This window comes from Streptomyces sp. NPDC005706 (assembly GCF_040631045.1).
In the GTDB taxonomy this organism is placed as follows: domain Bacteria; phylum Actinomycetota; class Actinomycetes; order Streptomycetales; family Streptomycetaceae; genus Streptomyces.
This window is the reverse complement of record NZ_JBEXYS010000001.1, coordinates 630,973-688,643: the sequence shown is the minus strand read 5'-3', so window position 1 is coordinate 688,643 and position 57,671 is coordinate 630,973. Positions and strand designations below refer to the sequence as shown.

The following is a 57,671-nucleotide window of genomic DNA, read 5'->3' as shown; positions in this document are numbered from 1 at the left end:
GTCCTGGAAATGCGCTCGATCGTCAAGACCTTTCCCGGTGTCAAGGCGCTGTCGGACGTCACCCTGACCGTCCGGCAGGGCGAGGTCCACGCCATCTGCGGGGAGAACGGCGCCGGCAAGTCGACCCTGATGAAGGTGCTCTCCGGCGTCCACCCGTACGGCAGTTACGAGGGAGACGTCCTCTTCGAGTCGGAGGTCTGCCAGTTCAAGGACATCCGGGCCAGTGAGCAGCACGGCATCGTCATCATCCACCAGGAGCTGGCGCTGGTGCCGTACCTCTCCATCGCGGAGAACCTCTTCCTCGGCAACGAGCACGCCCGGCGCGGGCTCATCAACTGGAACGAGACCCTGCGGCACGCCACCGAACTGCTGCGCCGGGTGGGTCTGGACGAGCACCCGGAGACCCGCGTCGCCGACATCGGCGTCGGCAAGCAGCAGCTCGTGGAGATCGCCAAGGCGCTGTCGAAGCAGGTGAAGCTGCTCATCCTGGATGAGCCGACCGCCGCGCTGAACGACGAGGACAGCGGCAAACTCCTCGATCTCATCCTGGAGCTGAAGAAGCAGGGCATCACCTCGATCATCATCTCCCACAAGCTCAACGAGATCCGCCGGGTCGCCGACTCGGTGACGATCATCCGGGACGGCCGGTCCATCGAGACACTGGACGTGAAGGCGCCGGAGACCACCGAGGAGCGGATCATCGCGGGCATGGTCGGCCGCGACCTCGACCACCGCTTCCCGGAACGCACCCCGCACCATCCGGAGGAGGGCACGGCACCGGCGCTGGAGATCCGCGGCTGGACCGTGCACCACCCGATCGACCAGCAGCGCAAGGTCGTGGACGACGTCTCGCTCCAGGTCCGCCGCGGGGAGATCGTCGGCATCGCGGGCCTGATGGGCGCCGGCCGCACCGAACTGGCGATGAGCGTCTTCGGGCGCGCCTACGGCCGGTACGCGGGCGGCACGGTCCTGAAGGACGGCAAGGAGATCCGCACCAAGTCCGTCGCGGAGGCGGTCGGACACGGGATCGCGTACGTCACCGAGGACCGCAAGCACTACGGCCTCAACCTCATCGACACCATCAACCGCAACATCTCGCTGACCGCCCTGAGCAAGGTGGCCAGGCGGGGCGTCGTCGACGAGCACGAGGAGCGGCAGGTCTCCGAGGGCTTCCGCCGGACCATGAACATCAAGGCGCCGACCGTGTTCGAGCCGGTGGGCAAGCTGTCGGGCGGCAACCAGCAGAAGGTCGTCCTCAGCAAGTGGATCTTCGCCGGGCCCGATGTGCTGATCCTCGACGAGCCGACCCGCGGCATCGACGTGGGCGCCAAGTACGAGATCTACACGGTGATCGACCAACTCGCCGCCCAGGGCAAGGCGGTGGTCTTCATCTCCTCCGAGCTGCCCGAACTGCTCGGCATGTGCGACCGCATCTACACGATGGCCGCCGGGCGGCTGACCGGTGAGGTGCCGCGGGCCGAGGCCACGCAGGAAGTACTGATGCGCCATATGACGAAAGACACGCAGGACCAAGAGGTGACGCGATGAGCACGGATGTGACCGCCAAGAGCCCGGCCCCCGCGCCACCGGGCGGGGGCGGACCGGCCACCGGCAGGGGGCTGCTCCAGGTGGTGCTGGACGGCCTGCGCCGCAACATGCGCCAGTACGGCATGCTGCTCGCGCTCGGCCTGATCGTGGCCCTCTTCGCCGTCTGGACGGACGGGGACCTGCTGCTGCCCCGCAACGTCTCCAACCTGGTGCTGCAGAACAGCTACATCCTGGTCCTCGCGATCGGCATGATGCTGGTGATCATCGCCGGGCACATCGATCTGTCGGTCGGCTCGCTGACCGCGTTCGTCGGCGCCTTCGCCGCGGTGCTGACCGTCCAGCACGGCGTCGCCTGGCCGATCGCGCTGGTGCTGTGCCTGCTGGTGGGTGCGGCGGCCGGCTCGGTCCAGGGCTACCTCATCGCCTATCTGGGCATACCCTCCTTCATCGTCACGCTCGCCGGGATGCTGCTGTTCCGCGGTCTGACGGAGATCCTGCTCAAGGGCCAGACGCTCGGCCCGTTCCCCGACGGGCTGCAGAAACTCGGCAACGGCTTCCTGCCGGAGACCGGCCCGGACACCAACTACCACAACCTCACCCTGCTGCTCGGTCTCGTCCTGATCGCGGCCGTGGTGTGGCAGGAGGTCCGGGACCGGCGCCGCCAGCAGGAGTTCGCGCTGGAGGTGCCGCCCACCCGGCTGTTCCTGCTGAAGCTGACCGCCCTGGTCGCCGCGATCCTCGCGCTCACCCTGCTGCTCGCCAGCTACAAGGGCGCCCCGATCGTGCTGATCATCCTCGGCGCGCTGGTCGTCGGCTACGGCTACGTCATGCGCAACGCGGTCTTCGGCCGTCACATCTACGCGATCGGCGGCAACCTGCCGGCGGCCAAGCTGTCCGGTGTGAAGGACAAGAAGGTCACCTTCCTTGTCTTCCTGAACATGGGCGTGCTCGCGGCCCTGGCGGGCCTGGTGGTGGCCGCCCGGCTGAACGCGGCCTCGCCGAAGGCGGGCGTGAACTTCGAACTCGAGGCGATCGCCTCCTCATTCATCGGCGGCGCGTCCATGAGCGGCGGTGTCGGCACCGTCCTCGGCGCCATCATCGGCGGTCTCGTCCTCGGCGTGCTGAACAACGGCATGAACCTGTTGAGCGTCGGCACCGACTGGCAGCAGGTCATCAAGGGCCTGGCCCTGCTGGTGGCGGTCGGGTTCGACGTGTGGAACAAGCGCAAGTCCGGTTCGTAAGTCAGCTCGGGCCCCGCCGGATCACCGGCGGGGCCCCTTCCTTTCAGGGAGCCGCAAGTGGAACTGAACAGACGTACGGTCATTGCAGGAGCAGCGGCGGCGGGCATCGCCGCCACCACCCTCGGGGGCACCGCGCAGGCGGCCGTCCCCGGCGGGAAACCGGTGAGGCACCTCTTCGGCAGGCTCGCCGACGGCACCAAGGTGTACCGCTGGTCGCTGGAGAACGGCGGCATCCGGATGAAGGTGCTGTCGTACGGCGGGGTCGTCCAGACCCTGGAGGTCCCGGACGCCCGCGGCCGGCACGCCAACGTGGTCGCGGGCTTCGACGGCATCGACGACTACGCGGCGAAGAGCCCGTACTTCGGCGCGCTGATCGGCCGCTACGGCAACCGCATCGGCAACGGGCGGTTCACCCTCGACGGCAGGAGCCACCAGCTCTCCGTCAACGACGGCGTGAACAGCCTGCACGGCGGCGCCAAGGGCTTCGACAAGCGGGTCTGGGACGTGGAGCCGTTCACCGACGGCTCCGACGTCGGCCTGCGCCTGTACTACACGAGCGTCGACGGGGAGATGGGTTACCCGGGCACGCTCCGGTCGAAGGTGACGTACACCCTCACCCGGCGCGGCGAGTGGCGGGTCGACTACGAGGCCACCACCGACCGGGCCACCGTCGTCAACCTCACCAGCCACGTCTACTGGAACCTGGCCGGCGAGGGCAGCGGCACGATCGAGGACCACGAGCTCACCATCGCCGCCGCCCGGTACACGCCCACCGACTCGGGTCTGATCCCGACCGGTGAGCTGGCGGGGGTGGCGGGCACCCCGTTCGACTTCCGCCGCGCCAAGCCGATCGGCCGGGACATCCGGGCCGGCCACGAGCAGCAGGTGCTCGCCAAGGGCTACGACCACAACTGGGTGCTGGACAAGGGCGTCACGGCGCGGCCCGAGCACATCGCCACGCTCCGCGACCCGCGCTCGGGCCGCACCCTGCGGATCGCCACCGACCAGCCGGGCCTGCAGTTCTACTCCGGCAACTTCCTCGACGGCACCCTGACCGGCACCGGCGGCCGCACCTACCGCCAGGGCGACGCGCTGTGCCTGGAGACCCAGCACTTCCCGGACTCCCCGAACCACGCCGCCTTCCCGTCGACCGTGCTCCGGCCCGGGCAGACGTACCGGACGACCACGGTGCACACGTTCGGGGCGTGAGAACCGCGCCGGGCGTGAACCGGCTCACACCATCGGTGAGTTGAACGCCACTGGCGCCCCCTCCGTATCCAAGGGCGGCCCGTGCTCCCCCGCACGGGCCACCCTTCGACGGAGGTCCCCTTGCCTGACAACGTCACCTCGTTGTTCCGCAACACCGCCGCGCACAGCCCTTCGATGGCGGCGCTGACGCGGGAGAGCGACGGGTCGGGCCCGGTGGACTTCTGCATCCCGTGCAACCCCTACTTCCCCACTCCCGCGATGTTCGAGGAGATGGCGGTCCGGTTGCGCGAGATCATCACGTACTACCCGAGCAGCGCCGACACCATCACCGCCGAGCTGTGCGGCCTGCTCCAGCTGCCGCCGCAGTGCGTGGCGATGGGCAACGGCTCGACGGAGCTGATCACCTGGATCGACCATCTGCTGGTCCGGGAGTCGCTGGCCGTGCCGGTGCCCACCTTCGGACGCTGGACCGACCAGCCGATGGAGACCGGCAAGCGGGTGGACATGTTCCCGCTCCAGGAGGCGAACGGCTTCGGCCTGGACCTGGCGCAGTACGCGGAGTTCATCCGGGCCCGGGGCACCCGGGTGGCGGTCATCTGCAATCCGAACAACCCCGACGGCGGCTATCTGCACAAGCAGCAGATCGTGCAGTTCATGGACGCGATGGCGGACCTGGACCTGGTGGTGATCGACGAGTCCTTCCTGGAGTTCGCCGACGCCGAGGCCGAGCCGAGCGTGGTGCAGGAGGCCATGCTCCGTCCGAACGTGGTCGTCCTGCGCAGCCTCGGCAAGAACTTCGGGCTGCACGGCATCCGGTTCGGCTACCTGGTCGCGAACCCGGCGCTGGCCGGCCGGGTCCGCTCGATGCTGCCGAAGTGGAACCTCAACTCCTTCGCCGAGCACGTGGTGTTCATGCTGCGCGAGCACGGCCCGGAGTACGCGCAGAGCCTGCTCCAGGTGCGCCGCGACCGCCTCGACATGGCCAGCCACCTCTCCTCGCTGCCCGGCCTCACCGTCTACCCCTCCCAGGGCAACTTCCTCTTCGTGCGCCTGCCCGTCGGCGCGGAAGGCACCGTGGTCCGGGACCGGCTGCTCACCGAGCACCGGATCCTGGTCCGCGAGTGCGGCAACAAGATCGGTTCGTCCAGCCGCTTCCTGAGACTCGTGGTGCGCCCCCAGGTCGACGTGCGTCGCCTGGTGTCCGGCCTGGAACAGGTGCTCTACGGGACCAGGAGGGGAGCCGCCGTACCCGAGCTGAGCAACGGGACCAGCTACAGCTCGGGTACGGCGGCCGTGGACCGGCTGATGAGCGAGACCAACGGAGCCGGTGTGCAGGGACTGGCGGCACAGGCCGCCGGCGCCGGCCCCGCCCCGGCCGCCGGCACCGGCATGCCGCTCCCCGCCGCCACGCCGATGGGCGGCGGGATGCCGATGCCGGCGGCAGCCCAGGTCCTGCCGGCGGCGGCCCAGCTGCCCCCGGCGGTGCCCACACCCCCAGCTCCGGCGCCGGTCCCCCTCCCGGCGCCGGTCCCCACGCCCGTGCCCGCGCCGATGGCCCCGGCGGCGATGGCCCCGCCTCCGGCCGCCATGCCCGCTCCGGCACCCGTGCCGGCCCCGGTGCCCGTGCCCGTGCCCGTCCCGGCGCCCGCCGCCGCCGTGGGGCCCACCCCGCCCGGTGTCCCGGCGCGCGGCGGCCTCACCGCCGCCCAGGTGCGCGGGATGACGGCGCCGCCGGCACCGGCTCCCCCCACCGGCCTGACCCCGGCCCCGGCGACCGGCTGGCCCAACGCCCAGAGCTGGCCGAACGCGGCGGGGATGGGACAGGCCGGCTAGCGGATGCTCCACGGCCGGGCAGATGTCCTTGGCCGTCAGAGGTTCCGGGTGGTCAGGCGCTCGCCGTCCGGGCCGAGGACGATGAGGTTCCACGCGGTCGAGTCGTCGCCGTCGTCGCCGTCCCACCAGGTCGCGAACGTGCCGGCGAGCCGCTCGGCGTCGGCTCGCGCGCTCCCGCCGGTGCGGGTGGTGGTGAGTTCGACGTCGTAGTCCCGGTCGCCGAGGTGGACAAGGACCACCCGACGCACCTGCCGGGCGGGCCGCTCAGCTCCGTGCGCGGCGGCCCAGGTCCGGAACCGGGCCAGGAGGCCGGGGCCGGACTCGCGTCGTGTCACGGGCCGGACGGGCGGATGGGGCTCGGTACCCGGCTGCACGCCCTGCTCGCAGCCCCGCACCCAGGCGCCGCGGTCCCTCTCCACCACGTCCCGCGGCTCGGCCGTGAGGGACCGGCGGACACAGCCTCCCCACACCACCTCACGGACCGCGGCGCCCTTGCCGCCGTCCGCGAAGAGCCGTCTGCCGGTCCGCCATCCGGCGTCGTACGCCGATGCGTGGCCGTGTCCGGCGTCGGCACGGGACGGTGCCGGCTCAGGCTTCGCGCCGCTGCCGCTGCCGCAGGACAAGGCGAGCAGACCCAGTAGAGCCGTCGCGGCCGTGAGCCCGAACGGCCGTCCTAGAGCGGGTGCGTTCATGCCCTGTGTCCCCCTTCGATGCTTCGCGAGACCGCTCTACCGGATCGGTCCGATCGGTCCGATCTGCTAGAGCGGTCTCGCGAAGCCTTGGCTGCCTGGCTCCGGCGTATCCGTCCGTCCGCGACGGGACCGACGCCCCGTCGCCTCGGCGCACCGGCGGAGGTCAGGTCAGGTTTCGGCGATGGCGGACCGGGCCGGCGAGCAGGGTCAGGGGGACCAGCAGGGCGATGGCGGCGGACAGCACCAGGCCGGTGCGGGGGCCGGAGGCCGAGGCGGTCAGTCCGGCGGTGAGGGCACCGAGCGGGATCGCGCCCCAGGACACGAAGCGAACCGTGGCCATCACGCGCGGCAGCAGGTCAGGCGGTGTCACGGACTGGCGGTGCGTACGGGTCAGGATGCTGATGACCACGGTTCCGGCGGAGAACCCGGCGTTGCCGAGGACGAAGAGGGGTACCGCCCACCACGAGGCGGACAGGGGCAGCAGCACCAGGGACAGCGGCAGCAGCACCGAAGCGGCCACCACCGCCCGGGCGCTGCCCAGTCGGTCGCCGAGCCGGGGCGTGCAGGCCGCGCCGAGCAGACTGCCCGCGCCACCGGAGGCCATCAGCACACCCACCGCGCCCGCCGGGAGGTGCAGGGTGCGCACCAGGAAGACGGGCGTGAGGGCCATCAGCACGCCGCAGACGAAGTTGACCAGTGTGGCGGCGGCGACGCACGAGCGGATCAGCGGATGCCGCACGACGAACCGCCAGCCGTCCTTGATGAGTTCGAGCGGCGGATCGTTCTGCTTCCGGGACGGGGGGCTCGAAGGCCGGGGCAGTGCCCACAGCAGGACCGCGGACACCAGATAGCTGAGGGAGTCGAGGAGCAGCGCGGATGCCGCGCCGACGAGTTGCACCAGCGCGCCGCCGAGGGACGGGCCGCCCAGCTCGGTCGTCGCGTTGGACGCCGATGTCAGGCTGTTGCGCCGGGTCAGCTCCTCCTTGCTCACGATGAAGGGGAGCAGGGTCGCGTTGCCGACGTCGAACACCACGGTGGCCAGCCCCACCACCAGTGCGACCAGGACGAGTTGGATCATGTGCAGCACGCCCAGCGCGGCGGCGGCCGGCACGGACAGCACGGCCCCCGCACGCAGCAGGTCAAGCGCCACCTGGGCACCGCGGAGCGGGAGCCGCTGGACGATCACTCCGGCGGGCAGCCCGATGAGCAGCCAGGCCGCGTACCCGGCCGCCGTGATGAGGCTCACCTCGAAGCTGCCGGCGTGCAACGTCTCCAGAGCCAGCAGGGGCAGCGCGACCGAGGTGACCGCGTCGCCCGCCCTGCTGACCGTGGAAGCCGTCCAGTACCTCCAGAACGCCCCGGCGGAGCGGGGCGCTGCCGGGGTCCGCCGGTCGTCGATGGTTGCCTGTTCCATGTCCCTCACCTGTCCGGGGTTCTCACTCGTCCGGTACGCCGGACGGTCATGGCGCGTAGCCGTGGGCGTGCAGTTCCGCGGCCGCCTCCGGATCGTCGAAGGCACCGACGTCGTCGAGGTAGCGCCGGGTCTGCCGGGAGGTCGCGCGCATCTGGCGGCCCAGCACCTCGGGCGTGTAGACCTCGCCGATGACCTGTTCGGCGAGGTCCTCGGTCAGGCCGTGGCCGACGAGTTCGGTCCGCATGCCCTCCAGGTCGGGGTGGAGGAAGGCGTCCATGAGCCGCGGTGCGAGCCGTCCGGCCAGGCGCCGCTGCCCGGGGTCCAGGGCGCCCCACAGATGGCGCAGGAACACGGCGAAGTAGGCGTGGTGGCGGCCCTCGTCCAGGGCGTGGTCACGGATGGACTCGCGGACTGCCGGCACGACGTCGTCCGTGCCCGGGATCTCGGCCAGACTGGCCGAGATCAGGGTTTCGGAGACGATGACGAACATCAGTTCCGCCAGTGCGCGTTGATCGGCCGGCAGTCCGGCCAGGATCTGCCGCAGGCGGCGCAGGAAGAAGGGTTCCGCGGGCAGGCGGGCCGGCACCGCGGTCACCTGCTCCACCTGGCGTCTGAGGTCCACGGCCGCGAGCGCGTGGTAGGCCTCGTCGCAGTACATCTTGAGGGCGTCGAAGCGCATGCTCTCGGGAACGGGCACGCCGACCGAGCCGTGCGCGATGCCGATCACGGCGCGGTTGACGACCAGGTACTCGAGCTTCGCGGTGAAGTCCAGGTAGCGGTACAGGTGCTGGACGAGCAGGGTGTCGAAGACCGGGCCGGGAAGAGCCCGCACCAGCGGGTGCCGGGCCACCGGGACCAGGTCCGGGGAGAAGAAGCGCAGGGCCGCGTCGGCGTCCGCGACGACCCGGCGGGGTGCGGCACGGACACTCGCGCGGGTGTCCCAGTTCTGGAAGACGCTGCGATAGGCCGGGGGTTCGGAGCCGGTACGGGGGTCCGCCGGAGCGCCGGCGTCCTGGTCCGCCGGAGCCTGGGCACGAGTGCCGGCCGCGTCGCCGGTGTCCGTGGCAGGGCCGGCCGGAGACTGCGGCCGGCCGCGCGTCAGCAGCGACTTGGGGCAGTAGGACAGCGCCGCGCAGCCCAGGAACATCCCCACGGTCCCGCACATCTCAGGCCCCCCGGAGCGGACCGTCGGCGACCTGTACGTATCCGCCCATGAGCAGGTCGGTCAGCACCTCGATGCTGTCGGCGGTGGCCTCGTCCACGGGGACGTCGTAGGCGGCGGCGACCGCTTCGCCGATGTCCCGGACTCGGGCCGCCCCGTCCAGCCGCTTGAAGATGAACTCGGTGACGTCGTCCAGTTCCACGGCCTCGTCGTCCAGGGCCACGATCAGGTGGCCGCGGTACTTGCGTACCTGGATGTACGTCGCGTGGCTCAGGACGACGGAGCCGGTCAGCGCGGGCGTCGCGGCCATCAGACTTCCACCTCCATGCACAGTCGCCGGCACCACTGCACGGTCCGCTCGACCCAGCGGCCGGGTGCCGCGGGATCGAGGTCACGCATGGTCTCCAGCGCCCAGTACTGCTCGAACGGGACCTCGGCCGGATCGGCCTCCCGGAACCGCCGGGCCCGCCATTTGGGCTGGGCGGATCCGTAGCAGTCGTGCGACTCCAGCAGGGCGTCGACCACGTGGCCGATCGCGCGCCGGGCGGACAGCACCGCGGACTCGGCGTCGCCGGCGGCGAGTTGCCCGAGGGCGTCCTCGACCGCGGAGTCCATGCCGGCCAGTGAGCGGCTGACCGCGAAGGAGCGGAACGCGGACTCGGCCAGCTCGCGCCGGCGGCCCTCGACCCACTCCTCACCGGTCAGGGTGATGGCGGGGATCAGACGCTCCAGGGCGAGTTCCTCGACATCGATCAGGGCCCGGGAGGCGTGGGTGCCGGCCTCGAACCGCTCCCGGCTGATCTTGGCGAACATCTGGTCCATCTGGGTGTCGAGCCAGTACTTGATCTCCCAGCGACGCCCGTCCACGCGCAGTCCCACGGTGGGGAGCGTGGCCGGCCGCAGCGGCACGGGCAGGTCGCGTGCCCGGTCGTCGGCGAACGGCTCGCGGGTGACCACGACGAGGTCGTAGTCGCTGCGCTCGTTGGCCCAGCCGCGGGCCACCGAGCCGACGCACAGCACCGTCAGGGTGTCGGTGGGCAGCAGCCCCTCGCCCCGCAGCCGCTCGAGGACGCCGGCGAGGTTGTGAGATGTGGACATGCCACGAGTTCCTTTCGTGCGGGAGCCGGGGGCCGGGGCCGGCACCGGCCCGGTCATCGGGTCCCGGCCGCGGTCACCAGGAGCCCGGCCTCCAGTGCTTCGGTGACCAGCGGTTCGAACCGCTTGAGGTCGAGGTCGAGAGCGGCCACGAGCTCCCCGACGGGCCGCTCCCCGTCGAACGCCCGGAGCAGGGACGACCAGCCCGCCTCCGCCGCGTCGTCGACGACGTACTCGATGGCGCCGTCGAGCGTGAGGTACCAGACCGTGTCGTCCTCGGGAGCGCGCAACAGCAGCAGCCCGTCCGCCCGGGCGAGCACCGCGGCCGCGTCGACGGGCTCCCGGCGTACGACGAGTGCCTCGATCTCCGGCGCCTGGCGGCTCCAGTCGACGACGGGAACGGAGCGCAGGACCGGCGCCCCGGGCGCGGTCACCAGCGGCCCGGGCAGTTCGCGGGCCATGCCGGCCAGCAGTCCGAGGTTGGCCGCGCGCACCAGGAACTCGACGTGGCCGGCGCGCGGATCCTCCTCCAGCGCGCGCAGCGCGGCACGCATGTGGTCGGCGTCGAGGTACTCCCGGGCGCCCGGTCCCGCGAGCGCCTCGTCCAGCAGCCGGTCGCCCTGCTGGGCCAGCATGCGGGCGAAGGTCCGGTAGGTGTGCCGGACACCGCTGCCGTAGTAGAACGGGATCTTCGGGCGGGTCAGCACTTCCCGGGGCAGCACCCCGGCCAGTCCCCGGCGCAGGATCTGCTTGTCCCAGACGAGGGCGGGCCGCAGCGCGTGCGGGATCGCCGCCACGATCTCCACCAGCCGGTGGTCCAGGAACGGCACGCGGGCCTCGATGCCGTTGCCGGCGGCGGTGCGGTCCTCGTGCCAGCAGTTGTAGAGCTGGACGTCGCGGTACTTGGTGCGGAACAGCATCTCGTAGTCGTCGCGCCGCTCCGCGCCGGACGCCGCCCGCAGTGCCTCGGCCCGCAGCAGCGGCGGGCCTGGCTGCTCCCACCAGGCGCCCAGCCCGGGGTGGCGCTGCTGGTGGCGCCGCGTTCCCATGCGGTCGACGTTGGCCATGAAGTCGGACCAGTCCCCGCCGCCCGCCAGGGTGGTGGTGTAGCCGCCGTTGAACTCGTCGGCGCCGCCGCCGAGCAGCATGGCCTTGATCTCCGGGGCATGGGCGGCGACGTGACGGTAGAGCTCGTACTTGTAGAACGACTCCGGCCCGGCCAGCGGCGTCTCCATCTGCCACAGGTGCCGCTTCCACTCGTCCACGCCGGGCACGGCCATGGTGTCGTGCAGCACCTGGTGGTTGACCAGGCCCAGGTGGGCCGCGGTGTGGTGCGCCCACTCGGCGTCGCGGTTCTCCAGCGTGCTGCCGTTGAGCATGGTGAAGGTGCGCGGCTCGATGTCGGCGAGCGCGGCCACCGCGGCGGAGTCGATGCCTCCGCTGAGGAAGAGGCCGATCTCCACGTCGGCCATCTGGCAGTCCCGGACGGAGGCGGCCAGCGCGTCCGCGTACGAGCGGACGAGGTCCGCCTCGGAGCCGTCGGTGTCGCCGTCGAAGTCGGGGAACGACCAGTACCGGTGGGTGCTCCGCTCACCGGAGGTGAGGTCGAAGGTGGTGACGGCGCCGGCCGGGGCCAGCTCGACGCCCTTGAACCAGGCGTGCGGCGGGGAGTCGCCCAGCACCAGGTCACCGGTGACCGCCGGGTCCGCCAGCGCCCGCTGCCAGTCCAGTTCGCGGGGGCAGGCCGGGTCGTGGAAGAGGGCCTTGATCTCCGACGCGAAGACGATGCGCTCCGCGTCGGCGTGGAAGAACAGCGGCTTGATCCCGAACCGGTCGCGGGCGAACACCAGCCGGTCGCGGGTGCGGTCCCACAGGACCAGGGCGAACATTCCCCGGACCCGGTCCAGGAAGTTCAGGCCGTCCCGGCGGTACAGGTGCAGCAGTACCTCGCAGTCCGATCCGGTGCGCAGCCGGGTTCCGGCGGGGAGGCCGGCGGCCAGCTCCCGGTGGTTGTAGATCTCGCCGTTGGCGATCAGTACCAGGGAGCCGTCGTCGGTGCTCAGCGGCTGGCCGCCACCCTCCGGGTCCACCAGGGACAGGCGTACGAAGCCCAGACCGACGGGTCCGGAACGGAAGAACTCCGTCTCGTCCGGGCCGCGGTGCGCGATCGTCCCGGTCATGCTCCGCAGCAGACCGTCCGCCGCGGCGGACAGGGGACGCCCGCCCACTGCCGCTGTTCCCGCCAGGCCGCACATAACTACCTCACTCGTTGCCGTGTTCCGGGGCCGGGGGCCGTGACCGGCCCCCGGCTCGCTCAGCCCTCGATGTGCCGAAGGATCCGCGCGGTGACCTCTTCACGGGCCGCCGTGCCGTCGATGTGGATCAGCTCGGATCCCAGCTCCTCGTACGTGCGCACGATCGACTCGATCCGCTCGGTGGACTTCTCCTCGTGCTTGAGCCGGTCGCCGTCCCGTTCCCGGAGCCGGCGCAGCAGCTCCTCGGTGGGCAGCTCGAGGTAGAAGGCGTGATCCGGCCGCGGAATCCCCCGGTTGATGTCGGCCAGCAGCCGGAAGTCGACACCGCGGTGCACGAAGACACCGAAGGTCGCGTACACGTACCGGTCGCACAGCACGACCGCACCGCGCTCCAGGGCCGGGTCGATGACCTCCTGGACGTGCCGGCGGCGGTCGGCGGCCGCCAGCAGGGCGAGGATGTGCGCGGTCTCCACGGAGCCGCCCGCGTCGTGGAAGGTCTGGACGTCGGCCAGTTCCCGGTACCAGTCGGTGGGCTGACGGGTCTCGACCACCTCGCGGCCCTGGGCACGCAGGGCTTCGGCGACCCGTTCGATCTGCGTGGTCTTGCCGGAGCCGTCGAAGCCGACGACGGACACCAGCAGTCCGCGGTCCGTTCGCTCCGGTCTGAAGAGCCGGGCCATGGCCTCGTCGTCGACCCTGCGCTGTCGCATGTTCTCACCTGTCCGTGTCGTGCTGTATTGCCGTGTCGTGCATGGGTCGGTGGGTCCCGGCCCTGGCGGCGCGCAGCGCCCGGACGCTCTCCATCAGGGCTGCCACCCGGGACTCGTCCACCGGGTTGCGCGGCACCCCGGACGCCTTGAAGTAGCTGCCGACGACGAACCCGTCGGCGCAGTCGTAGACGGACGGCAGGTTCTCCGGAGTGACCCCGCTGCCCACGAACAGCGGGCCGCTGGTCGCCGTGCGGGCGGTCAGCAGGTCCTGGGGGCTCGTCTCCAGCCCGGTCAGCTCCCCGGAGACGATCACCCCGTCCGCGCGCAGTGCCAGGTCCCGGACCTCGGTGGCCAGGTCCGGATAGACGAAGGGCTGGGAGTGCTTCACCCTGGCGTCGGCGAAGACGGCGACGTCACTGCCCAGCGTCCGGCGCAGCCGGAGCGTCTCGTGGGCCTGGCCGGTGACCAGCCCCTGCTCCGCCAGAACGGCGCCGACGTGCACGTTGACGCGGATGAAGTCGGCGCCGGTGGCGGTGGCGATGGCGAGGGCCGCGGTCGCGTCGTTGCGCAGCACGGCGACACCGGTCGGTACGGAGGCCATCCGCACGATCTCCCGGGTCACCCCGGCGATCGTGGCGGTGGTCTCCGGTGGGACGGTGTGCGGGTGGAAGGGCGTGTCGCGGAAGTTCTCGACGATCAGCGCGTCGACGCCGTGCCGGAGGTAGGTCTCGGTCTCGGCGAGCGCGGACTCGTAGATGTCCTCCACCTTGCCGCCGTAACCGGGGGAACCGGGGGTGGGCAGCAGGTGCACGCAGGCGATGACGGCTTTGGGCGGCAGGACGACCATCAGGCGGTGGCCTCCCGCAGTTCCCGCAGCACCTCGGCCGCGGCCTGCCGCCGGTCCGCGGCCTGGTTGATCCGCCGGCCCACCACCAGCAGGGACGAGCCGGCGGCCAGTGCCTGGGCATGGGTCCCGGTGCGCTTGTGGTCGTTGCCGCTGCCACCCGGGGACCGGGTGCCCGGGGTGACGTAGAAGAAGTCGTCGGGCAGGTCCGCGCGGATCAGCTCGATCTCGGCCGGGGCGCAGACCACGCCGTCCAGGCCGGCCTCGGCGGCGAGTCGGGCGCGGCGCCGGATCTCGTCCTCGACCGTGCCGGGCACGTTGAGGTCGCCGTTGAGGGTGGCGCGGTCAACGCTGGTCAGCAGGGTGACACCGACCAGCTTGGGCCGCTGGACACCCAGTTCGGCGGCGGTCCGGTCGGCGGCGGCGACGGCGGCGCGCATCATCTCCGAGCCGCCGCCGGTGTGCAGGGTGACCAGGTGGACGCCGAGCCGGGTGACGGCGTCCCCGTACCCGGCCAGGGTGTTGGGGATGTCGTGCAGCTTGGCGTCCAGGAACACCTTGACGTCCCGGTCGAGGATCTCCCGGACGAGGCCGGGGCCGTACAGGGTGAACGCCGAGTTCAGTTTGAACCAGCCGATGAGGTCGCGGAGTTCCTCCACGGCCTTGATGATCTCCGCTCGGTCCGTGAGGTCGAGGGCCAGGCAGAGGCGCTCCCGGCCGCTCGTGCCGAGGCCGGTACTGCTTGTTGTCACGTCGTGGTCCTGTCCGAATGGGGCTGTGGTCAGCGCTGGTCGCCGACCAGGAGGCGGCGGAAGATGTCGGTGGCGGTGCGGACCTCGTCCAGGTCGACCGACTCGGTCGCGGCATGCGAGTGGCGCGGATCGCCCGGTCCGAACACCAGGCTCGCCGTGCAGAACTCCGCCAGCACGCCGGCCTCGCTGCCGTAGGCGAAGGCCTCCGGCTCGCAGGCGCCGGTGGACTCCTTCACGGCGGCGAAGAACTCGTCGGCCAGGGGCGACACAGGCGGCAGTTCGTTGGGCGGGGAGACGAAGTCGACGGATGCCAGGGAGAGGTCCACGTGGTCGCCGAGGGCGGCTCGCAGCTCGCCCTCCACGCGGGCGGCGAACTCCTCACCGGTCGTGCCGGGCAGGAAGCGCGCGTCGAAGTGGACGGACACCTCGGTCGCGCTGAGGTTCATCCCTCCGTCGCTGTCCAGCCGTGTCACGGTGACGGTGGCGGCGCCCAGCCGGGGATGGCCCGTCTCCCGGCGCAGCCGCGCGTTCAGTTCTCGTACGGCGGCGATCAGTTCCGAGGCCGAGCCGACCGCCGTGATCTCGGCGGGGTAGGCGGCGTGGCTCCTGGGCCCGCGCACCGTGAACGCGCCGCGGACGATGCCCTTCTGGGCGACGACCGGGGCGAGCCGGGTGGGTTCGCCGGTGATGCCGAGGGTGGGCCGCATGCCGTGCCGGGCGAGTTCCCGGGCGCCCAGCAGCAGGCACTCCTCGTCCACGGTCGCGGCGAGATACGCCTCGCGGTGGTGCGCGGCGTGCGCCGCCTGGACGAAGGCGGTCATCATGGCCGCGAGTGAGCCCTTGGCGTCCGCGCTGCCGCGGCCATGCAGGGTGCGGCCCCGCGTGACGGGCCGGTATCCGGCCTCGGGGCCGCCGGCGGGGTAGGTGTCCATGTGGGCGCTGAGCAGTACCACCTGGCCGTCGGCGTCACCGGCGCGCGGCACGTGGGCGATCACGTTGCGGCGCCCGTCCCGCACCTCCCGCATCTCCACGTCCACACCGGCCGAGCGCAGCCGTCCGGCGACGAACTCCGCCAGGTCCCGCTCGTCGGCGACGCCCTCCGCGCCGGGCAGGAGGGGATTGACGCTGGGTATGGCGACCAGCTCGCGCAGCAGGTCCTCGACGTCGTCACCGGAGCCGAACAGGTCCGGATGCGCCGCGGCCGCGCGGTCGTAGGTCTCCTGGAAGGCGGCGAGGACCTCCCGGCCGGCGGCGCTGAAGATCTCGCCGGCGTGCGGGCCGATCAGCCGCAGGTCACGCAGGTGCCGGCGGGCCACGGAGGTGAGGTGGGCCCGGAACTCGGGGCGATCCCCGTCGTCGGCCAGCTCGCGTTCCAGGGCGCCGAGGACGATCTGGTACTCCATGTGCTCCGTGAACAGCCCGTGGAAGGCGTCGTACACGGTGCGCGGGTCGTCCCGGCCGATCAGTCCGGACAGCTCCGCCTCGGGGTCGACGCGGAAGAACTCGGCGCGGTGCAGTGTGGCCTCGCTGAAGACCACGTGGCCGCCCTGGTGGACGAGTTCCTCGACGAAGTGGTCGACGCCGGCGCCGTCCGGCACGTTCAGGAAGATCATGCCGTGCATGCCCAGCGCGGCGAACGACTCCGCGTCGGGGTGCCGGTAGAGGACGACGGCGCGCAGGGATTCGACGAGCGCGGCGTGGTAGCCGGGGCTGACGGCGGCGATGATGTCCAGCGCGTCTGCCATGCACGGCAGTTGGGCGGCGCCGTCGGTGAGCAGCGTCAGCCGCTCGGGGGCGTCGATGTGCAGGTCGAGGAAGGCCTTGAGGACGGGGTCGAGCCGGTCGACCAGTTCGATGCGGGTGCCCGGCACCATGAGGCACGGTTCCAGCTCGTACGCCGTGGGCTCCCCGTCGACGGTGAGCGTGCGCGCGGCGTCGTCGTAGCGCACCGTCAGCTCGCCGGCGCACCGTCCCGTACGCGCGCGGCCGAGGCCCGGCAGGACGACGACGCCCTCGTCGTCCGCGGTGACGGTCAGCGGTGCCGGATCCTCCCGGCGGCCGGCCAGCAGGAGCTGGTCCATCGTCATTCCGCTCAGGCCGCCCAGGACCAGTTGGCTGTAGAGCCGGGGCTCGCGGCGTGCGTCGGCCGGCGGCACGGTGGTGCCGGCCTTCTCCGGTGCCTGCTGCGCGTACACCGCCCAGACGGCGTCGGCGAGTTCGGCGCGGGCCCGTCGCCTGCGTGCGCCCAGCAACCCGTCGAAGTCGATGTGCCCGGGTGCGGTCATCGCGCTGCTCCCTCCAGCCGTTCGGTCGTGGTGCGCGGAGTCGCGGCGGCCGGACGCCGCCGCGACTCCGGGTGTGTCACTTGCTGTTCTGGCAACCGCGCTTGACGGCACCGGTGGACAGCTGCTTCATGATGTCGGCAGAGATCATTTTCCTGCTCCTTCTCGCGATTCCCGAGCGCCGGTAGGGCGTTCAGGGTGAATATCGACGGATGCTGATCCTCGGATCAGCAGGCCATGCTCACCACGGTGCCGTGGGTGACCTTCTTGGACGACGGCTTGGCGTACTTGCGCATGAAACACACCTCCTTCGAGGACGTGGACGAGAGAATTCCCGGACGCAGATCCGGCACCGGCAGATCAACCGGATCGAAAACCGGCTACCGGCGTCCGCAACTCCAGCACGGCACCCGCTCCGCCGGCTTCAGCAGCCGACACATGCAGGAAGGCTGGGATTCCGGATTGTGCACACCCTCACCTGATTCCCGGTCCGGGATATTCGGCGCGGCAATCTCTGCAACCGCTCGTCATCATTCTTGCCGCATTCAACAGGGCGGCACCAGACGTTTCCCCTGGCACAAAAGAGCCTGACATTTTTGTGCCGAACCATCGGCGGCCGGATGGAATGCCTGCCACGCAGCCGAATACGCCGGCGGAGTGTCCCGGGTCAGAGGAGTCCCCGCTGCACGGCCCGCTGTCCGAGCTGGAACCTGCTCTGCGCGTCGAGGTGCTGCGACACCCGGGTGAGCATCCGGCGTTCCGTGCGCAACGAGACACCCAGTTTGCGGGCGGCGGCATCGTCCGTCAGTCCCTGGCCGAGCAGTTGCAGCAGGGCGAGCTCCGGCGGGGTGATGGCGGCGTCCCCGGCCGCCGTTCCCTCGGTCAGCGGCACGGCGGTGGCCCAGACCGCCTCGAAGAGTGAGGACAACACCGCGGTCAGGGCGGGCTGGGTGACGACCAGAGCCTCGTGCTCCTGGTCGTCACCCAGTTGCACGACGGCCGTCCTGCGGTCGACCAGATGCAGCCGGGCCGAGAGGGAGGACACGGCGCGAACGGCCACGCCGTGCTCCGCCAGCGTTCTGACGCGACGCAGGACCTCGCTGTCGTCGCGGACCCGTTCGGAGCACAGCGTGCGGACCGTGACGGACCGGGAGGCCAGGCCGGCGTCACCGAGCCGCGCCCCGTCGGGCCCGCCTTCGGCACCGGGGCCGTCCGGCAGGCACAGCACGGCCTCGTGGCGGGCCGTGGCCATCAACTCCCTGATGCGCGCCCGGATCGCGGGCTGCCCGTGCAGCCGCTCGACGGCGAGGCCCGATACGGCGGTCGGCCTCGCCGTGGTGGCTTCGGCCGAACGACCCGTGGGACGCAGAACGCTCTCGAAGTCGCCCAGGCCGCCGGTGAGGCGGACGGGGCGCCGGCCCAGGATCGCCGGACCGCCGGGATGCGCGTACGCCGGTTGCGCGACCGTGGCCTCGGGTACTCGGTCGTCGGTCAGTACCCGTTCTCCCTCCCGCCACCGGAACGGTTCCGTCCCAGGGCGCTGGGCAGGCTCAAACATGCGGTGTCCCCCATCCATGTTCGTCTTACTGATCGCTCCGGCCTCGCCGGAGAGGTGGCCGGCCCACTCGGACCGGGCCGGCGACCGGGTGGCCCGCCGGGGCGCCCCGTCGTCGGCCCAGCGGCACGCCGGCCGGGATGCGCGGTGCCCCACCGCCGGTGTCCGAGGAGACGGCCTCGCCGGTGCTCATCGGGCATCCTTCGCCACACGGCGGGAGGACGCGCGCCGGTCGGCCGGAGGGGCGGCGGCCGGTGCCCCGTCCGTCTCCAGCCACGGCGCGCTGAAGCCGAGTTCGTCCGACATGTCACGGGCCGCGGCCAGCACGGTCCGCACGGCCGTCTCCCGGTCCGAGGGATCGTGCATGCGGCTCCCCGCCGCGGCGAGGGTGACACTGGCGGCGACCGCTCCGGTGGAGGTGAAGATCGGCGACGCCACCGCCCACACGCCGCGGTCCAGTTCGTCGTCGCACACGTCGTAACCGCGTGCCCGGACGAGCGCGAGATGGTCCAGGACCGCGTCGACGGTGGTCGGTGTCTCCTCCGTGAAGGCGGTCAGCGGGCGCCGGTCGAGCAGGCCGCGGACCTTCGTCTCGGGCCAGTAGGCCAGCAGCGCACGCCCGGCCGCGGCGGCGTGCAGCGGCATCTCCTGCCCTATGCGTACGAACAGGCGCAGCGGATGACGGCCCTCGGCCAGGGCGACGCACACCGGCCGGTCCCCGATCAGCTCGGTGAGGAACACCGTCTCACCGCTCGCCTCCGCGGCCGCGACGACCGCCCGGTGCGGACTGACGAGAAGCGCCGACTGGTGCTGGCTCTGCTCGGTGAGTTGACGGGCGATCGGTCCCAGGAAGTACCGGCGGTTCAGCGTCGAGCGGGTGACGAAGTCCTCCTCGGCCAGGGTGGCGAGCAGACGGTGCAGGCTCCCGACCGGAATACCCAGCTCTTCATGCAGCTCCTGAAGCGTCGCACCCCTCGGTCTGGGTGCCAGGGCCCGCAGGACGCTCAGAGCGCGGACCACGACTTGCATGAAGTTCTCCTAGGTTCGTTCCTGGGCGGCCGGCGGTGGCGCGACGGTGCGCCGTACGGCCGGGGCCTCGCTCCGGGTCGTCCGGCACACGGCAGCGGCGATCACCGGGCCGGTACCGGGAGGACACCGGTCTGCGCGCCGCGTCGGCGGAGCGTTTCGGCCAGGGTCACGCCGAGCGAGGACAAGTGCCGCTTCCGTGCCGGATGACGCGGTCCGGTCACGGGGAACCGCGATGCGTACGCCCCCTCCGCCATGCGAAAGCTCCCCCTCCACCTCACGGAATGACGCAAATATGCGCTCACGGATCAATCAGCGTCAAGAGCCGTCGAGGCGCGCCGACCGCCGTCGACGCCGCAGGCGAAATCGCAGCTCACGGACACTGCTCCCATAATTTCCGGGTGGCGGACCCCGGCGGGCGGAAATCTCTCGCGACGCGGAATCCGTCGCTTGGTATGCATCTCGCAAAGAACGGCCGGGGGACCTCTTGACGGGCCGTCGCACACGTCCGGAGATCACCGTCCGGGGCCCGCCCGACCGGCCGGGCTGCCGCACTGGTCCGACCGGCGCGGACGCCGGCGGGCAGCAGCCCGGCGCGGCCACCGCCTAGCTGTGCGGGCACTCCTTCCAGGCCAGGTGGTACACCGTGCTGATGTCACCGTCGGTCGAGTCCATCGTCATGAAGCTGACCTTGCCGGGGCTGGCGCTGCCCGCGTTCACCCGTAGCTCGGTGTTGATGTTGAAGTTGCGCAGCACCCCGCAGGGCGCCCAGACCAGTTGGGCCCAGTCGGTGCTGTCGGTCGCCTGCCAGTCGTCGTTGTAGGCGCCGCTGAACGGGTGGGTCCTCGACGCGGTGTTGGACGAGCCCTGGAAGTAGTACGACGCCTTCTGGGTGGCGGTCGCGCCGGGCTGGAGGGAGAGGAAGCCCCGGTAGTCCGCGCTGGCGACCGCGTAGGTGAAGCCCTGCGGGACGTGCACGACCAGGTTGAGCTGGCAGTTCTTGCGGAAGGCCGTGGGCTCGGAGTTGCCACCGGCCTGGGCCAGGTAGTCGCTGTAGGTCACCGTGAAGGCGGTGTTGTCCGGGGAGACGGCGACGGCGGCCGTGCCGGCCGGACAGCCGGAGCCGTTCACCGTGGCGACATCGATGACGATCTTGTCCGGGGGCGGGTCGTCGAAGACGGACGACGGGGACTGGGCGGGTAGCGCGGTGGTGAGCAGAGCGGCTACGGCGCCGCTCAGCAGGAGTCCACCAGCCATGGCTTCTCCAGGTTGTCGAGTGGGGGGTTCGACCTCCGACCCGCCCGTTCACCGTGGAAGAAACGGTGTTGAACCTGTGAAGGACGGGGAGGCGAGGGGAATCGTAGGAAGCCCCGCTCCGGCCCGGCAGGGTGAACTCCGGCCATTCACATCCGGCTTTTCACGCACCGCGCGCTCCCGGTCACGCCCCCGGCGCCCCGCCCGTCCCGGCCCCGCCCGTCCCGGCCCTCAGGGGTTCTCCCAGGCCGCCGGTTCCGCCGCCAGGGCCCGTACCGGCTCGGGCAGCGCACCGGCCGCGAGGTCGGCGACGGTGACCCCCTCCAGGATGCGGCGCACATTGGCGCGCAGGGCGATCCACAGCGGGAGCAGGGGCTCGGCCGTGCCCGTGTAGGCAAGGCCCGTCGGGCGCTCCCCGCGCACGGAGACGATCGGGCCGTCCACCGCCCGGATGACATCCGCCACAGTGATGGCGGCCGCGGCCCGGGCCAGCCGGTAGCCGCCGCCCCCGCCGCGCCTGCTGTCGACGACCCCCGCCCGCCTGAGGTCGCCCAGGATGCCCTCCAGGAACTTGTGGGGAATGTCCTGCTCGACAGCGATTTCCTCTGCCTTCACCGGGCCGTTACCCTCCCGTACGGCCAGCTCCAGAACCGCCCGTACCGCGTAATCCGCCCGCGCCGAGATCCTCATGGGTCCATTGTGGGGCGTATCTCCATGGAGAATGGCCGGACCGCGCCCCCGTAAGATCGCCGGGAGGATCCACCTTGGCGCTCAGCAGACGTACCTTCAGTGCCCTGGCCGGCTCGGCCGCGCTCGGCTTCGCCCTGGGCGGCAGCGGCGGCCCCGGGGCGCCCTCGGCGTTCGCGGCGCGCAGCGTGCCCACCGGTCCGGCGCCGGCCCCGCCGAGCGCCGACGGCGAACGCCACACGATCGGGTACGACGCCTACTCGCTCCTGGTCGACGGCAAGCGCCTGGTGGTGTGGTCCGGCGAGATGCACCCCTTCCGGCTGCCCAGCCCCTCCCTGTGGCGGGACGTGCTCCAGAAGATGCGGGCGCACGGCTACAACGCCGTCAGCATCTACGTGGCGTGGAACTACCACTCCCCCGCCCCCGGCGAGTACGACTTCACCGGTGTACGGGACCTCGACCTGTTCCTGCGCATGGCCACCGAGACCGGGCTGTACGTCCTGCTGCGGCCCGGACCGTACATCAACGCGGAGATCGACGGCGGCGGCTTCCCGGGCTGGCTGACGGCGGCGAAGGGCACGGCCCGCACCGCCGACCCGACCTATCTCCGCCACGTCGACGAGTGGCTGACCCAGGTGAACCGGATCGTCCGCCGGCACCTGTTCACCCAGGGCAGGGGCACGGTCCTGCTCTACCAGATCGAGAACGAGTACGACTCCCACGTCGACGAGGCGACCGGCCGGGACTACATGTCCCATCTGTACCGGAAGGTCCGCTCCGACGGGATCGACGTCCCGCTCTTCCACAACGACAAGGGCCGCAACGGCCACTGGATCCCCGGCTCGTTCGACACGGGCGGGGAGAAGGGCGGCTGGCTGTACGGGTTCGACGGGTACCCCTCACCGGCCCAGGTGCCGCCGGACTGGGGGCACTACGGGCCCGGCGGCCTCACCGGCGGCGCCACCGCCTCGCCGCACACGCCGGGTTTCGTACCCGAGTTCGGCGGCGGCTGGTTCGACCCGTGGGGCGGGGCCTGGTTCGACGGCAAGGGGTACGCGGAGTCCCGGCGCACCCGGGACTCCGCCTACGAGCGCCGCTTCTACCTCACCAACCTCGCCAACGGCATCACCCTGCACAACGTGTACATGACCTTCGGCGGCACCTCCTGGGGCTGGCTGCCGGCGCCGGTCGTCTACACGTCGTACGACTACGGGGCGGCCATCGACGAGGGGCGCAACGTCACCGAGAAGATCGCCCCGATGCACCAGCTCGGGCATCTGCTGCAGCGCGTGCCCGACTTCGCCCGGCTGGACCGGGCGGCCGACGTCGAGGCCGAGGGGCTGAAGGTCTACCACCTGACCAACCCCGACACGGGCAGCCATGTGTACGTGGCCCGCAACGACGGCTCGGCCCCGGTCACCACCGACCTGCCGACCCACGAGGGCAAGCTGCGGATCACCGTGCCCCCGCGCGACGCCCGCATGCTGACCACCGGGCTCTCCCTGGGCAGCCGGACGCTGAAGTACAGCACCGCGCAGCCCGTGATGTGCCTGACCGCGGGCCGGCAGGAGATCGCGGTGTTCGCGGGCCGCCGCGACGACATGGCGGAGCTGGTGCTGAAGTGCCCGGTCGAGCCGCTGGTCATGCGGCTCGACCCGGAGGCGGCCTGGACGTTCGAGAGCGACAAGCTGCATGTGAACGTGCCCCTCGGACAGGGCGGCCTGACCCGGGTGTCGGTCGCGCAGGGCGAGAGCGACACCCCGCTGCTGCTGCTCTTCGCGGACGACGCCACCTCGGTGCGCATGTTCCCGTACGACACCCCGTCCGGGACGCTGCTGGTGTACGGCCCGGCGCTGCTGCGCCACGCCGAGGTGCGCGGCTCCGAGGTCCATCTGACGGGTGACGTCACCGGGACGACCAGCGTGGAGGTGTGGGGGCCCCGGGGCATCACGAGCATGGTGTGGAACGGGCGCAAGGTGCCGACGCGGGTCACCATGTCCGGCAGCCTGATGACGACCGGGCTGCTGCCCGCCGCGCCGCAGGTGACGCTGCCCGCGCTGGGCGGCTGGCGGATGCGGACGGAGAACCCGGAGGCGGGCCCGAACTTCGACGACTCGAAGTGGCGGGTCGCAGACCGGACCACCTCGTACAGCAGGACGCCCGTCCCGAAGGGCGGGCCGGTGCTGTTCGCCGACGACTACGGCTTCCACTACGGGGACGTCTGGTACCGGGGCACCTTCACGGACGCCGCCGGCCTCGAGGAGGTCTCGCTCGCGTACACCACCGGCACCCAGGGTCTGCTGATGGCATGGCTGGACGGGGAGCCGCTGGGCACCCACCGCATGCCGGTGCCGGACAAGAACACCACCATCCGCAAGGGGAGCTGGGACGCCACGGCGGTGTTCCCGGTGGCCGAGCGGCTGCGCGGGTCCGGCCGGCACGTGCTGTCGGTGCTGGTCCGGCGCATGCAGCACGACCAGGACGGCAAGGCGCAGGACACCCACAAGGTGGCCCGCGGGCTCACCGCGGCCCTCTTCAAGGGCCCCTCGCCGAAGGTGACGTGGCGCGTCCAGGGCGAGGCGGCGCCGGACCCGGTGCGCGGGCCGCAGAACAACGGCGGTCTGTTCGGCGAGCGGGAGGGCTGGCACCTGCCCGGCTTCGCCGACCGGGACTGGAAGCCGGCCGCCTTCCCGCGGGCCGAGCGGCGGCAGGGCGTGACCTGGTACCGGACCACGTTCCGGCTGTCCGTCCCGGGCGACATCGACGCCTCGGTCGGTCTGACCCTGGAGGACGACCCGTACCGGGCCTACCGGGCGCAGATCTTCCTCAACGGCTGGAACATGGGCCAGTACATCAACAACGTCGGCCCGCAGCACACCTTCGTGCTGCCGAACGGCATCCTGCGCACCCGTGGCACCAACACCCTGGCGCTGGCGGTCCTTTCGGAGTTCACCACGGAGTCCGGCCCGGGCAAGGTGGGCCTGACCCTGCTGGGCCGGGCGGCCGGCGGGACACCGGTGGCCCCGGTGCCCTCCCCCGGCCGCTGAGCCCCGGCGCTACGCCAGCCGGATCACGTTCCAGGACAGCGGCTCCAGTACGGCGGTGAGGACGCCGTCGGTGAGGGCGGTGCCCCGGACCTCGTGCGGGGTGACCCGCTCGGGGTCGTCCAGGGTGTTGCGGGCGTCGGGGTCGGCGTCCGCGAGGGCGCTGTGCTCGGTGACGGTGGTCAGATCGAGGCCGTGCAGGTCCACTTCCAGCGGCAGTGGTCCGGTGCGGCCGCGGTTGACCGCGAAGACGGTGACCGTGCCGTCGGCCGCGCGCACGGCGGTGGCGTGCAGCAGGTCGGTCTCGCCGTACTTGCGGGTCTCGTACGTCGGCGAGTCCACGCGGACGTCGAGGACCTCGCCGCGCCCGTACCGGGAGGCCTGCGCGAACGGGAAGAACGTGGTCTGCCGCCAGGCCGGGCCGCCGGGCTCGGTCATGATCGGGGCGATCACGTTGACGAGCTGGGCGAGGCAGGCCACGGTGACCCGGTCGGCGTGCCGGAGCAGGGCGATCAGCAGCGAGCCGAACACGACGGCGTCGGTGACGCTGTAGTTGTCCTCCAGCAGCCGGGGGGCCTCGGGCCAGTCGCCCTGGTCGACGGTCCGCGCGTGCTCCTCCCACTCGGAGAGGTACCAGACGTTCCACTCGTCGAAGGAGAGGTTGATCTTCTTGCTGGACTTCAGGCGGGCGCCCACGTGGTCGGCGGTGGCCACCACGTTCTCGATGAAGGACTCCATGTCGACCGCGGAGGCGAGGAAGGAGTCCAGGTCGCCGTCGACGGGCTCGTAGTAGGCGTGCAGGGAGATGTGGTCGACGAGTTCGTACGCCTCCTGGAGGACCGTCGCCTCCCAGGCGGCGAAGGTGGGCATGGCCTGGCTGGAGGAGCCGCAGACGACCAGCTCGACGCCGGGGTCGAGCCGGCGCATCGCCCGGGCCGTCTCGGCCGCGGTCCGGCCGTACTCCCGCGCCGTCTTGTGGCCGGTCTGCCAGGGGCCGTCCATCTCGTTGCCGAGGCACCACAACCGGATGCCGAAGGGTTCCTTGTCGCCGTGGGCGGCGCGGAGGTCGGCGAGGGCGGTGCCGGCGGGGTGGTTGGCGTATTCCTGGAGTTCCAGGGCCTCGGCGACGCCCCTGGTGCCGAGGTTGACGGCCATCATGGGCTCGGCCTGCGGGCCGATCTTCCGCAGGAAGCCGATGTACTCGGAGAGGCCGAACCGGTTGGTCTCGGTGGAGTGCGAGGCGAGGTCGAGCCGGCGGGGGCGGTCCCCGGCGGGGCCGACGGAGTCCTCCCACCGGTAGCCGGAGACGAAGTTGCCGCCGGGGTAGCGGATCGCCGTCACCCCGAGTTCGCGCACGAGGCCGAGGACGTCGGTGCGCAGGCCCTCGGCGTCGGCCGTGGGGTGGTCCGGCTCGAAGATGCCCGTGTAGACGCACCGGCCGAGGTGTTCCACGAAGGAGCCGAACAGGCGGGGGTTCACCTCACCGACGGTGAAGGCGGGGTCGAGGGTGAAGCGGGCGGTGCGCTTGCTCATGGGCGCCTTTCGGGGTGGGTGGCTCGTGTGTGTCCGTGCGTCGACACATGCGGGTGGGTGGGGGTGCGTGGGGGTCACTGCCCGGCCAGGCCGGTGTGGGCGACGCCCCGCACGATGTGGCTCTGGAAGAAGACGAAGACGATGATCAGCGGCAGCGCGCTGCCGGAGCACGGGGTTGAAGTCGGCCTCGCGCACCCCGTACTCGGCGAGCAGGTCGATGTCCCAGGGGTCGAGCAGGCGCCCGGGGGCGAAGCCGGGGATGCGGCCCTGGTGCATGACGGCGAGGTCGGGGGCGCGGTTGCCGGCCGCGGCCATGGCCAGCTTGGTGCAGTAGGGGCCGCCCCAGGTGAGGGTGGCGTCCTTGACCGCGATGTCCGGGTGCGCCTTGCGGAAGGCGTCCACCATGGCGACCTGGTTGGTGCCGTCGCCACCCTGGAAGAGGTTCCAGTAGCGCACCCGGGTGCGCGCTCCGGAGGCGAGCGCCGCGAAGCCGAGGCTCGCCGCCACCGTCAGTCCGCCCGCCGCTCCCAGGAGTTGCCTGCGATTCAGGCCAGGTTGTCCCATTACCCCGCCCCACTGTTCGATATTTCGGATCTCGCCCGCAACTTCGAACGGGACCGTAGAATCGAAGCGCTTTCGGGTCAATGGGTTGAACGAACCTCACAGGCGGTCGGCCCGAGCGGCGGGCACTCGGGCCTCAGCCGCCTCACCCCGCGAACGCCGGCTGCGGCACCCCCCGCCCGGCACCCGGCACCACCAGCACCGACCCGGAGACCGGATGCGGCGCCTCCAGCCCGACCCGGGCGGTGGTGATGTACAGGTCGCTCAGGTCCGCCCCGCCGAACGCGCACGCGGTCGTCAGCGGCGCCGGTACCTCGACCACGAGGTCCAGCTCACCACCCGGCGTGTACCGCCGGACCGCGCCCCCGCCCCACAGCGCCACCCACACGAACCCGTCCGCGTCGACCGTGAGCCCGTCCGGGAACCCCGCCCCCTCCTCGATCTCCACCAGCGGCCGCCGCCCCCGCACGGCACCCTCCGCGTCGTGGTCGAAGACGTCCACCCGCCGCGTCGGGGTGTCGGCGTAGTACAGCAGCCGGCCGTCCGGGCTCCAGCCCAGACCGTTGCTGACGGTGACCTCGGGAAGCACCGTCCGCACGTCGCCGTCGCCGGTCAACCGGGACAGCGTGCCGCCCCCCGCCGCCTCGTCGTACCGCATCGTGCCCGCCCAGAGGGACCCGTCCGGGGCCACCGCCGCGTCGTTCGCCCGGCGGCCCGGGACCGGCTCGCGGTGCAGCCAGCGCAAGGCGCCGTCCGGGTCCAGCAGTGCGACGCCGTCCCGCAGGTTCAGCACCAGACCGCCGCCCGCCCTCGGCTTCGCCGCGCCGACGTGCTGTTCGGTGGTGCGCACCGTGCGGCGCCCGGAGGAGGGGTCGTAGGTGTGCACGCGCATGCCGAGGACGTCGACCCAGAGGAGACGGCCCGTGGCCGGATCCCAGGTCGGGCCCTCGCCCAGCTCCGCCTCGGCCCGTACGGCGACCTCGTAGGCCGCCCCGGAGCCGGCCCTCACGCCGTCCCCCGGTGGCCCAGCCGCTCGGACAGCTCCGCCGCGCCCTTGGCGGCCAGTTGCTCCAGTTCGGCCCGGCGCTCCTCGCTCCAGCGGATCATGGGGACCGAGATGGACAGCGCGGCGACCACCCTTCCGGCGCGGTCGCGCACCGGGGCCGCCACACAGGACACGTCCGGGTTGGACTCACGGCTCTCCACCGCGATGCCCCGCTCCCGGATCTCCGCGAGGGCCTCGCGCAGCGCGCCGGGATCGGTGATGCTGTTGGGCGTCATCGCGGTCAGCCCGGCCCCGTCCGGTATCCGCGCGGTCAGCTCCGGCTCGGGCAGCGAGGCCAGCAGCATCTTGCCGACGGAGGTGCAGTGGGCGGGCAGCCGGCGGCCGGCGGCCGACACCATGCGCACGGCGTGCGTGGAGTCGACCTTGGCGATGTAGATGACGTCGGTGCCCTCGAGGATGGCCACGTGGACCGTCTCGTCGCAGGTCTCCGCCACCGAGCGGGCCACCTGCTGGCCCTCGGCCGCGAGGTCGAGCTGCTCGGCGTACCGGCTGCCGAGCTGGTAAGGGCGCACCCCGAGCCGGTACCGTCCGGGCTGTCCCGGCACGGGCACGACGTACGAGCGTGCGGCGAGCGTGGTGACCAGCTCGTGCACGGTGGTGCGCGGCAGTTGCAGCTTGCGCACGATGTCGGGGGCGGAGAGCGTCCCGTCACCGTCGAGGAACAGCTCAAGAATGTCGAGAGCCCGGGTCACGGCAGGCACGAGGCGTCCCACGTCCGGCCCCCTCCCTTGGGTTAAGCGCCTGTGTTCGAGATTTCAACAGGCGATCGGCATGACGAACACAGGCTAGCCATGCGGGGTTGCCCGGGCAATGGGCCCGACCGCCTCCACGGCACCATGGGTGTCATGCGTCTCGACTTCCAGCTCGTGCTGCTGCGCCGCATGGCCGACCACAATCCGGACCTGGTCGACGAGGCCCGGCGGCGGCTCGGGGCGTCCGTCGCGGAGATGCGGGAGGCCAACAAGCGCTGGCAGGCGATGGTCCGCTCCCCCAGGTCCCGGTCCGCCGCCGCCCGCTACCGCTCCGTGCTGGGCGAGCCGGAGTCGGTGCTCCCGCGCCGCCTCGGGGACGTCGACTGCGAGGCCCGGCGGTGGCCGCTGCCGCTCTGGCCGGACCTGCGCTTCGAGGTGCTGGTCTCCCCCGACGGCGCGGTATGGAACGAATGGCTGGTGCGCGCGCCCGACGCGCCCGCCCCCGCCCTGCGCACCCTGGACGACCTCGCCCCGTGGTCCTGCACGGTCGACGAGGCCGCCCGCGCCTTCGCCCCGGCCCGTCCGCTGGAGGGCACGGCCCCCACCCGGTGGGGTCTGGCCTTCTCGGCACCCGGCCGGGACGGCGTCCGGCACGAGGTGGTCGCCGAGTTCACCTGGGGGCTGCTCCAGCGGACGGCGGTCCGGGACTGAGACCGGCTCAGTCGTCGAACGCCATGGCCCTGGACCGCTTCTCCCAGCCGGCCACGTCCTCACGGACCTGGTCGAGGTGGGCCAGCACGGCGCTCACCCCGTCGTCGCCGAGCGGCAGCCGCAGTGGGGTCCGCTCCGCCTCCAGCGCGGCGAGGATGAGGGCCGCGGCCTTGGCCGGGTCGCCGGGCTGCGTGCCGTCCCCGCTCGCGACCATGCCGCGGGTCTCGGCCACCTTGCCGTACAGCCCGCTGTCCGCGCTGACACCGGCCCGGTCGGCCTCCATCAGCGAGGTCCGGAACCCGCCCGGCTCCACGATCAGCACCTTGATTCCGAACTCGCGCACCTCGTCGGCGAGCGCCTCGGACATGCCCTCCAGCGCGAACTTCGTCCCGCTGTAGGCCCCGAAACCCGCGAAGGACATCTGCCCGCCCATGCTGCTCATCTGCACGATCGCGCCCGAGCGCCGCTCCCTCATGTGCGGCAGCACCGCCCGCACCAGGGCCGCCGGGCCGAAGAAGTGCGGTTCGAACAGGTCCCGCAGCTCCTGGTCCGTGGTCTCCTCGACGGCACCCACGTGGGTGCGCCCCGCGTTGTTGACCAGCACGTCGATCCGCCCGTGCCGCGCCACCACGTCGCGCACGGCCGCCTCGATCGCGGCCCCGTCCGTGACGTCCAGCCGCAGCGCCTCCACCTGGTCGGGATGCGCGGCCACCAGACCGGCCAGCGCCTCGGGGCGCCGTGCGGCGCCGATCACCACGTCCCCGGCGGCGAGCGCCGCCTCCGTGATCGCCCGCCCGAAACCACTGCTCGCGCCGGTCACCAGCCACACCTTGTTCATGTCGACTCCCCGTGAGATCACGTTCTTCGCGTTACCGCTTCCCTACGTGGAACAGCCTGCGGGGGAGGCCGTTGCCCGTCCAAGACATTCGGTGATAACCAACGGTCATGACGACGGACGTCCATTCCCGGGACCTGCGCTACTTCGTCGCGGTCGCCGAAGAACTGCACTTCACCCGGGCAGCCGAGCGGCTGTACGTGTCCCAGCCCGCCCTCAGCAAGCAGATCCGTTCCCTGGAAGGGCGGTTGGGGGCCGAGTTGCTGCGCCGCGACCGGCACGGGGTGGCACTCACGGCGGCCGGCGAGGCGCTGCTGCCGCACGCCCGGCGGGTGCTGGCCGCCCTCGCGGAGGGCACCGCGGCGGTGGAGGCGGCGAAGGCGGCACACAGCAGCACGCTCGTGGTGGGCATGAGCACCAGCCCGGGCCGGGGCGGGATGCTGCCGGCCATCCGCTCCCGCTTCACCGCCGCGCATCCCCGGGCCACCACGCGGCTGCGCCAGGTGAGCTGGGACGACCCGACGGCGGGCCTGGCCGACGGCAGCGCGGACGTCGCATTCGTCTGGCTCCCGCTGCCGGACGAGGAGCGCTATGCCTGGACGGTGCTCGCCGAGGAGCCCCGCCTGGTCGCCCTTCCGGACACGCATCCGCTCGCCGCCCGCCGCGGGATCGACTTCGCGGACCTGCTCGACGAACCGTTCCTCGCCCTGCCGAAGAGCGCCGGCCCGCTGCGCGACTACTGGCTGGCGCTGGACGCCCGCGCGGGCCGCGCACCGCGCGTCGGAGCGGAGATCGCCGGGGCCGAGGAGACGTACGAGGCACTCGTCTCCGGGCTGGGCGTCTGCCTGGTGGCCGCGGGGAACGCCCCGCTGATCACCCGGGAAGGGGTCACCACCCGCCCGGTCCGGGGCATCGGGCCCAGCCGCTACGCCCTGGCCTGGCGCCGTGAGGACGGGGACCGGCCCCTGGTCCGGGCCTACGCCGACGCCTGCCGGGCCACGGCCGGGCTCCCGGGGTCCTAGGCCGGGTCCGCGAAGTCACGCCTGCGCCGCGCGGGCGAACGACGCGAGTTCGCGGACACGGCCTAGGACCGGTGCGAGAGCTCCTGCGCCCCCGCCGCCCCCAGGATCGCCTCCGTGACACGGGGCAGGGAGGCGGGGTGCAGGAAGAGGAAGAGGTTCGGCTCCACCAGTTCCAGCTCCATCACCCGGGGCAGGCCGTCCTCGCCGTCGACGAGGTCCACGCGCGCGTACAGCAGTCCGGGGGCGCCGGGGACGGACGCCAGCGCCTTCTCGGCCACGGCGAGTTCGGCGTCCGTGGGCTGCCACGGCTCCAGCTCCGGGTGGGCCACCTTGTCGGCGTCGTACGGGGTGCCGGGCGCGAGGACGGCGCCCTTGCGGCTGGCGTGCAACAGACGGCCGCCGAAGAACTGCAGCGCCCGTTCCCCGCTGACGTCTATGTTCCGCAGGTACGGCTGCACCATCGCGGTGAAGCCCTCCGCGTGCATCCGCGCGAGCTGCGCCTCGGCCGTCCCGCGCCGGTCCGGCGTGTAGCGGGCGGAGAACCGGGCGCCCGCGCCGGAGGTCGGCTTGATCACGTACTCGTGTCCGTCGGGCAGCTCGGCCGGCTCGCCGGGGGCGATGTAGCGGGTCTCGACGGTCGGCACGCCGGTCGCCGCCAGCTCGCCGAGGTAGCGCTTGTCGGAGTTCCAGCGGACCACGGCGGCCGGGTTGGCCAGCAGGGTCAGGCCGGCGACGCGCTCCACCCACGCCCCGAACTCCCCGGCGCGCCAGCTGTAGTCCCAGGTCGAGCGGATGAGGACGAGGTCGTAGCCGCCCCAGTCGGCAGCCGGGTCGTCCCAGTACCGGGCCTCCGCGTCGGCCCCCGCCTCCCGCAGGGCACGCACCAGCACCGGCAGGTCGTGGTCCTTGCTCGGCCGGTCGCCGGGATCGTAGGTGGCGAGGGCGATACGGGGCACGGCGGGCTCCCTGGTCGTACGGCGGTTCGATCAGTTGCGAGGCTAACAACCGCGCCGGGAACCGGGACAGCCCATTTGACCTTCACCTTCGGGGAAGCCCCAGCATCGGTGGCGGAAGCGAGGAACGCGGCGTTCTTCTGAACGGCGTTCTCCGGACGGCGTTGTCCCGACGGCGTTGTCCTGACGGCGTTGTCCTGACGACGGGATACCTGTGGAGCTGAGGTCCGTATGGAGCTGCTGACGATCGGCGCCTTCGCCAAGGCGAGCCGGCTGTCGCCGAAGGCGCTGCGGCTGTACGACGAGCTGGAGTTGCTGCGGCCCGCCCGGGTCGACCCGGACACCGGCTACCGGTACTACGCCGTGGAGCAGCTGCGGCGGGCCCGGCTCGTGGCCTGGCTGCGCCGGCTGGGCATGCCGCTGGCCGAGATCCGCGCGGTGTGCGCCCTGGACGCGGCCGATGCCGCGCACGAGGTCCGGGCGTACTGGGCGCGGGTCGAGGCGGAGACGGCCGTAAGGCGGGATCTCGCCGCTTTCCTCGTGGACCAGCTGACCGAAGAGTCGAGAAGGGACCACACCACCATGCTGGAACTGCGCTATTCCGCCCACTCCGACCGCGGGCACGTCCGCCCGTCCAACCAGGACTCCGTGTACGCGGGCCGCAGGCTGCTCGCCGTCGCCGACGGGTTCGGCCCGGCGGGGGCGCCCGCGAGCAGCGCTGCCGTCGAGGCGCTGAGGTTCCTGGACGAGGGGGAGGAACCGGGCGCCGGGGACGTGCTGAACGTGCTGGAGGACGCGGTGCGTTCGGCCGGTGAGGCCGTACGGGACCTGGCGGACGGCAGCCCGGAGGCCGGCACCACGCTGACGGCGCTGCTGTGGACGGGCTCGAAGCTGGCGCTCGTGCACATCGGGGACTCGCGGGCGTATCTGCTGCGGGACGGCGGGCTGTTCCGGATCAGCCACGACCACAGCGTCGTGCAGTCGCTGATCGACGAGGGGCGGCTGAGCCCCGAGGAGGCGGAGAGCCACCCGCAGCGCGCCCTTCTGCTGAAGGCGCTCGGAATCGGCGATTCGGCGCCGGCCGCCGATCTGCGGCTGCAGGAGGCCCGGGCGGGCGACCGGTACCTGCTGTGCTCGGACGGCCTGACGGGGGTCGTGGCCGACGCGCGGATCAAGGAGCTGCTCGCCGGTGAGCCGGACCCCGAGCGAGCCGTACGAGCCCTGATCGACGCGGCCAACGCGGCGGGCGGCCCCGACAACGTGAGCTGTGTCGTGGCCGATGTCGTCCTTTCCGCCGCGCCATCGGTCCCGGTCGGCTAGAAGTGCCGTATGGCGACCGACGGTACCGACGCGTACAGCGGCGCGGCCGGGCTGCCGCCCCTCGTGCGGGACGCCCTGGCCGCCGCCCGCGCCCACGGCTTCCCCCACTCCTGCCGGCCCGAGCAGGGCCGCCTGCTGCACGCGCTGGCGGGCGGGGCCGGGGCCCGGATCGGGGAGACCGGCACCGGGCTCGGGGTGGGGCTGGCCTGGCCGGCGTCCGGGGCCCGGCCGGGCGTGCGGCTGTACAGCGTGGAGCGGGACCCCGAGCGGGCGCGGCTCGCCGCCGGGGTCTTCGCGGACCGGCCCGGGGTCACCGTGCTCACCGGTGACTGGCGGCGGATCGCGGAGCACGGCCCGTTCGACCTGCTCGTCCTCGACGGGGGCGGGCAGGGCAAGGTGCCCGGGGACGAACCGGCCGACGTGGCCGAGCTGCTCGCGCCCGGCGGGACGGTCGTCGTCGACGACTTCACCCCGGCGACCTGCTGGCCGCCGCTGCACGAGGGCGTGCTGGACCGGGCGCGGCTGCACTGGCTCCGGCATCCCGCGCTGCGCTCGGCCGAGCTGCGGCTCGCTGCGGATCTGAGCGCCGTCGTGGGAACGCGGCGGCTGGTGTAGGAAGGGAGGACCGAAGCCCCCGAGTCCTAGGAGTGCGCCGCGTGTCCTCCCTCTTTCCCGCCCTGGTGGACGGTCCGGGCAAGCGCAGCGAGACGGGGGTCCCCCCGGACGAAGTCCGTGGGAGGGTCGCCCTGCGGTTCGGCGAGCGGTCGCTGACGTACGGCGCGCTCGCGGGCGCCGCGGGTGCGGTCGCCGCGCGTCTGAGCGGTGCCGGCCGGGTCGCCGTGTGGGCGACCCCGGAGCTGGAGACCGCCGTCGCGGTGACCGGCGCGCTGCTCGCCGGGGTCGCCGCGGTGCCGCTCAACCCGAAGTCGGGCGACAAGGAACTGACGCACATCGTCTCCGACAGCGCGCCGAGCCTGGTCCTGGCCGCACCCGGCGCGGAACTCCCTTCCGCGCTCGATCACTTGGAGCGCCTGGACGTCGACGCCCGCGGCACCGCCCCGCTGCCCGAGGAGCGGGCCGAAGACGGCGACCCCGCGCTCGTCGTCTACACCTCCGGCACCACCGGCCCGCCCAAGGGCGCGGTCGTCCCGCGCCGGGCCCTGGCCGCGACCCTGGACGCGCTCGCCGACGCCTGGCAGTGGACCGAGCGGGACGTGCTGGTGCACGGGCTGCCCCTGTTCCATGTGCACGGGCTGGTGCTGGGCACCCTCGGTCCGCTGCGCCGGGCCGGCTCGGTGCGGCACCTGGGGCGGTTCAGCACCGAGGGCGTGGCACGCGAGCTGAACGACGGCGCGACCATGCTGTTCGGGGTGCCGACGATGTACCACCGCATCGCCGAGGCCCTGCCCGGCGACCCGGAGCTCGCCAAGGCGCTCGCCGGGGCCCGGCTGCTGGTCTCCGGCTCGGCCGCGCTGCCCGTGCACGACCACGAGCGGATCGCGGCCGCGACCGGCCGCCGGGTCATCGAGCGGTACGGCATGACCGAGACACTGATGAACACGAGCGTGCGGGCCGACGGCGAGGCCAGGGCCGGGACGGTCGGGGTGCCGCTGCCGGGCGTGGAACTGCGTCTGGTGGAGGAGGACGGGACGCCGATCACCGGGTACGACGGGGAGAGCGTCGGCGAGATCCAGGTGCGCGGCCCCAACCTGTTCACCGAGTACCTCAACCGGCCCGACGCCACCGCCGCCGCGTTCACCGCCGACGGCTGGTTCCGCACCGGCGACATGGCGGTGCGCGAGCCCGACGGTTACGTCCGCATCGTCGGCCGCAAGGCCACCGACCTGATCAAGAGCGGCGGTTACAAGATCGGGGCGGGGGAGATCGAGAACGCGCTGCTGGAGCATCCGGGGGTGCGGGAGGCGGCGGTCACCGGGGAGCCGGACGCGGACCTGGGCGAGCGGATCGTGGCGTGGATCGTCCCCTCGGACCCGCAGGCGCCGCCCTCCGACGCGGAGCTGGCCGACCACGTGGCCCGGCGGCTCGCCCCGCACAAGCGCCCGCGCGTGGTCCGTCACCTGGACGTCCTCCCCCGCAACGAGATGGGGAAGATCATGAAGCGGGCGCTGGTGGCCGATGCCTGAGCGGCTGTCGGCACGGGAGATCCTCGCGCTGGTCGCGGACGAGGCGAGTTTCCACGAACTCCCCTCCGCCATAAGGACCTACGGGACCGACGGCCCGCTCGCCTGGGAGGGTTACGACGCAGCGCGCGCCGCTGCCGCCGAACGCACCGGCGAGGAGGAGTCCGTGGTGTGCGGCACCGCGGACGTCCGCGGCACCCGGGCCGTACTGATCGCGTTCGAGTTCGGCTTCCTCGGCGGCTCCCTCGGCGAGCGCACCGGCGACCGGCTGGAGGCCGCGTACCGGCACGCCCGCGCCCACCGGCTGCCGGTCGTGCCGCTGGTCGCCACCGGCGGCAGCCGGATGCAGGAGGGCATGCTCGCGCTGACCCAGCTCCAGCGGGTGGCCCGCGAGTCGGCGCTCACCCGGGAGGCGGGGCTGCCGCAGATCGCGGTCCTGCGGGACCCCACGACCGGCGGCGGCTGGGCCACCCTGGGCGCCGGGGCCGACGTGATCCTGGCGCTCCCGGGAGCCCAGGTGGGCTTCGCCGGGTCCCGGGTACGGCCGCCGGACGCGGACCCGGCCGCCTACACGGCGGAGGCTCAGGTGGCCGCGGGGTCGGCGGACGCGGTGGTGCCGCCGGCGGATCTGCGGGAGACGCTGGGGCGCTGGCTCAGGCTGCTCACCACCCCGGCGCGGGAGGCCCCGGCGCCGCACGCCCTGGGCGCGCCCGCCCTCCCGGACACCGGCTGGGAGGCCGTCGTACGGGCCCGCGCCCCCGAACGGCCGCGCGCCCAGGCCTATCTGGACGCCTGCTTCACCCACCGGGCGGCCCTCCACGGCGACCGCTGCGGCGGCAGCGACCCCGAGGGCATGCTGTGCGGCTTCGGCGAACGGGACGGCCGTACGGTGGCCTACGCGGCGCAGACGGGGGCGGCGACCCGGCCCGCCGGGTACCGGACCGCGGCCCGGCTGATCCGGCTCGCGGACCGGCTGGACATCCCGGTGCTGACCCTGGTGGACACGCCGGGTGCGGCCAACGACGCCGAGGCCGAGCGGCAGGGTGCCGGGGCCGCGATCGCCGAGGTGTTCGGCGCGGTGGCGGCCGCCCGGGTGCCGGTCACCACGCTGGTCATCGGCGAGGGCGGCTCCGGCGGGGCACTCGCGCTGGCCGCGCCCGGCAACACCTGGGCCACCCCGGACAGCTACTTCTCGGTGATCGCCCCGGAACTGGCGGCGGCCATCCTGAAGCGCCCGCCCGGGGAGGTGGAGGCGACCGCGGGACAGCTGCGCATCCGCCCCCAGGATCTGGTGGAGCTGGGCGTGATCCGGGGCATCATGTACCACCCCGGTCCCTGAGGCCCGCGTACGGGCCCGCGGAGCGGGGGCGGCCCGTGAACCGCCCCCGCTCCGGCGGCTACCGCACCCCCACCGCCCGGATGATCTCCTGGGTGACCGAGCCGCCCCGGTCGTCGTGGGCCGAGGCCCGCAGGGAGACCTGGGCGGCGTCGCGGGGCACGGTCAGGGTGCCGTGCCAGGAGGCGTCGCGGTCCGCGGTGAGCCGGACCGTGCGCCAGGTGGTGCCGCCGTCGTAGGACACCTCGAGCCGGCCGCCGCCGAGGGTGCCGGTGCCGGCGGCCTTCGCCACGTACGAGGCGGCGATCCCGACCGGTACGCGGTGCCCGGCGGGCACCGTGCCGGCGAGGTCGGTGCCGACGTCGAACGCGAGGTTGATCAGCGGCAGGTAGGTCCAGCGGTCCTCCGGGGTGGCCGCCGACCGGAACGTCCACTCGCTGTGGCCCTCGGTGCCGGGCTTCCAGAGGCCGGGGTCCAGGGCGGTGTCGGTGACCACCTTGTAGGTGTGCTCGTCGGCGGGCGCGTCCCACACGTAGGCGCCGGAACTCGTACGCCGGTCGACGAGCGTGCCGTCCAGGTAGACGGCGGTGGTCTGGCTCATCCCGCTGCCCTCGCTCCACACGTCGCCGAAGCCGGTGTGGTCGGGGCCGGAGTCGCCCCAACCCGGGGTGTTCAACTGGATCTGGTTCCCCGCGCGTTGCTGTCCCCAGCCGAGACCGGTGCCCAGCCACGGGTGCCACACCGGGCGGAACCAGTCCTGCTCCGGCCGTGATCCGCCGTCGTAGCGCACCAGTCCGCCGCGCTCCTCCAGCGCCCCGTCGCGGGCGGTGACGGACTCGTGCCAGAGCTGGCCGGGGCCGGTGGAGACGTAGTCGGTGCGCTCGGAGGGCAGGTCGACGCGCTCCTGGAAGCCGAGGCCCACGGGGAAGGTACCGGTGATCGAGTACCGGAACTCACCGCCGCTCATCGGCTCCGCGGCGTGGAACCGGGTGTGCACGGCCGCCAGTTGGCGTCCGGAGGGCGCGTAGGTGAGGTCCCGGTCCGGGATCGCGCCCGGGTGCCCCTCGGAGAGGTCGTACACGTACGGGGAGTTGCGGGTGCCGGTCATGTCGACCTTGCCGGCCGCCCGTAGCCGGGCCGCGTCCGCCGCGCTCACGGTGGCGATCTGCAACGGCCGGTCGGCGTTGTCGTCCGTGCCCCACCAGGCCATCAGCCGGCCGGGTGCGTCGTCCGTGACGAACAGCGCCTTCGCGCCCGCGTCCTGGGCCGCCCGGGCCAGCGCGGCCGGGTCGGCGCCGTCGGCCAGGTGCGCGAGCACCGCCTTGCCCCGGGCCCCGGTGAACGGCCCGTCGCCGACGTCGGTCAGCGGCAGCCTCGTACGGCCCTCGGTGAGCGAGCCGCCCGCCTGCACGGTGGCCTCGCCGATCCCTCTGACCTCCAGCAGCGGCTTGGCGAGCCGCCACACGGTCCGGTACTCGAAGGCGCCCTCGGTGACCTTCGCGGTGGGCGCGGCGAAGACGCTGTCGTAGGTGAGCGGCACCTGGACCGCGCCGAACAGGCCGGCGCCGTTGGCCGTCCGGTCGTACTCCATGAGCAGTTGCCGGGTCTCGGTGCGCCGGCGGACGTCCGCCCTCACCTCCCGCAGCCTCCGTCCGTCGAGGGTGACGTCCTGGTCCCGGTCGAGGGTGATCTCGGGGGCGGCGAGGAAGCCGAGGCCGAGCGAGTCGGCGCCGTGGCTGCCGCGCACGTCGAGGAAGGAGGTCAGGCTGTACGTGCCCGGCTTCAGCCGCAGCTTCAGGGTGCCGGAGTCGCCGACGTGCGCGGGCTGGGCGTCCTCGCCCGCGGCGAGCCGCTGAACGGCGAGGTCGGCCGCGGTCGCCCCGCCCGCGCGGTCCTTGACGTGGACGGTGAGCGTGTACCGCTCCTCCTCCTTGACCAGCCCGAACACGGTGTGCGCGATCGGGGTGCCGTCCGGTGCGGAGGCCACGACCTGCCCACCGCTCTCGCCGACCGGGGCCTTCGCGCCGTCGCCGGTGACGGTGGTGGAGGCGGTGCCGTGCGCGGGGACGGTCAGGGCGGAGTCGGCGAGGGTGGCGACGCCCTCCGGTCCGCCCTCGACGGCCAGCGTCAGCCGGATGTCGGCGTCGGAGGAATTGCGGTAGGTGAGGGTGCGGGTGACCGGCTTGTCGGCGTCGTACGGCCAGGCGTGGAAGCCGAGGTCGGCGCTGCCGGTGGCGGTGATGCCGGCCTTGACCGCGTCCGGCACGCTGACCCGCCCGGCCCCGAGCACGTACGGGGACGCGTCCAGCCGCGTGGAGGTGGACATCAGCGCGTCCTTCAGCCGGGCGCCGGACCAGTCCGGGTGGGCCTGGGCGAGCAGGGCGGCCACCCCGGCGACGTGCGGTGTCGCCATGGAGGTGCCGCTCATCGTGGTGTACGGCCCGCTGCCCTCCACGAGCCCGGAGCGGGCGGCGAGGATGTCGACACCGGGCGCCGAGAGGTCCGGCTTGAGGGCGTTGTCGCCGTAGCGGGGTCCCGCGCTGGTGAAGTAGGCCGCCTGGTCGCCGGAGTCCACCGCGCCGACGGTGAGGGCGGCGTCGGCGGCGCCCGGCGAGCCTATGGAGGAGGGGGCGCCGGTGTTGCCGGCCGCGATGACGAAGAGGGCGCCGGTCTCCGCGGAGAGGGTGTCCACGGCCCGCGCCATGGGGTCGGTGCCGTCGCTGGCCTCGGTCGAGCCCAGGCTCATGGAGATCACCCGGGCGTGCACGTCGCGCGCCGCCCACTCCATGCCCGCGATGATCTGCGACTCGCTGCCCGAGCCCTGGTCGCTGAGCACCTTGCCGACCGCGAGCGTGGCCCCGGGCGCGACGCCCCGCTCCTTGCCGTCGGAGGCGGCACCGCTGCCGCCGACGGTGGAGGTGACATGGGTGCCGTGGCCGTTGCGGTCGGCGACCTCCTCGCCCTCGATGAAGCTCCGGCTGTCGGTGACCCGGTCCAACAGGTCGGGGTGCGTCAGATCGGCGCCGGTGTCCAGCACGGCGACCGTGACGCCCTTTCCGGTGAGGCCCGCGTCCCAGCCGGACGCCGTCCCGATCTGGGCGTTGCTCTCGGCCATGTCGGCCTTGACGCGCCCGTCGAGCCAGACCTTGTCCACGCTCCCGTGCCGGGTGAAGGACCGCCAGAAGGTGCGCCCCCGGGCGGCCTCGACGGCGGCCCCGCGCAGGCTGGGCAGCGACCGGGTCCGCTCGGCGCCGGCCGGGGTGGCGGCGCGCGAGCCCTTGCCGTAGGTCACGATCAGCGGCAGCGCGTCCGCCTTGGTGTCGGTGAGCCCCTGCCGGATGAGCCCGCTCACGTCGAACAGCCGCCGGTCCAGGCTGCCGGCCCGCAGGTAGGGCCGCGCCTCGTCCGGTACGACGGTGATCTCACCGCCGTTCAACTGGGTCCGCACGGCACCGGTGGCCCCTTCGGGGCGTCGCACGGTGACCGTCTTCCGCCCCTGCCCAAGGTCGGTGACGGTCACCTTGTCGCCGGTGACGAGGGTGACGGTGGTGGCGGTGTCCGGGGTGCGCCGTGCCGCGGTGACGGCCTGCTGCGCGACCGCCGGCCCGTTCGGCAACAGGGCGATCACAAGCCCCGCCGACAGCAGGGCCGCCCCGCGTCTGACTGGTCCTCTGGTCATCCACGCCTCTTCTCGTGTCGAGCGCGTCGAGTGCTGGGACGAGTGTCATGTGCCGTGTGGTGCACGGGTGTTGAGCGGTCGTGGCGGAAAGGCGTCCTGGCGGTTTCCCGCCAGCGGCGGCCGGGGCGGGCGGCGGAATCCAGGACACCGCCGGTGGCCTTCCGTCACAATGGAGCCGGCCGCGGGGCGAGAGCACGGGGGGGCGGAACGCGCTATGGGCAGACTGGTGGAGTTCACCACGGAGGACGGCGCGGTGGTCGTCGTGGAGACCTCGGAACCGGCGACCGGCACACGGCTCGTCTCGCGCGGCGAGAACCCCGCCGTGCAGGCCGCACGCACCTTCGAGGGCACCCTGGACGGTGTCCGCGCGGCCGCCCAGTCCGCCCTGCGCGTCTTCCGCGACGGCTCCCTGCGCCCCGACTCCGTCGAGCTGGAGTTCGGCGTGAAGCTGACCGCCGAGGCCGGCGCGATCATCGCCAAGGGCGCGGCGGAGGGGCAGTTGGTGGTCCGGCTCGGATGGAACTCGGACCCGGCGGCCCCGGAAGCGCCCTCCGCCACCGCCGCCGTTCCGGAGCCCGCTCCCCGCTCATGAGGGGGCACGCCTGGCACGCCCGGATCGAGTGCGGGGGCTCGGTGCTCGGCGCGGGCTTCCTGGTGGCCCCGAACATGGTGCTGACCTGCGCGCACGTCGTGGCGAGCGGCTCGGACGGGCTCACCGTGTCGTTCCCGGGCCGCCGCGGCCTCGAAGGCGTACCGGCGACCGTCGCCGTGCACGGCGGCTGGGCGGGCGGCGACACCGACCCCGGCGACCTCGCCGTGCTCGAACTGGCCCACCGGGTTCCGCTGCGCCCGGCGGGCTTCGCCCCACCGGGCGCCGAACAGGGCCAGCCGACACCGTCGTTGGAGGCGTACGGCTTCCCGGAGGGCTACGACGGCGACGGCCAGATCGCGGAGTACCGGGCCGTGTCCGCCCAGCGGATCGCGGACGAGTGGGTGCAGTTGGAGGCGGTCACCGGCCACGGACAGCCGCTGCGGCACGGGTTCAGCGGGGCCGCGGTGACGCTGAAGGACGGCCGGGTGGTCGGCATGGTCGCCCAGATGGCCGCCGAGCCGGACGTCCGGGTCGCCCGCATGCTGCCCACCGAGGTGATGGCCCGCTACTGGCCCGCACTGGGCGAGCTGGTCCCGGCCCTCGCCGACGGCCCGGACCCGGTGCGGCGGCTGTACGAGCTGGTGCGGCGGGCCGACGCCGAGGGGTTGAAGTCAAGGCCGGAGCAGCTTTTCGTGGACGCCGTCGGCGACTTCGGTCCGGAGCCGCCACCGGACGGGTTCGACACGCTGCAGGCGGCGGTCCGCTATGTGCAGTGGGAGGTCCCGGAGCCGGCCGAGGCGCTGACCAGGTTCGCCGACCGGCTCACGGAGCTGCTGGACGGGCCCGCCGCGCCCATCGAACCGGCGAGGCCGGGCGCGGACCCGGCCGAGTGGGCGCCCATCCTCGTCGAGATCGACCGTAGCGGCGCCGGGCAGGACCAGGTGCGGGTAGCCGTGTCGGCGTACCGGGAGGGGCGCCGCCGCCCCGTCGGCACGGTCCGGCTGACACGCGCCGAGATGCAGCGGTACGTGCAACGGGGCATCGACGAGGCCTTCTCCCACCTCGCCCCGGACGCCGAGGAGTTGCTGACGTTCGTGCTGCCTCGCGACTGGCTCGACCTGCCGGTGGCGCACTGGGCGTGCAGCGCGGACGACCCGACCCCGCTGGGCTGTGCCCACCCGGTGGTCGTCGCCGAGGGCGCCCGGTACCGCAGCAACCGGCTGCGGCACCAGCTCGGCAAGAAGTGGCAGCGGCTGTCGGCGGGCTCCGCCGCGGCCGTGCACCGTGTGGACTGCGGCACCCGGGAGCACCGGTTCGGCCTGCGCTGGCGCCTGCGCGAGACCGAGGCGGAGCTAGCGGGCTTCGCCCGCCCACCCGGCGCCGTGCCCGAGAAGTTCGAGGCGGTACTGAACATGCCCGTGCCGATCCTGCTGTGGTCGCGCTCCGGCTGCCCCGGCGGCGCCGAACACCGCGCCCCCTGCGCCGGCGACGCGTTCCTCGACGCCCTCACCGCGAGCCTCGAAGGCGTCGCACCGGCCGAACTTCCCGGTCACGTACAAGCGTTGCGGGAGCAGGCACTGGCGGACGACGATCCCGAACGGCACTGGGCGCGGGACATCCAGCTCCTGTGGGACGACCCGCGCTGCTTCCCCGGCCCGACCGCCAGCCGGCACTCGCCCGTCACCTGACCCGCAGAGAAGAAGGACCGCGTCCCATGCCCCTGTGGCCCGTGTACACCGGCACCAAGGAGCCCCACGACGGCATCGCCCTGCTGCCCGACCCGCCACCCTGGCGGGCCTTCGACGGCGGCCCGGCGATGGCCACGCCCGCCGACGGCGCCGACACCACCGCCACCTCACCCGACCGCAGGCACCGCGCCAAGACCTACCGGGCCACCCCGCAGGCGGTGCAACTGGTGAACGCGGCCCTCTACCTGCGCCGCCCCCTGCTGGTCACCGGCCCGCCCGGCACCGGCAAGTCCTCCCTGGCCTACGCGGTGGCCCGGGAGCTGAAGCTCGGCCCGGTGCTGCGCTGGAACATCACAAGCCGCAGCACCCTGCACGACGGCCTCTACAGTTACGACCCGCTGTCCCGCCTGTACGCGGCCCGCCAGGCGGCCGCCCGGCCCGTGCCCGGCGCGCCCGACCACGCCGACGGCATCGAGGACCATCTGCGCCTCGGCCCGCTCGGTACCGCCCTCCTGCCGTACGCCCGGCCCCGCGCCCTGCTCATCGACGAGATCGACAAGAGCGACCTGGACCTGCCCAACGACCTGCTGAACGTGCTGGAGGAGGGCCAGTACGAGATCCCGGAACTGCTCCGCTCCCACGACACGGGGAACCCGTGGGCCGAGGTGATGATCGACGGCACCCATGAGCGCGCCCCGGTCGAGCGCGGCCGGGTGCGCTGCCGTGCCTTCCCGTTCGTCGTGCTGACCAGCAACGGCGAGCGCGAGTTTCCGCCCGCCTTTCTGCGCCGCTGCGTCACCCTGCGGCTGCGCCAGCCCGACGACGCCCACCTCGCCGACATCGTCCGCGCCCACTTCGGCGGCGAGCCCGACGCCTACGCGCAGACCCTGATCAGCCAGTTCCTGTCCCGGGTGAGCGGCGGCGACCTGGCCACCGACCAGCTCCTGAACGCCATCTACCTGGCCCGCTCCTCCGACCTGTCCGCCGAGTCCCTGGACGAGCTGGCGCAGCAGCTCATGCCCTACCTCGGTGAGGCCCACCGCCCCGATGGCTTCTGACGTTCCCGGTCCCGCGGACCCGCTCGCCCGCCTGGCCGGCGTCCTGGCCGAGGCGGCGGGCGGAGCCCGCCCCACCCCTCTGGAGCTCGCGGAACTGCTGTGGCTGGCACGGCAACTGGAGCCCGCGGCGCAGGAGCCCGCGGACCCGGCCACGCGGCCGGAGCGGGACGCCGGAGACGTACCGGGGAAGGCACCGCCCCGGCCGTCGCGGCCGGAACCCCCGGCACCGGCCCCGGTCGAGGGGCACCCGGTTCCGCACCCCGTGCCCGCGACACCGCCCGCGCTCCCCCGGCAGCCCCGCGTCCCCCTCCACCTGCCCGCCCACGGCGCCGGCACCGGCCGCCCGTACACCGCGCTCCGGACGCCCGCGCCCCCGATGCTCCGCCATCCCCTGAAGCTCCAGCGAGCTCTGCGCCCGCTCAAGCTCCTCACCGACGCCCCGACCGGGCACCGGCTGGACGAGCGGGCGACCGCCGACCGCATCGCCCGCCTCGGCGCGGCCCCGGAGTGGTGGCTGCCGGTACTGCGCCCCGCCCGTGAGCGCCGGCTGCGCCTGAACCTGGTGCACGACACCGGGCCCACCATGCCGGTCTGGCGGCCCCTGGTCCGCGAACTGCACACCGCGCTGGCCCAGTGCGGCGTCTTCCGCGCGGTGACCCCGGCCCGGCTGGAGCCCGACGGCACGGTGCACGGCGGACACGCCTCCGCCGACGGCCGTACGGTGGTCCTGATCATCAGCGACTGCATGGGCCCGCAGTGGCGGCCGGGCCCGGCCGGGGACCGCTGGGCCGCGACGCTGCGCCTCTGGTCGCACCGGCTGCCCGTGGCCGTGGTCCAGCCCCTGCCCGAGCACCTGTGGCGCGACACCGCCCTGCCCGCCGAGCCCGGTCTGCTGACGGCCCCGGGCCCGGTCGCGCCCACGGCGACGCTGGCCTTCACGCCGTACGACGCGGACCCGGCGCCGTACGCCGGACACGGGGCCGTCCCGCTGCCGGTGCTGGAGCCGGACCCCGGCTGGCTGGGGAGCTGGGCGGGGCTGGTGGCGTCGCCGGGCGGCCGCGCGTTCCCCGGCTCGGCCGCACCGCTGGGCCGCCCGCCGGACCCGGCGGCCCGCACCGACCTCGCCCGGCTGTCCCCCGAGGAACTGGTCCTGCGCTTTCGCGCGGTCTCGTCCCGGGAGGCCTTCCGTCTGGCCGGGCATCTCGCCCTGGGCCGCCCCGACCTGCCGGTCATGCGTCTGGTCCAGCGCGCGGTCGAGCCGGACCCACGCCCACAGCACCTGGCCGAGGTGATCCTCAGCGGCCTGCTCGCCACCGTCCCGGGCCCGCCCGGCTCGTACGCCTTCCGGCCTGGCGTCCGGGACCTGCTGCTGCGCTCCCTCCCGCGCTCGTCCCGCGCCGATACGGCCGGGCTGCTCGCCCGGGCCGGCGCCCTGATCGAGGAGCGGGCCGGATCGGCGCCCGGTGAGTTCCGGGCGGTGACCCCGGCGGCCGGCGGCGCGGAGCCGGCCCCGGCGGACGGGCCGGCGTTCGCCACGGTACGGCCGGAGCGGGCGCGGCAGCTGACCGGTGGCCGGGCCATGCCGGCGGAGCTGGTCAGCGGCCGCTACCGGCTGCTGGAGCGGCTGACGCCGACCGGGACGGTGTGGCGTGCGGAGGATCGCGCGGCGCACCGGACGGTCGCCGTGCGGCTGCACGGCGCGGTCACGGACGCCCCGCGACGGGAGGCGTTCGTGAGGGCCGCGAACCACCTGAAGGAGCTGCGGCATCCCAACGTCGTGACCGTCCACGACGCCGGCGTCGCGGACGACACCCCGTTCGTCGTGATGGAGTACCTGGACGGGATTCCGCTCAACGCGGCGGCGGCGCCGAGCGGTTACCGGCTTCCGGCACCCCTGGCCGTTTCGGTCGGGGCCCAGCTGGCACGTGCGCTGGGCGCCGTCCACGCGGCCGGCGTCACGCACGGCGGACTCGGCATGTCCCGGGTGGTGCTGCTGCCGGACGGGCGGGTCAAGCTGAGCCTCTTCGAACCCGGACGGTTCGACGGGCAGCAGGGACGGACCGCCGATCTGCGCGCGCTGGCCGAGCTGATGCTGCTCCTGGCCGTCGGCACCGCCCGCGTGACGCAGCCCTTCACCGCCGAGCGGATGCGCCACCTCCCGGTGCCGCTGCGGGCGCACTACGCGCACGCCCTCACCCTGCTGATGTCGTCCTCGCCCACCGAACAGGAGCAGGGCAGGCTGCTGCTCGACAGCACGGAACCGCGGACCAGGGCCCGGAGTTCGTACGACCGGCGACGCTACCGCCTGCTCGGCCCGGTGGCGGTCGAGCTCCGGGGCGCGGAACAGCCGCTCGGCACCACCGGCCGGGCGATGCTGGCCATGCTGTTGCTGAGGGACGGCCGCAAGGTGACCCAGCAGGAGTTGTGGACCGGGCTGTGGGCGCCCGGGGAGCCGTCGCGTCGCGTGCCGGACCCGGACCGCTTGGCCGCCCAGGTGGCCGCCACCGTGGGCCCCGGTGCGCTGGCCAGGTTCCCCGACGGCTACGCCCTGCACACCAGCTCGGACTCGGTGGACCTCAGGGACTGCGTGGAGCTGCACAGCGCGGCGGTGAAACTGGCCGCCGAAGGGGAGCTGGTCCGGGCCCGCGATCACCTGGAGAGGGCGCTGTCGCTCTGGTACGGCGACGAACCCCTCGCCGGTGTCCCCGGCCCCGCGGCCCGCGCCGCCCGCCCCCGCCTGGTCCAGCTCCGGCACACCCTGTGCCGCAAGCGTGCCGAACTCGACCTGGAGCTGGGCGAGTACGACCGCGCGGCCAGGGATCTCACCGCCCTCCTGCACTCCTACCCGGCCCGTGAGGACTACCGCCGTCTGCTGCTGATCGCGCTGCGCGAGCTGGGCCGGCTCGAAGAGGCGCTGGAGGTGTTCCAGGAGTACGAGCTGACCGGGGGCGTCAGCCCCGAGCTGCTGGCCCTCGGCCACGAGCTGCGCCGCGACCACGCCGACTCCAGGGACCCCGGCGGCCCGCGTCCGGCGGCGACCGACCCGGCGACGACCGACCCGTACCCGAACGACTTCGGGGAGGAGGGCCCGTTCCCCACCGAGGACGATCTGCCCTCCGTGCTCCACGGCCCTGACGACTCGCCACGCGAGGCGCCACTGCCGCAGAACGAGGTGCCGGAGAGCCTGTTCACCGGGGAGCCGGCCACCGCCACGTCGCCGCCGTTCCGGGTCGAGGTCCTCTTCGAGTACGCCGACGGGCCGCGCGACCCGGACGGCCTGGCGGCGCTGGGGCGGGCGGTCACCCGGCTGCTGGTGGCCGGCCGGCTCGATCCGGGCCATTACGAGATGCGTGCCCTCGACGAGGGATACGCCGTGCTGCTGGGTTCCGGGACACCGGTGCTTCCCCTGCTCGGCGTCACCCTGCGCGAGTTCGCGGACCGGGTCGCGGAGACCGGTGGGCCGCACTGGCGGGTGATCTTCCTGGCCGGTGACATCGAGGAGGAATGGCCTCCTCCGGAGGGCCTCGCCGACGACGTCCTCGTGGCGAACGGGGCACAGGGCATCGCCGTCCTCTCCCCCTCGCTGTACCGGGAACTGCTGGCCGGCGGGTACAACGGCCCCGCCCCGCGGGCCCTGACGCCGGGGGGCGCCGACGACGGCTGGTGCGTCCTCGCGCACACCCCGCGGCCCGAGACGGTCAGCCCGGTCCACGGCCCGTTCCCGTTGCCCTCGGGGCTGCCGCTGCCCGAGCCGGTGGGCCGTACCCGGAGCGTGGTGTACGTGACGCCCGGCTCGGGGCTCACCCTCGTCCGGGACGACACGGCGACGTTCTACTACGAGGTGGACCTCACCGAACGCCGCACGCCGGTGCGGGAGCCCGGGCCGCCCATCGACGGGGCCCCGGTGTTCGAGGCCGTGGGAGAGGTGGTCTGGCGGATCACCGACCCGGTCACGGCCGTCCGGCCCGGCGCGGGGCGGAACGCCTCCGACCTCATCGCCGGGCACCTGCGCGACTGCCTGCGCGACATCTCGCTCACCTACCCGGCCGACTACGCGCACCAGGCCCGGGCCGCGTTCCACGAACGGCTCCACGGCCTGTCACCGGCCGGGCACACAGCCCGCTGGACGGTCTCCCTGACACCGGTCGCCGCGCCGCGCACGGCCCCGCCGCCGATGCCGGGCGAGCGGCGGCTGGCCGGCGCGCTGCGCGCGGCCCGGGCCGTGCTCCTTTGCTTCGACGGCACGTTGGCCCGGCTCGGCACGGACGCGGGCGACCTCGTGCACCGGTACCTGCCCGGATCGGCCGGCAGGTCCGAGGACCCGCTCGACCTGCTCCGCCCGGCCGCGCCGGGTTCGGTGAGCGGCGCGATGGAGGGCGAACTGGCGGCCCGGGAGCGGACGGCCGCACACCGGGCGACGCCCGTCGCGGACGCCGATCTGCTGGTGCGCACCCTGGCCGCCAAGGGAATGCCGCTCGCGGTCGTGACCGACTGCGCCACGGACGCCGTGGTGACGTACCTGCGGCGGCGCGGGCTCATGGACTGCCTGCCCGGCGGGGTCCACGGGCGCCGCGGGCCGGACAGTGCGCTCATGCCCGACCCCCGGGCGCCGCTGGAGGCCGCCCGGCGGCTCGGCGCCGACCCGCGCGACTGCCTGATGATCGGCTCCAGCGACTTCGAACGGGACGCCGCGGAGAGCGCGGGCATCACCTTCGTGTACGTCGACTCCGTGCCCCTGGACGTGTTCGCGCCCTCCCTCCTGGTCTCCGTGGAACTCCTCCCCCTGCTGCGCGCCGCGCGGACCCTCTGAGCCGCGGTCCGGCGCCGGACCCCCCATTCAGCGGCGCCCCGCCCGGCCCCCTCCCGCAGGCGCGCCGTCGGCGTCCCCCGGAGGATGTGGAGGAAGCCACCGTCCGGCCTCCAAGGCCCTGCGCACTCGGGAGGATCCGCCGTGACCGTCAGCCTGGAGCAGTTGCGTCGCTGTCACTTCGCCGTCGACCTGGGCGCGGCCCGAACCCGGGTGTATGTGAAGGGTGCCGGTATCGTCGTCGATCAGCCATCGGTCGCGGCCGTGAACACCCGGACGGGCGCGCTGATCGCGGTGGGCGACTTCGCGGAGAAGATGACGGGGCGGACGCCGGCCTACATCAAGGTCGTGCGGCCCGTCTCCGGCGGCACGGTGGTCGACATCGAGATGGCGCAGCGCATGCTGCGGCAACTGCTCGGCGAGAAGGTGCGCCGTGCCCTGCGCCGCAAGCCCCGGCTGCGGGCGGCGGCCTGCACCCCGCACGACGCGGACCCGCTCGCCCAGCGGGCGACGATCGAGACGCTGGTCGGGCTGGGGGCGCGCCGGGTCGAGCTGGTGGACACGCTGATCGCCGCCGCGGTGGGGTGCGGACTGCCGGTGGAGCAGCCCGAGGCAACGATGATCATGGTGTGCGGGGCGGCGGCCACACAGGTCGCCGTGCTCTCCCTCGGCTCGCTCGTCACCGCCGAACGGATCCCGGTCGGCGGTGAGGCCGTCGACAACGCGATCGTGCAGCACCTGCGGCTGGAGCACCGGCTGCTGCTGCCCAGCCAGGCGGTACGGCCGCTGCAGCTCGCCCTGTCCGGCAGCGGGCTCGCCGTGGACGGGCCGGCTCTGACGGAGATCCACGGGCGGGACGTGGTCACCGGACTCGCCCGCAGTGTGCGGGTCAAGACGGCGGCCGTCCGCAACGCCATCCAGACCCCGTTGACATCGGTCCTGGACGGCATCGGCAAGGTGCTGCGCGAGTGCCCGCCCGACCTGGTGGCCGATCTCGCCGACAGCGGGCTCGTGATGGTCGGCGGCTCCGCCCTGCTGCCCGGCCTGGACCAGATGCTGCGTCAGGCGACCGGCATTCCCGTGCACATCGCGGAACGGCCGGAGCTGTGCGCGGTCCAGGGCCTCGGGGCCATGCTGGAGGGCACCGTCGAACCCCTCGTCCTGAACCCGCGCGCCGCCTGAGCGGGCTCCCTACCGGGAGAGGTAACTGCGGATCGTCGTGCCGGACTCCGCCGTGTGCGTCCGGACCAGGTCGGACAGCAGGTTGACCAGAAGCAGTCCGCGGCCGCCGCTCCGGCCGCCGGCGGCGGGGCGGCGGCCGGCCAGCGGGTCGGTCAGGCGGCCCCGGTCCCGTACCTCCAGCAGCACGTGGCCGCCCTCGGCCCACACCGTGAGCGCGCCCGTGCCGCCGCCGTGGACCACGCTGTTGGTGGTCAGCTCGGCGGTGATCAGGGAGAGGTCCTCGAGCCGCAGGCCGGTCAGGCCGAGCCGGCGGCCGTGATCGGTGACGAGGTGCCGGGCCCTGGCGAGGGAGCCGCTGCCGTAGGTGAGGGCGAGTACGGCGGGCCCGGGGACCGGTGTGAGCGGCAGCGGCTGGTTGTAGCGGGCGACGACGCCGTCGGGGTCGTAGGCCTCGCTGGGACGGGGTTCCGTGGCGCCGGGCGGAATGACGACGGGGTGGGTGGCATGGGCGTCGGCGAGCGCCCGCTCGTCCAGGCGTGCGGTGTCGTAGGGGCACAGGATGGTGACCTCGCGGCCCCGGAACGCCGCGTTGATGAGCGCCTCGTGCTGGGCGCAGGCGGGGTACTCGGCGGCGCCGCGGCCCGTGCGCACCGGCTCGCCGACGATGCGCACGGGCCGGCCGGGCGGCCGGCCGTCGGCGAAGGCGTGCAGCACGCCGGGGATGATCCGGCCGGGGTTGCGTCCGGCCTCCCGCATGTCCAGGCATCGCACGGCGTCGGCGTCGGCGCCCAGCGCGTCCCGGATCAGTCGCAGGTTCTCCCCGGGCACGGCGACCGCGACCGGCTCTCCGGCGGCCAGGGCGGCGCGCACGAACGGTACGGTGCCGGCGAGGTACTGCTCGCTGTCCGCGTAGAAGAGGGCGGGGTGCGCGAAGGGTCCGGGGGCCGTGGTCACCGCGGCGGCACGTCCGGGCGGCACGCCGCGGCCCGCGGGGCGGTGGCGGCCGTCGGGGGCCACGCCGGGTCCGGCACGCTCACGACGCCTCCTCGCGGCACTGGGAACCGGGGGTCCAGTATGCGCCCCGGTGCCGGCGCCCGGGGGTGTAGGTGCCGGGAGGTGAGGGCAGGTGAGGGGCGAGCCAAGAGGACCGATGCAGGGCGGAGACATGACCTCAGCGGCACAAGACCCGCAGACGGGGCGGCTGGACGCACTGGTCGTCGAGGGTCGGACCGTACGTGACCGGGCTTTGCTCCGGGCGCGCGGGGAACTGGTGCACGGCTGCGCGGACACGATGGCGAGAGCCCTGGCCGTCCTCCCCGCGGACATCGGCCGGGTCGAAGTGGACATGCGGGGCGTGTCCTTCATGGACACCTCGGGTCTGCGGTTCCTGGACGTGCTGGGCGAGTACGGGCGCCGACGCGGCGTGCCGGTCGCGCTCACGGGCTGGCAGGGCCAGCCGCGCCGGGTGCTGGAACTGGTGGGCCTGGACGGCACGGACCCGCTGCCGGCCGCGCCGTTCGCCGGCTCGCCCGCCCGCAGCGCCTCCGCGGTGGCCCGGGAGCGGGCCGAGCAACTGCGGCTGCTGCGGGCCGAGATTGCGCAGTTGCGGCACGCGATCGACTCCCGTCCGGTGATCGACCAGGCGCGCGGCATCCTGATGGCCGCTCACTCCTGTACCCCCGAACAGGCCTGGGACATCCTGCGGGAGGCCTCCCAGCGCACCAACACCAAGCTGCGCGAGGTGGCGGGCGCGCTCACCGCGAGCACGGCGCCCGGGGGTCCCGCGCCGCCCGAGGCCGTGCGTGCCGCGCTGCGCGCGGCGGTGGCCCGCCATGTGCCGCCGGCCCACTCCGACCGGTGACGGCGAGGCGCGGCGGTCAGTACGGGAGGATGCGCCCGGAGGGCGTCCTGCGGTCGATCTCCTGCTCGCGCGGGGCGGCGGGCCGACGAATGACACGTACTCGGATACGACGGTCCATGACGCCCTCCTTCTGCCGGCGCCGCCCCGCGGCGGCTCCCGGTAGGAGGTCCGTGCCCAGCACAGGGCATGTCCAAGCCAAAATCACGGCAAGTCATGACCGTTCGAGGGTTGTTGGCCGAACCGCTTGACGAACCCGAAGGATTCGTCCGGCCGGCGCCGTCCGGCGGGACGGCGCTCATGGCGGGGATCATCGACGTCCTCGGCCGGGCGCCGGATGGTGAGACGTTTCTGCGGGAGTAGTACTGAGTGGGGCGGGTGGGACTCGAACCCACGGCCGACGGATTATGAGTCCGCTGCTCTAACCGGCTGAGCTACCGCCCCATAGCGGCGTGTCGCGTACATGTGTGCGCGCCGTCTGCCGCAGCATAGCCGCTCATACGATCTCCTGCTTCGGATGGTCGGCTTCCGCGCTGCTTCCTGACCTTGAGGACTTCACCAGGTCGGCGGCGGTTCCCAGGGACATGAAAAAGGACCCCGGAGGGTCCTCGTTCAACGCGCTCCCCCGACTGGACTCGAACCAGTAACCTGCCGGTTAACAGCCGGCTGCTCTGCCAATTGAGCTACGGAGGACCGAAGCTCCCCCGACTGGACTCGAACCAGTAACCTGCCGGTTAACAGCCGGCTGCTCTGCCAATTGAGCTACGGAGGATCGCCTCGTTGCATCGAACGCACCTACCTGGGTATTCGCCAGGGGGCGCGCGCTCGCTGCGACACATACATTAGCGCAAGCAGGGGGGTGCTCCGCCAATCGGTTCTCCCCGGCGCCGTCGCCGCACCAGAGACCTCAGGACAAAGGGAAGGGTGGCAGCCATGCGCTACCGGCTTACGTTCCTCGCCGGAGTGGCCCTCGGTTACGTGCTGGGCACGAGGGCCGGACGCGAGCGCTACGAGCAGCTGAAGAAATCGGCTCGCCGGCTCGCGGAGAACCCCGCCGTGCGGAACACCGCGGAGACGGCCGCCCAGCAGGGCCGCCAGTACGCGGGCAAGGCCTTCCACACGGTCAGCGACAAGGTGGGCGACCGGGTCCCCGCGTCGGTGGCCCAGCGTGTGCGCTCCCTGCGCGAACGCAACGTGAACGGCGCCCCCGAGGACGACTGGGGCACGAGCAACACGTAACGCTCTCGCGGCACCACTCCTCCCAGGGCAGAAGCAAGCGCCGCGATGCGGCAGAATTTTCGCCATGGGGATAGTCGCCGGCTTGGACAGCTCACCCGATTTCACGCGCATCGTGGTCTGCGACACGGACACCGGAGCCGTGCTGAGGCAGGGGTATGCCCCGCACCCGGTCGAAACGCCGGACGGCGGCGGCCGCCCCAGTGACGTGGACCCGCAGGCCTGGCTGCTGTCCCTGGGCGAGGCCGCGGGGGGCGGGCTGCTGGAGGGTGTGCAGGCCATCGGGGTCTCGACCCAGCAGAACGCGCTGGTACCGCTGGACGCCCAGGGCAACACCGTGCGGCCCGCGATGGTCGGCGGGGACAAGCGGGCGCAGGTCGCGGCGGCCGACCTGGTCGACGCGCTGGGCGGCCGGGAGGCCTGGGCCCAGGCGGTGGGGTCGGTGCCGCAGGCCGCGCAGCCGGTGACCAAGCTGCGCTGGCTCGCCAAGAACGAACCCGAGAACGCGCAGCGCACCGCCGTGCTGCTGCAGGCCCACGACTGGCTGGTCTGGCAGCTTCTCGGGCGTCCGGTACGGCGGACCACCGACCGGGGCGGGGCCTCCGGCACCGGGTACTGGTCCGCGGCCACCGGCGGCTACCGGCCCGACCTGGTCGAGCTGGCGCTGGGCCATCAGGTGATGCTGCCCGAGGTGATCGGCCCGTCGGACGCGGCCGGCACCACCCCGGAGGGACTGCTGATCTCCGCCGGGACCGGGGAGACCATGGCCGCGGCCTTCGGTCTCGGGATCGGGCTCGGGGACGCGGTCGTCTCCCTCGGGGCGTCCGGGTCCGTGATGGCCGTGCACCGGGAGGCGCTCACCGACCAGTCCGGGATGATCACCTCCCTGGCCGACGCCACCGGCATGCACCTGCCGGTCGTGACCACCCTGAACGCGGTGCGCACCCTGCGCGGCACCGCCGAACTGCTCGGTCTGCCCGATCTGGAGAGCCTGTCCGACCTGGCGATGAAGTCGACGCCGGGGGCGCACGGGCTGGTGCTGCTGCCGTATCTGGAGGGCGAGCGGACACCGCTGCTTCCGCACACCGCGGGCACGCTGGCCGGTCTGCGCCGCGAGTCGATGAAACCCGAGCATCTGGCGCGGGCCTCCTTCGAGGGCATGCTGTGCGGACTCGCCGACGCGCTGGACGTGCTGCGCGGGCGGGGTGTCGAGGTGCGGCGGGTCTTCCTGCTCGGCGCGGCCGCCGAGCTGCCCGCCGTACAGGCCGCGGCGCCGTCGCTGTTCGGCGCGCAGGTCGTCGTACCGCAGCCCGCCGACTACGCGGCGATCGGCGCGGCCCGGCAGGCCGCCTGGGCGCTCGGCGTGTCCCAGGGGGCGCTCGATCCGCGCACCCCGCCGGCCTGGCACGGCGCGGCCGCGCAGGTGCTGGAGCCGGGTGATGAGCTGGCCGTGGGCCAGGCGGTGCGGCAGCAGTTCGTGTCGGTGCGGGAGCAGACCCACCCCGGGGCGTTCCGCCCGTGACGGCCCGGACCTCCGGGCGCGCCGAGCACGCCGATGGCTTAATCGGTTGAGGTAACACGGGTGGAGTGCCCGACGATAGGGGCGAAGGGCACATCGACCAGCCCCTGTCGCCGACTCCGAGAGACGTAGCGTGCTCATACGACTTCTGCGGACCTATCTCAGGCCCTATAAAAAACCCATAGTGTTCCTGGTGCTGCTGCAGTTCCTGCAGACCTGCGCCACCCTCTACCTGCCCACGCTCAACGCCGACATCATCGACAACGGTGTCGTGAAGGGTGACACGGACCACATCCTGTCCTTCGGCGCCCTGATGATCGGCATCTCGCTGGTGCAGGTCGTGTGCAACATCGGCGCGGTGTACTTCGGCGCCCGGACCGCCTCCGCGCTCGGCCGGGACGTGCGTGGCGCGGTCTTCGACCGGGTCCAGTCGTTCTCCGCACGTGAGGTGGGTCACTTCGGGGCGCCCTCGCTCATCACCCGTACGACGAACGACGTCCAGCAGGTCCAGATGCTGGTCCTGATGTCGTTCACCCTGATGGTGTCGGCGCCCATCATGTGTGTCGGCGGGATCGTGCTGGCGCTCGGTCTCGACGTCCCGCTGTCCGCGGTGCTCGTCGCCGTCGTGCCGGTGCTCGGCATCTGCGTGACGCTGATCGTGCGCCGGCTGCGGCCGCTGTTCCGGTCCATGCAGACGCGCCTGGACACGGTGAACCGGGTGCTGCGCGAGCAGATCACCGGCAACCGGGTGATCCGCGCCTTCGTCCGGGACGAGTACGAGCAGGGCCGGTTCGCGAGGGCCAACGGGGATCTGACCGAGATGCAGATGGCCACCGGCCGGATGCTCGCCCTCATGTTCCCGATCGTCATGACGGTGGTGAACGTGTCGTCCATCGCGGTGGTCTGGTTCGGCGCCCACCGCATCGACAGCGGCGGGATGGCGATCGGCGACCTGACCGCGTTCCTCGCCTATCTGATGCAGATCGTCATGTCCGTGATGATGGCCACCTTCATGTTCATGATGGTGCCGCGCGCCGAGGTGTGCGCCGAGCGCGTCCAGGAGATCCTGGGGACCGACTCGAGCGTGGTGCCGCCGGTCGCCCCGGTGACCGAGCTGCGCCGGCACGGGCACCTGGAGATCCGGGGCGCGGGCTTCCGCTATCCGGGTGCCGAGGAGCCGGTGCTGAAGTCCATCGACGTGGTGGCCCGGCCGGGCGAGACGACCGCCGTGATCGGCTCGACCGGCAGCGGGAAGTCGACGCTGCTCGGCCTGGTCCCGCGGCTGTTCGACGCCACCGAGGGCGAGGTGCTCGTGGACGGAGTGGACGTCCGCGACGTCGACCCCGAGCTGCTCGCCGCCACCGTCGGTCTCGTGCCGCAGAAGCCGTACCTGTTCGCCGGAACGGTCGCGACCAACCTGCGCTACGGCAATCCGGGGGCCACCGACGAGGAGCTGTGGCACGCGCTGGAGGTGGCGCAGGCCAAGGACTTCGTGAGCCGGCTGGAGGGCGGGCTCGACGCGCCGATCGCGCAGGGCGGCACCAATGTCTCGGGCGGTCAGCGGCAGCGGCTCGCCATCGCCCGCACGCTGGTGCAGCGCCCGGAGATCTACCTCTTCGACGACTCCTTCTCCGCGCTGGACTACGCCACCGACGCGGCGCTGCGCTCCGCGCTCGGCCGCGAGACCGCCGAGGCGACCGTCGTCATCGTGGCCCAGCGGGTGGCCACCATCCGGGACGCGGACCGGATCATCGTGCTGGACGAGGGCCGGGTGGTCGGCACCGGCCGGCACCACGAGCTGATGGCTGCCAACGAGACCTACCGGGAGATCGTGCTCTCCCAGCTGACGGAAGCGGAGGCCGCCTGATGGCCGGGCCCATGGGACGCATGATGGCTGGCGGCCCCGACCAGCGTTCGATGGACTTCAAGGGTTCGGGCAAACGGCTGGTCGCCCAGTTCAGGCCCGAACGGGTCACCATCTGCGCCCTGCTGCTGTGCGTGGTCGTCAGTGTGACCCTGAGCGTGCTCGGCCCGAAGATCCTCGGCCGGGCCACCGACCTGGTCTTCGCCGGCATCGTGGGCCGGCGGATGCCGGCCGGGGCCACCAAGGAGCAGGTGCTCCAGTCGATGCGCGAGCGCGGCCAGGGCCAGATCGCGGACATGCTCAAGGGCACCGACTTCACCCCCGGCCAGGGCATCGACTTCGATGCCGTCGGGCACGTGCTGCTGCTCGCGCTCGGCACCTTCCTGGTCGCCGGGCTGCTGATGGCGGTCGCCACCCGGCTGGTCAACCGGGCGGTCAACCGCACCATGTACCGGCTGCGCGAGTCCGTGCAGACGAAGCTGTCGCGGCTGCCGCTGTCGTACTTCGACAAGCGCCAGCGCGGTGAGGTGCTCTCCCGCGCCACCAACGACATCGACAACATCGGGCAGACGCTGCAGCAGTCGATGGGCCAGCTCATCAACGCGGTGCTGACCATCATCGGCGTGCTGGTGATGATGTTCTACGTCTCCTGGCTGCTGGCGCTGGTCGCGCTGGTGACCGTGCCCCTGTCGTTCGTGGTCGCCACCCGGGTCGGCAAGCGGTCGCAGCCGCACTTCGTGCAGCAGTGGCGCACCACCGGCAAACTGAACGCCCACGTCGAGGAGATGTACACCGGGCACACCCTGGTGAAGGTGTTCGGCCGCCAGGAGGAGTCGGCGCAGCAGTTCGCCGAGCAGAACGAGGCGCTGTACGAGGCCGCGTTCCGGGCGCAGTTCAACAGCGGTGTCATGCAGCCGCTGATGATGTTCGTGTCGAACCTGAACTATGTGCTGGTGGCGGTCGTCGGTGGCCTCCGGGTCGCGTCGGGCGCGCTGTCCATCGGTGACGTGCAGGCCTTCATCCAGTACTCGCGGCAGTTCTCGATGCCGCTGACGCAGGTCGCGTCGATGGCGAACCTGGTGCAGTCGGGTGTCGCCTCGGCGGAGCGGGTCTTCGAACTCCTGGACGCGGAGGAGCAGGAGGCGGACCCGGTGCCGGGCGTGCGGCCCGAGGAACTGCGCGGACGGGTGTGCCTGGAGCACGTGTCGTTCCGCTACGACCCGGAGAAGCCGCTGATCGAGGACCTGTCGCTGACGGTGGAGCCCGGGCAGACGGTGGCGATCGTCGGCCCGACCGGTGCGGGCAAGACCACGCTGGTCAACCTGCTGATGCGGTTCTACGACGTGTCCGGCGGGCGCATCACGCTGGACGGGGTGGACGTGCGGCGGATGTCCCGGGACGAACTGCGGTCCGGG

General features: G+C 73.0%; 43 protein-coding genes, 3 tRNA genes and 2 pseudogenes (2 of these 48 only partly in view). 21 read left to right on the top strand and 27 right to left on the bottom strand.

The window, feature by feature from the left end:
* The 4 genes from mmsA to ABZ478_RS02975 all read left to right on the top strand — a co-directional run.
* Positions 1–1,548, top strand: partial view of a multiple monosaccharide ABC transporter ATP-binding protein gene (mmsA, locus tag ABZ478_RS02990; protein WP_359544761.1) — the 3' portion only. Its footprint begins 12 nt before the window's first position; the window shows 1,548 of its 1,560 coding nt (coding positions 13–1,560); its start codon lies beyond the left edge, outside the window; it ends in the stop codon at positions 1,546–1,548.
* On the top strand, positions 1,545–2,789 hold the full coding sequence (mmsB, locus tag ABZ478_RS02985) for a multiple monosaccharide ABC transporter permease (protein WP_359544759.1): 1,245 nt from the start codon (positions 1,545–1,547) through the stop codon (positions 2,787–2,789). The genes mmsA and mmsB overlap by 4 nt, the downstream gene beginning before the upstream one ends.
* 57 nt (positions 2,790–2,846) lie before the next feature.
* Positions 2,847–3,998, top strand: coding sequence for an aldose epimerase family protein (locus ABZ478_RS02980; RefSeq protein ID WP_359544757.1), 1,152 nt, complete (start codon positions 2,847–2,849; stop codon positions 3,996–3,998).
* Between the two features lie 120 nt (positions 3,999–4,118).
* Positions 4,119–5,831: a histidinol-phosphate transaminase gene (locus ABZ478_RS02975; protein ID WP_359544756.1), complete on the top strand. Its 1,713-nt coding sequence runs from the start codon at positions 4,119–4,121 to the stop codon at positions 5,829–5,831.
* A 35-nt stretch (positions 5,832–5,866) separates the two neighbouring features.
* Here the strand turns inward: ABZ478_RS02975 and ABZ478_RS02970 are convergent, their stop codons facing one another.
* From ABZ478_RS02970 to ABZ478_RS02900, 15 genes are all read right to left on the bottom strand, one after another.
* Positions 5,867–6,523 (bottom strand): hypothetical protein, encoded by a 657-nt coding sequence (locus ABZ478_RS02970; RefSeq protein ID WP_359544754.1) that lies wholly within the window; start codon positions 6,521–6,523, stop codon positions 5,867–5,869.
* Between the two features lie 163 nt (positions 6,524–6,686).
* Positions 6,687–7,937 carry an MFS transporter gene (locus ABZ478_RS02965; RefSeq protein ID WP_359544753.1) on the bottom strand — a complete coding sequence of 417 codons (1,251 nt, stop codon included), beginning with the start codon at positions 7,935–7,937 and terminating at the stop codon, positions 6,687–6,689.
* A 46-nt stretch (positions 7,938–7,983) separates the two neighbouring features.
* Positions 7,984–9,102 (bottom strand): diiron oxygenase, encoded by a 1,119-nt coding sequence (locus ABZ478_RS02960; RefSeq protein ID WP_359544751.1) that lies wholly within the window; start codon positions 9,100–9,102, stop codon positions 7,984–7,986.
* 1 nt (position 9,103) lies between these two features.
* Entirely contained in the window at positions 9,104–9,409 is a 306-nt protein-coding gene (locus ABZ478_RS02955; protein WP_359544750.1) for a PqqD family protein, read from the bottom strand.
* Positions 9,409–10,197, bottom strand: a complete 789-nt coding sequence (locus ABZ478_RS02950) for a nucleotidyltransferase domain-containing protein (RefSeq protein ID WP_359544748.1) — start codon at positions 10,195–10,197, stop codon at positions 9,409–9,411. The genes ABZ478_RS02955 and ABZ478_RS02950 overlap by 1 nt, the downstream gene beginning before the upstream one ends.
* A gap of 53 nt (positions 10,198–10,250) precedes the next feature.
* Complete coding sequence (gene asnB, locus ABZ478_RS02945; protein WP_359544746.1) at positions 10,251–12,449, bottom strand: asparagine synthase (glutamine-hydrolyzing); 2,199 nt, start codon at positions 12,447–12,449, stop codon at positions 10,251–10,253.
* 59 nt (positions 12,450–12,508) lie between these two features.
* Complete coding sequence (gene tmk, locus ABZ478_RS02940) at positions 12,509–13,159, bottom strand: dTMP kinase (RefSeq protein ID WP_359544745.1); 651 nt, start codon at positions 13,157–13,159, stop codon at positions 12,509–12,511.
* Between the two features lie 4 nt (positions 13,160–13,163).
* Complete coding sequence (locus tag ABZ478_RS02935; RefSeq protein ID WP_359544743.1) at positions 13,164–14,006, bottom strand: BtpA/SgcQ family protein; 843 nt, start codon at positions 14,004–14,006, stop codon at positions 13,164–13,166.
* Positions 14,006–14,755 (bottom strand): orotidine-5'-phosphate decarboxylase, encoded by a 750-nt coding sequence (gene pyrF / locus ABZ478_RS02930; RefSeq protein ID WP_359544742.1) that lies wholly within the window; start codon positions 14,753–14,755, stop codon positions 14,006–14,008. The genes ABZ478_RS02935 and pyrF overlap by 1 nt, the downstream gene beginning before the upstream one ends.
* 29 nt (positions 14,756–14,784) lie before the next feature.
* Entirely contained in the window at positions 14,785–17,040 is a 2,256-nt protein-coding gene (locus ABZ478_RS02925) for a M20/M25/M40 family metallo-hydrolase (RefSeq protein ID WP_359544740.1), read from the bottom strand.
* A 224-nt stretch (positions 17,041–17,264) separates the two neighbouring features.
* Positions 17,265–17,390: a hypothetical protein gene (locus ABZ478_RS02920; RefSeq protein ID WP_359544738.1), complete on the bottom strand. Its 126-nt coding sequence runs from the start codon at positions 17,388–17,390 to the stop codon at positions 17,265–17,267.
* 314 nt (positions 17,391–17,704) lie between these two features.
* Positions 17,705–18,595, bottom strand: coding sequence for a hypothetical protein (locus tag ABZ478_RS02915; protein ID WP_359544736.1), 891 nt, complete (start codon positions 18,593–18,595; stop codon positions 17,705–17,707).
* A gap of 186 nt (positions 18,596–18,781) precedes the next feature.
* On the bottom strand, positions 18,782–19,621 hold the full coding sequence (locus ABZ478_RS02910; protein WP_359544735.1) for an IclR family transcriptional regulator: 840 nt from the start codon (positions 19,619–19,621) through the stop codon (positions 18,782–18,784).
* A gap of 603 nt (positions 19,622–20,224) precedes the next feature.
* On the bottom strand, positions 20,225–20,875 hold the full coding sequence (locus ABZ478_RS02905; RefSeq protein ID WP_359544733.1) for a DUF4360 domain-containing protein: 651 nt from the start codon (positions 20,873–20,875) through the stop codon (positions 20,225–20,227).
* Between the two features lie 228 nt (positions 20,876–21,103).
* On the bottom strand, positions 21,104–21,562 hold the full coding sequence (locus ABZ478_RS02900) for an Rrf2 family transcriptional regulator (protein WP_199210411.1): 459 nt from the start codon (positions 21,560–21,562) through the stop codon (positions 21,104–21,106).
* Positions 21,563–21,636: 74 nt separating this feature from the next.
* Between ABZ478_RS02900 and ABZ478_RS02895 the strand changes: the two genes are divergently transcribed.
* On the top strand, positions 21,637–24,606 hold the full coding sequence (locus ABZ478_RS02895; protein ID WP_359544731.1) for a beta-galactosidase: 2,970 nt from the start codon (positions 21,637–21,639) through the stop codon (positions 24,604–24,606).
* Between the two features lie 9 nt (positions 24,607–24,615).
* On the opposite strand, the gene ABZ478_RS02890 is transcribed toward ABZ478_RS02895, so the two are convergent.
* The 5 genes and pseudogenes from ABZ478_RS02890 to ABZ478_RS02870 all read right to left on the bottom strand — a co-directional run bounded on the left by ABZ478_RS02890 (position 24,616) and on the right by ABZ478_RS02870 (position 28,476).
* A complete protein-coding gene (locus tag ABZ478_RS02890; RefSeq protein WP_359545012.1) occupies positions 24,616–26,136 on the bottom strand; it encodes an alpha-N-arabinofuranosidase in 1,521 nt (506 codons plus the stop codon).
* A 74-nt stretch (positions 26,137–26,210) separates the two neighbouring features.
* Positions 26,211–26,297, bottom strand: a pseudogene (locus tag ABZ478_RS02885) (carbohydrate ABC transporter permease); the annotation flags it as partial.
* Positions 26,293–26,700, bottom strand: a pseudogene (locus ABZ478_RS02880) (extracellular solute-binding protein); the annotation flags it as partial. The pseudogenes ABZ478_RS02880 and ABZ478_RS02885, both read right to left, overlap by 5 nt.
* 142 nt (positions 26,701–26,842) lie before the next feature.
* The gene (locus tag ABZ478_RS02875) at positions 26,843–27,706 is read right to left on the bottom strand and encodes an SMP-30/gluconolactonase/LRE family protein (RefSeq protein WP_359544729.1); all 864 of its coding nucleotides are present in this window, start codon (positions 27,704–27,706) and stop codon (positions 26,843–26,845) included.
* Positions 27,703–28,476 (bottom strand): IclR family transcriptional regulator, encoded by a 774-nt coding sequence (locus ABZ478_RS02870; protein ID WP_359544727.1) that lies wholly within the window; start codon positions 28,474–28,476, stop codon positions 27,703–27,705. Before ABZ478_RS02870 ends, ABZ478_RS02875 begins: the two co-directional genes overlap by 4 nt.
* A 132-nt stretch (positions 28,477–28,608) precedes the next feature.
* Here ABZ478_RS02870 and ABZ478_RS02865 point away from each other — a divergent pair, with 132 nt between their 5' ends.
* Positions 28,609–29,166 carry a hypothetical protein gene (locus ABZ478_RS02865; protein WP_359544726.1) on the top strand — a complete coding sequence of 186 codons (558 nt, stop codon included), beginning with the start codon at positions 28,609–28,611 and terminating at the stop codon, positions 29,164–29,166.
* A gap of 7 nt (positions 29,167–29,173) precedes the next feature.
* Here ABZ478_RS02865 and ABZ478_RS02860 read toward each other — a convergent pair whose 3' ends face one another.
* Positions 29,174–30,004, bottom strand: a complete 831-nt coding sequence (locus ABZ478_RS02860; protein ID WP_359544724.1) for an oxidoreductase — start codon at positions 30,002–30,004, stop codon at positions 29,174–29,176.
* A 107-nt stretch (positions 30,005–30,111) separates the two neighbouring features.
* Here ABZ478_RS02860 and ABZ478_RS02855 point away from each other — a divergent pair, with 107 nt between their 5' ends.
* On the top strand, positions 30,112–31,023 hold the full coding sequence (locus tag ABZ478_RS02855; protein ID WP_359544723.1) for a LysR family transcriptional regulator: 912 nt from the start codon (positions 30,112–30,114) through the stop codon (positions 31,021–31,023).
* A 62-nt stretch (positions 31,024–31,085) separates the two neighbouring features.
* Here the strand turns inward: ABZ478_RS02855 and ABZ478_RS02850 are convergent, their stop codons facing one another.
* Entirely contained in the window at positions 31,086–31,979 is an 894-nt protein-coding gene (locus tag ABZ478_RS02850; RefSeq protein ID WP_359544721.1) for a hypothetical protein, read from the bottom strand.
* 228 nt (positions 31,980–32,207) lie between these two features.
* On the opposite strand from ABZ478_RS02850, the gene ABZ478_RS02845 reads away from it, so the two are divergent.
* The 4 genes from ABZ478_RS02845 (at position 32,208) to ABZ478_RS02830 (ending at position 36,776) form a co-directional block, all read left to right on the top strand.
* Entirely contained in the window at positions 32,208–33,296 is a 1,089-nt protein-coding gene (locus tag ABZ478_RS02845) for a MerR family transcriptional regulator (protein ID WP_359544720.1), read from the top strand.
* Between the two features lie 9 nt (positions 33,297–33,305).
* Positions 33,306–33,911, top strand: a complete 606-nt coding sequence (locus ABZ478_RS02840; RefSeq protein WP_359544718.1) for a class I SAM-dependent methyltransferase — start codon at positions 33,306–33,308, stop codon at positions 33,909–33,911.
* 65 nt (positions 33,912–33,976) lie between these two features.
* On the top strand, positions 33,977–35,440 hold the full coding sequence (locus tag ABZ478_RS02835; RefSeq protein WP_359545010.1) for an acyl-CoA synthetase: 1,464 nt from the start codon (positions 33,977–33,979) through the stop codon (positions 35,438–35,440).
* Complete coding sequence (locus ABZ478_RS02830) at positions 35,433–36,776, top strand: carboxyl transferase domain-containing protein (RefSeq protein ID WP_359544716.1); 1,344 nt, start codon at positions 35,433–35,435, stop codon at positions 36,774–36,776. The genes ABZ478_RS02835 and ABZ478_RS02830 overlap by 8 nt, the downstream gene beginning before the upstream one ends.
* A gap of 58 nt (positions 36,777–36,834) precedes the next feature.
* Here ABZ478_RS02830 and ABZ478_RS02825 read toward each other — a convergent pair whose 3' ends face one another.
* A complete protein-coding gene (locus ABZ478_RS02825) occupies positions 36,835–40,452 on the bottom strand; it encodes a S8 family serine peptidase (protein WP_359544714.1) in 3,618 nt (1,205 codons plus the stop codon).
* Between the two features lie 214 nt (positions 40,453–40,666).
* On the opposite strand from ABZ478_RS02825, the gene ABZ478_RS02820 reads away from it, so the two are divergent.
* The 5 genes from ABZ478_RS02820 (at position 40,667) to ABZ478_RS02800 (ending at position 49,779) form a co-directional block, all read left to right on the top strand.
* Positions 40,667–41,044, top strand: a complete 378-nt coding sequence (locus ABZ478_RS02820; protein ID WP_359544712.1) for a CU044_2847 family protein — start codon at positions 40,667–40,669, stop codon at positions 41,042–41,044.
* On the top strand, positions 41,041–42,732 hold the full coding sequence (locus ABZ478_RS02815) for a trypsin-like peptidase domain-containing protein (RefSeq protein ID WP_359544711.1): 1,692 nt from the start codon (positions 41,041–41,043) through the stop codon (positions 42,730–42,732). The genes ABZ478_RS02820 and ABZ478_RS02815 overlap by 4 nt, the downstream gene beginning before the upstream one ends.
* 26 nt (positions 42,733–42,758) lie before the next feature.
* Positions 42,759–43,790: a MoxR family ATPase gene (locus ABZ478_RS02810; protein WP_359544709.1), complete on the top strand. Its 1,032-nt coding sequence runs from the start codon at positions 42,759–42,761 to the stop codon at positions 43,788–43,790.
* Positions 43,780–48,600 (top strand): SAV_2336 N-terminal domain-related protein, encoded by a 4,821-nt coding sequence (locus ABZ478_RS02805; RefSeq protein WP_359544707.1) that lies wholly within the window; start codon positions 43,780–43,782, stop codon positions 48,598–48,600. The genes ABZ478_RS02810 and ABZ478_RS02805 overlap by 11 nt, the downstream gene beginning before the upstream one ends.
* 141 nt (positions 48,601–48,741) lie before the next feature.
* Complete coding sequence (locus ABZ478_RS02800) at positions 48,742–49,779, top strand: rod shape-determining protein (RefSeq protein ID WP_359544706.1); 1,038 nt, start codon at positions 48,742–48,744, stop codon at positions 49,777–49,779.
* A 9-nt stretch (positions 49,780–49,788) separates the two neighbouring features.
* Here ABZ478_RS02800 and ABZ478_RS02795 read toward each other — a convergent pair whose 3' ends face one another.
* Positions 49,789–50,733 carry a sensor histidine kinase gene (locus ABZ478_RS02795; protein WP_359545008.1) on the bottom strand — a complete coding sequence of 315 codons (945 nt, stop codon included), beginning with the start codon at positions 50,731–50,733 and terminating at the stop codon, positions 49,789–49,791.
* A gap of 211 nt (positions 50,734–50,944) precedes the next feature.
* Here ABZ478_RS02795 and ABZ478_RS02790 point away from each other — a divergent pair, with 211 nt between their 5' ends.
* Positions 50,945–51,640 carry an ANTAR domain-containing protein gene (locus ABZ478_RS02790; RefSeq protein WP_359544704.1) on the top strand — a complete coding sequence of 232 codons (696 nt, stop codon included), beginning with the start codon at positions 50,945–50,947 and terminating at the stop codon, positions 51,638–51,640.
* A 367-nt stretch (positions 51,641–52,007) separates the two neighbouring features.
* On the opposite strand, the gene ABZ478_RS02785 is transcribed toward ABZ478_RS02790, so the two are convergent.
* The 3 genes from ABZ478_RS02785 to ABZ478_RS02775 form a co-directional block, all read right to left on the bottom strand.
* A tRNA-Ile gene (locus tag ABZ478_RS02785) sits at positions 52,008–52,081 on the bottom strand.
* A gap of 176 nt (positions 52,082–52,257) precedes the next feature.
* A tRNA-Asn gene (locus ABZ478_RS02780) sits at positions 52,258–52,330 on the bottom strand.
* 6 nt (positions 52,331–52,336) lie between these two features.
* Positions 52,337–52,409 (bottom strand) — tRNA-Asn (locus ABZ478_RS02775).
* Between the two features lie 161 nt (positions 52,410–52,570).
* Here ABZ478_RS02775 and ABZ478_RS02770 point away from each other — a divergent pair.
* The 4 genes from ABZ478_RS02770 to ABZ478_RS02755 all read left to right on the top strand — a co-directional run.
* Positions 52,571–52,876 (top strand): YtxH domain-containing protein, encoded by a 306-nt coding sequence (locus tag ABZ478_RS02770; RefSeq protein WP_351659688.1) that lies wholly within the window; start codon positions 52,571–52,573, stop codon positions 52,874–52,876.
* Positions 52,877–52,940: 64 nt separating this feature from the next.
* Positions 52,941–54,395: an FGGY family carbohydrate kinase gene (locus ABZ478_RS02765; protein WP_359544703.1), complete on the top strand. Its 1,455-nt coding sequence runs from the start codon at positions 52,941–52,943 to the stop codon at positions 54,393–54,395.
* Between the two features lie 130 nt (positions 54,396–54,525).
* Positions 54,526–56,259 (top strand): ABC transporter ATP-binding protein, encoded by a 1,734-nt coding sequence (locus tag ABZ478_RS02760; protein WP_359544701.1) that lies wholly within the window; start codon positions 54,526–54,528, stop codon positions 56,257–56,259.
* A protein-coding gene (locus ABZ478_RS02755) for an ABC transporter ATP-binding protein (protein ID WP_359544700.1) crosses the window boundary here: on the top strand, positions 56,259–57,671 show its 5' portion. Its footprint extends 564 nt past the window's final position; 1,413 of the gene's 1,977 nt are visible here — the first part of the coding sequence; its start codon is at positions 56,259–56,261; its stop codon lies off the right edge, out of view. Before ABZ478_RS02760 ends, ABZ478_RS02755 begins: the two co-directional genes overlap by 1 nt.

What these genes read in the sequence shown, in the direction of transcription:
- mmsB (WP_359544759.1), top strand. Translation starts at nt 1,545, where the DNA reads ATGAGCACGGATGTGACCGCCAAGAGCCCGGCCCCCGCGCCACCGGGC.
- ABZ478_RS02970 (WP_359544754.1), bottom strand. Translation starts at nt 6,523, where the DNA reads ATGAACGCACCCGCTCTAGGACGGCCGTTCGGGCTCACGGCCGCGACG.
- ABZ478_RS02965 (WP_359544753.1), bottom strand. Translation starts at nt 7,937, where the DNA reads ATGGAACAGGCAACCATCGACGACCGGCGGACCCCGGCAGCGCCCCGC.
- ABZ478_RS02960 (WP_359544751.1), bottom strand. Translation starts at nt 9,102, where the DNA reads ATGTGCGGGACCGTGGGGATGTTCCTGGGCTGCGCGGCGCTGTCCTAC.
- ABZ478_RS02955 (WP_359544750.1), bottom strand. Translation starts at nt 9,409, where the DNA reads ATGGCCGCGACGCCCGCGCTGACCGGCTCCGTCGTCCTGAGCCACGCG.
- ABZ478_RS02950 (WP_359544748.1), bottom strand. Translation starts at nt 10,197, where the DNA reads ATGTCCACATCTCACAACCTCGCCGGCGTCCTCGAGCGGCTGCGGGGC.
- asnB (WP_359544746.1), bottom strand. Translation starts at nt 12,449, where the DNA reads ATGTGCGGCCTGGCGGGAACAGCGGCAGTGGGCGGGCGTCCCCTGTCC.
- tmk (WP_359544745.1), bottom strand. Translation starts at nt 13,159, where the DNA reads ATGCGACAGCGCAGGGTCGACGACGAGGCCATGGCCCGGCTCTTCAGA.
- ABZ478_RS02935 (WP_359544743.1), bottom strand. Translation starts at nt 14,006, where the DNA reads ATGGTCGTCCTGCCGCCCAAAGCCGTCATCGCCTGCGTGCACCTGCTG.
- ABZ478_RS02925 (WP_359544740.1), bottom strand. Translation starts at nt 17,040, where the DNA reads ATGACCGCACCCGGGCACATCGACTTCGACGGGTTGCTGGGCGCACGC.
- ABZ478_RS02915 (WP_359544736.1), bottom strand. Translation starts at nt 18,595, where the DNA reads ATGTTTGAGCCTGCCCAGCGCCCTGGGACGGAACCGTTCCGGTGGCGG.
- ABZ478_RS02910 (WP_359544735.1), bottom strand. Translation starts at nt 19,621, where the DNA reads ATGCAAGTCGTGGTCCGCGCTCTGAGCGTCCTGCGGGCCCTGGCACCC.
- ABZ478_RS02905 (WP_359544733.1), bottom strand. Translation starts at nt 20,875, where the DNA reads ATGGCTGGTGGACTCCTGCTGAGCGGCGCCGTAGCCGCTCTGCTCACC.
- ABZ478_RS02900 (WP_199210411.1), bottom strand. Translation starts at nt 21,562, where the DNA reads ATGAGGATCTCGGCGCGGGCGGATTACGCGGTACGGGCGGTTCTGGAG.
- ABZ478_RS02890 (WP_359545012.1), bottom strand. Translation starts at nt 26,136, where the DNA reads ATGAGCAAGCGCACCGCCCGCTTCACCCTCGACCCCGCCTTCACCGTC.
- ABZ478_RS02865 (WP_359544726.1), top strand. Translation starts at nt 28,609, where the DNA reads ATGCGTCTCGACTTCCAGCTCGTGCTGCTGCGCCGCATGGCCGACCAC.
- ABZ478_RS02860 (WP_359544724.1), bottom strand. Translation starts at nt 30,004, where the DNA reads ATGAACAAGGTGTGGCTGGTGACCGGCGCGAGCAGTGGTTTCGGGCGG.
- ABZ478_RS02855 (WP_359544723.1), top strand. Translation starts at nt 30,112, where the DNA reads ATGACGACGGACGTCCATTCCCGGGACCTGCGCTACTTCGTCGCGGTC.
- ABZ478_RS02845 (WP_359544720.1), top strand. Translation starts at nt 32,208, where the DNA reads ATGGAGCTGCTGACGATCGGCGCCTTCGCCAAGGCGAGCCGGCTGTCG.
- ABZ478_RS02840 (WP_359544718.1), top strand. Translation starts at nt 33,306, where the DNA reads ATGGCGACCGACGGTACCGACGCGTACAGCGGCGCGGCCGGGCTGCCG.
- ABZ478_RS02830 (WP_359544716.1), top strand. Translation starts at nt 35,433, where the DNA reads ATGCCTGAGCGGCTGTCGGCACGGGAGATCCTCGCGCTGGTCGCGGAC.
- ABZ478_RS02825 (WP_359544714.1), bottom strand. Translation starts at nt 40,452, where the DNA reads ATGACCAGAGGACCAGTCAGACGCGGGGCGGCCCTGCTGTCGGCGGGG.
- ABZ478_RS02820 (WP_359544712.1), top strand. Translation starts at nt 40,667, where the DNA reads ATGGGCAGACTGGTGGAGTTCACCACGGAGGACGGCGCGGTGGTCGTC.
- ABZ478_RS02815 (WP_359544711.1), top strand. Translation starts at nt 41,041, where the DNA reads ATGAGGGGGCACGCCTGGCACGCCCGGATCGAGTGCGGGGGCTCGGTG.
- ABZ478_RS02810 (WP_359544709.1), top strand. Translation starts at nt 42,759, where the DNA reads ATGCCCCTGTGGCCCGTGTACACCGGCACCAAGGAGCCCCACGACGGC.
- ABZ478_RS02805 (WP_359544707.1), top strand. Translation starts at nt 43,780, where the DNA reads ATGGCTTCTGACGTTCCCGGTCCCGCGGACCCGCTCGCCCGCCTGGCC.
- ABZ478_RS02790 (WP_359544704.1), top strand. Translation starts at nt 50,945, where the DNA reads ATGACCTCAGCGGCACAAGACCCGCAGACGGGGCGGCTGGACGCACTG.
- ABZ478_RS02770 (WP_351659688.1), top strand. Translation starts at nt 52,571, where the DNA reads ATGCGCTACCGGCTTACGTTCCTCGCCGGAGTGGCCCTCGGTTACGTG.
- ABZ478_RS02765 (WP_359544703.1), top strand. Translation starts at nt 52,941, where the DNA reads ATGGGGATAGTCGCCGGCTTGGACAGCTCACCCGATTTCACGCGCATC.